The following is a 51,016-nucleotide window of genomic DNA, read 5'->3' on the forward strand; positions in this document are numbered from 1 at the left end:
GAGCCTTGGGTGATCGGCAGGATGGTGCCCGTGGCCGATGGCACGCCAGCCGCGGTCAACGGCAGGTTGCCCGCGCCGCTGCCCACGGTGACGCTGCCGCCGCGCACGACGAAGTTGTTCCACGTCGGCAGCTGTGCGAGCGCCGGTACGGCCACGCCCATGCAGGCCAGGGCCAGCGCAACGGGACGGAGGGGAAAGCGCGCGGACCTGGTGTTGGAGCAGTGGTTCATTGAATTCAAAAGCTCTTCTGGGCCTGCACGTAGAAACGCGGGTTGCGGCCGCCGCCATCGGTCAGCGCCGGCCGGGTGTTGTCGCGCCAAGCGAGCGTGGCGTTGATGGCGAAGCTGCCGGGCCGCGACCACGAGAGGCCCACGCCGTAGCCGCGCAGGCTGATGCGGTTCTCGCCGTCGAAGACGCTGGGCTCGTGCGAGAAGCGGCCGCGCGCCGCGTCGTAGAACACGAAGGGCGTGAACTCCTCGTCGAAGGACCAACGCCATTCCACGGTGCCGATCCAGCCGCGGTCGACCAGTGCCTCGCCCGAGGCATAGGCCCGCACCGCACGCGCGCCGCCGAGCGACAGCTTCTCGGAGGCGTCGAGGTTCTTGCTCGACCACTGGCCGCCCACCGACAGGAACAGCGAATGCCGCGGCATGATGGTCTGAAGCCGCGAGGCCAGGAAGGTGAGCTTGGTGAAGTTGCCATCGGTCTGGTGGCCGCCGATGCTCTGGTCGAAGGCGCGGGTGTCCGGATCGCGGATGTCGAGCTTGCCGCGGTACAGGGTGCCCGAACTGGCCCAGTAGCCGCCGCCCCACACCTCGTCGCGGCGCTCCCACGACCAGCCCAGGCCGAAGCCATGCACGCGCTTGTTCGAATCGAAGTCGACCGCGCGCATCTCGTCCTTGAGTTTCTTGACGTCGGCCGACAGGCGCAGAAACAGGTTCTGCTGGCGCTGGCGAATCACCGGGTAGCTCAGCGACACGTCGAACACGTCGGCGCGGCCGCTGGCGTCCAGGTCGGTGAACTGGCCGCCCAACTCGTAGCGCACACGCGCGAGGCCGATGCCGGCGCGCAGCCCGCTGGTGCCGATCGGCGCTTCGTAGGCAGCGCGGCCGAACCACAGGCCGTCGTCCGACACCATGGCGCGCAGGTCCATGTTGTCGCCGATGCCGAAAGGGCTGAGCCAGCGCGCGGTGCCGCCGATGCGGTAGCGGCCAGACTCCAGCGTGCCGTGGTTGTCGACCTCGCCGGTGAAGACCCAGCGCGGCCCGGCCGACACCTCGACCGTGAGATCGGTGGTGCCGGGCTGCGTGCCCTCCTGCAGGCCCGAAGCCACGCGCAGGCCGGGTTGGTCGGACAGCAGGAGCATCGAGCGCTCGTAGCGCGGGGCGCTGACCGCCTCGCCCAGTTGCAGCGGCGCGAGGAAGCCGCGCACGCGCGCCTCGCTGATCGGCGCATCGGGCGCGACCAGCACGTCGACCTTGCCGAGCCGGCCTTCGATGACGCTGATCTCGACCACGCCGCCCTGCACCGTCTGCACCGGCACCACGGCTTGGGCGAGGAAGTAGCCGCGCTCGCGGTACCTGGCGGTGATGGCCTGCGCGAGTCCTTCCAGGTCGGCGAGCGTGACGTCGCGGCCGATGTACGGTCGCGTGATGGCCTGCAGCTCGTCGCTGCTCAAGGTCTGCGCACCGGTGAGCCGCAGGTCGTTCAGCCTGAAGCTGGACTGCACCGCGGGGGCCGCAGGCAGGCCCTGCGGCGGTGCCGAAGCCTGGGCCACCTGGCGGTCGCAGGTGCCGCAGGGGTCTTTGGTGGGGGCGAGGGTCACGGCCGATTCGCCAGCGGCCCGGGCCTGCTGCGCTGCGAGGGCCAGGCCCACCATCACGAACGAAGCGCAGGCCCACGCGACGGAACGAAGCCGCGCGGGCTTCGGCACCCTGCACGTCCGCGTCATGCCGGGCTCCCCACCTTCAGGCGCCAGTTGCCGATCAGGTTGAACGGGGCCCAGAAGAAGGGGTGCGACATGCGGGGTTCTTTCAACACGGCGAGCTGCCCGGCCTGGACGGCCTGCTGGAGGTCACGGCCCTTCGCGAGTTCGGCATAGAGCGTGCCCATGAGGATGGCGGTGGCGTCGTCCGACACCGGCCACAGCGACGAGATCAGGCTGCCCGAGCCGGCCGACAGGAACGAGCGCGTGAAGCCCAGCACTTCGTCGCCTTGCGCGATGCGGCCCAGGCCCGATTCGCAGGCCGAGAGCGTGACCAGCGCCGAGCCCTGCATGGGCAGGTTGAGGATCTCGTGCGCCTCCAGGAAGCTCTGGCGACCGTCCTCGTTGGCCAGCAGGATGCGCGAATAGAGCGGATCGACCTGGTCGGCCTCGGCATGCGCGGCCACGTGCATCAGCGGCGAACGCGCAGCCACCTCGCGGAACTGCGTCTTGGTGGCCGCGGCGCCCATGTAGACGGTGTTGCGCGGGAAGAGTCGCGCGAGCTGCTTCACCTCGGATTCGGCGCCGGGCAGGTCGTACTTGTCCTCGATGCGCGGGTTGCCGAAGGCCGTGAGCGCGGCGTCGACGCGCGGCGAGCGCTGGGCCAGCTGCACCGCGATGCTCATCGAGGGCGACACGGACACCGGGTGCGTCTCGATCAGGTAGCGGCCGTCGACGCGCAGCGCCTGAAACGGCAGGTAATGCAGCGGGCCGTGCGGCACGATGACCAGCCGCTCGCCGGGCTTGAGCCCCAGCGGGCCGATCAACGCGGCGCCCAGTTTGTCGGCATTGGCGATGGCGGCGCGCCGCCCGCGCACCACCGAATTGCGGAAGGTCTCGACCAGCTCGGTCAGGTCGTCACGCTTGATCGGGATGCTCTTGGATTCGATGCCGGCCGGGCTCACCACCCAGGCCTGCAGGCGGTCGGGCAGCGCATGGAATTGCAGCACGCGCTCGTCGGGCGCCAGCGTGCGCTGCAGCGTGGCCAGGTCGACCGTGGCGGCCGCTTCGCTGCTGACGCGGGCCCGGCCGCGCACCGCATCGAGCAGGGCGCGCGAGCGGCTGCGTTCGCTGAGTTCGAAGGCGCGCTGCGCGTCGCCAACGTCGCTGTACAGGCCGACCCCACGCTCGAACACGTCCTGCAGGTCGGAGAACAAGCCCATCTTGAATTCTTCGCTGCGGAACTTGGCGCGTACCGCATCGACGCCGCCGAGCGCGCGGCCCACGGCATCGGCCGCGGCCTGCTTCTGGCCCAGCGCGATCTCGCTGCGCGCCACGCCGTCCCAGGCCCAGAGCTGGTAGTAGCCGCTGTCGGTGCCGACCGAACGCGTGGTCAGTTGCCGATAGAGGTCGCGTGCTTCGGCCGGCTTGTTCTCGGCCAGCAGCAGCCGCGCCCGCGTGCGGTCGAGCTGCGCGGCCAGCGGTGGCTCGCGCGGCGGCGGCAGCGTGCCCAGCAGTTCGCGGGCACGGGCCGTGTCGCCGGTTTCGATCAACGCGTTGACCAGCGAGGACTGCACCAGCGGCGCGTAGCGCGGCGAGCTGTTGGCCAGCGCGGTCTCGTAGCTCGCGACGGCGCCGGCATGGTCGCCGCGGCGCGTCTGCACGTCGCCGATCACCTTGTTGACCGGGCCGACCACCAGCTTGGGATCGCGCGTCTGCGACTCGTACTTGAGCGCCTCGCGTGCGAATTCCTGTGCCTTCTCGAGCTGTCCCGAATAGCTGTAGACGATCGCGAGGTCGCGGTTCGCCATGGCGAGCAGGTTGGGGTCTCGCGTGGTGTTGGCGAGGTGCAACGCTTTGCTGGCCGCGCGCACGCTCTGGCGGAACTCGCCCTTGTCGGCCAGCGCCACCGCCTGGCTGCAGTACTGGTAGCCGCTGAGTTTCTGGGTGTCCTGCCCGTACAGCACCGCCCCGTCGTTGGTCAACGCGAGCAGCGTGTCGGTGTCGGCCAGCCGCGCCTGCTCCTGGCGATTGGCGGCGGCCTCGGCATCGGGTGCCTGCGCCTGCGCACGCGCCCCGAGGCTGCCGACCAACGCCACGAGCCCAAGAGCGCCTGCGATCCATCTGCGCGCAGCATGCGCTCTTGCGAACCCCGAAAAAGCTTGCATTCAACCCCCGAGCGCGGCCTGCCGCAGCCCGCTTGCGCGCGCCGCCGACGCACGGAGTGCGCGTCTCTCAGTCCCCGTTGGTGGGCGAGTCTAGGAGGGGGGTCGGTCCACCGGCTATTCGCAATACGGTCTAGCGCAAAGGGCGTAGGCCGATCCGGGCGGCAGCCCTACAGGGCCCGTCGGGCAAGGCTGACGCGGTGGCGAACGCAAGCACCAAAGATCGAACCATCAGCCAACGAGCCCCGCATCGGGGCCAGCTTTTATCCAAGGAGTACTTTCATGGCAGTGACCACCACCGGCGTTCAAAACGCAGACGAAGTCGTCGACGTTCTCAACGACCTGATCGAAAACTCGCGCGACGGCGAGTACGGCTTCCGCACCTGTGCGGAGGAAGTCGAATCGCCCGAATTCAAGCGCCTCTTCAACGACCGCGCGGCCGGTTGTGCGCAGGCCGCGAGCGAGCTGAGCCAGCTCATCACCGCGTACGGCGGCAAGCCGGCCGAAGGTGGCACCGCGACCGGCGCGATGCATCGCGGCTGGGTGCACGTGAAGGGCATGGTCGGCGCCAACAGCGACTTGTCGATGCTCGAGGAATGCGAGCGCGGTGAAGACGCCGCGATCGCGCGTTATCGCAAGGCGCTGAAGCAGGAACTGCCTGCGGACGTGCGCAGCGTGGTCGAGCGCCAGGCGGAAGGCGCGCAGCGCAACCATGACCAGATCAGGGACCTGCGCAACCAGGCGCGCGAACGCAGCTGATTCGCTGCACTCATCGCTCGTCCCATGCGCGCGGCCTCCTCCATTGTGAGGAGGCCGCGTCGTTTTCAGGTCGAATTCGACCAATGGCCACTTTCACGCCACGTTCTCGCTCGCCAGAATTCGACCCATGAGTCCATGGGAGCACACGATGCAGGCAGCAGTCGAGATCACGCGGCGTGGCGACAGGCATTTCGATGCCTGCGTGGAAGGCAGCGACGGCACGCGCCGCCACGCGCGCGAAGGGCTGCCCTCGGTGGCCCGGTGCTTGCAGCACGCGGCAGCGGCCCTCGGCCGCGAATTCAGCTACGCCACCGTGAGCTTCGACAACGTGATGATCGGCAACTACCCGGTGGCGGTGATGGAGCACCGCGCGGTGGAGGTAGCCGACGAGTTGCTGATGAAGCTGTCGAATCGGGCTCCGCGCCGCATCGCTTGAACGCGTCAAGCGGACGCAAGCAGCCGGCCCGCCCTATCAACCCGTTCGGGCGCAATCCACGATCCTGAATTCGACTCGCCGGTCGAGCGCGTCGACCGCGTCGTCGGTGCCGCTGCCGATGATGTTCTCGCGGAAGCCCCGGCCGCTGACGCTGGTGCGTTCGCCGAGCGCCGTCGATTCGCCGAGCAGCCTTTGCCGGATGAAGCGCGCGCGCTGCATCGACAGCGTGTCGTTGTAGGCCGCCGAGCCGGTGCGGCTGGTGTGGCCGACGACTTCCATGCAGACACGGGCATCGGCGCTGGCCCTCGCGATCTCGCGCAGCCACATCGGGTACGGCCCGCTGACCTTGGCGTCGGACCAGAACGCCGTGCCGCCCGGATTGAACAGGAACTTCACGCCCAGCTGCTGGTTGGAGATGCCGTAGGCGACGATCTTGCCGAAGGCCTGCTCGGCATCGGCCGTGCGGCCGAGCTTGGCCGAACTCAGGTAGATGCCGTTGAGCACGCGCAACTGCGCATCGCCGCCCGCCGCGACGCCGGCGGCGCTGTATTGCGCCAGCGCATCCTGGTAGCGCTCGGCGTTGTAGTGCGCGGTGGCGTCCTTGATCACCGGCGCGGCCGCGATGCGCTCCAGGTAGTAGGGGTCGGCGCGCTGGCCCGCCGGGGTTGCAGTGGTGCGGATGTAGCTCTCGATGACCAGGTCCTTGGTGGGCACGGGCATGTCCTGGTAGTAGCGCAGCGGCGTGTGGTCCAGGCCTTCGTCGCGCGCCACCGCGGACGACTGGGCGACCACCATGCCGGTGGCCAGCTCGGTCAGCGCCAGGTCGATGCGCATCGGGCTGCGCGCCTCGGTCACCGTGAGCCGCGTCATGGTGCCGGTGAGCAGGTAGCGCGCGCGGGCCAGGTTGGCGCTTTCGAAGGGCAGCACCTCGATCGACTCGACCTTCGCGGCCATGCGCTGGCTGACGCGGTCCTGCAGCAGTTGCGTCGCCGCGGTCTGCTGTGCGCTGCCGGCGTCGATCATCGGATCGAGCACCACGCTGCGCTTCGCGCTCGTGCGGGCCAGCAGCGACGGCTTGGGCGCCGACTGCAGCACGAGGCTGTCGGTGGCCTGCGCGACGGCCTGCTCGAAAGGCAACTCTGCCTTCGACGAAGTCGGCGGCGCGACCGGCGTGGCGCAGCCGGCCAGCACGGCCAGCGCGGCACTGGCGGCCGCGGCGACCACCCGTGCGCCCATGGCGCGCAGCGGCCCGCCGTGCCGCATCGTGTTCGCGGTGTGGTTCATCGTCGCTCCCATCATTCGCACCCCTTTCGCAGCAGGGCCACCTCGCCCGGACCGAGCGTGCCGAGCGAGGCGCGTTGGAGAAGATCGCTGCAGCGGCCCGCGGGCGGGGCTGCTTCGGCATGTGCCAGGGCGGCTTGGCGCGGTTCCGCGCGCGGCGCAGCGGCTTCGGCGACCGGCGCGCGCGGTTCACGGCGGGCCAGGCGCACCGGCTCGGTCGGCGTGCGCGCGGCGGGCTTGGCCACTGGCGCGGCGGGTGCCGGAGGCGCGGGGCTCCACGAGGCATCGGGCCGTGCCATCGACTGAAGGGGCAACACCTCGTCCGCCGCCATCGGCGCCGGCGCGGGCGGCGCTGCGATCACGACCGAGGGCAAAACAGGTGCGAAGGCCGGCGACGACGCAGGCGGCGTCGTGGCAATCGGTGTCGGCTGGGCCCGGGCCTCGGCCCTGGCAACCGGCGTGGGCGTCGACGACGGCGACGACTTGGCGGCAGGCACGGGTTCTGCCGGCAGTGTCCGCGGGCTCGCCGGCACCGCCAGCGGGGCCACGGTCTGCACCGGGTCGCCGATGCGGTAGTAGCCGGCCACTGCGAGTCCGGCCAGCACCAACGCGCCGGACATCGCCCACCATCCCATGCGGCCGCGCTGCGACGGCTCTGGCGATGCCGAGGGCTCGGCGCGCAAGGCGGCCGCTGCGAAGACCTCGGCAGCGCGCGAGGACGCAGGCCTGGGCGTTGCGGAGGCTGCCGCACGTTGCGGGGCATGCAGCGCTCGCAGCATCTCCGCGGCCGAAGGCGGTGCGACGGTCTTGGCGTCGACGTCGGGCACCTTCCTGGAGGCAGGCGGCTCGGCAGGGTCGGCCTCGGCCTTGGCGTCGGACTTGGACTCTGACTGCGCATCGGGCTGCGCCACCACCCTGTCACGGCCCACCAGACCTTCCCAGAACGCGGCTGCGTTCTGAGGCCGGTCCTTCGGGTGCAGCGCCAAAGCGGCATCGATGGTCGCCAGGAAAGGTGCGCTGTAGCGTCCGCGCGCCAGCGTCGACAACGGCCGCAGCGGGTCGTCCGGCTCACGCTCCACCGACGACACGGGCGGCTGCCCTGCGATGGCCGTGTACACCACCGCGGCCAGCGCATAGAGATCGGTCCAGGGCCCCTGCCGCATGGTGGCCAGCTCGGCGTACTGCTCCAGCGGCGTGAAGCCGGGCTTGAACACCAGGGTCGGCGATTGCCCGGCGCCGTCGATCACGCGCCGCGCCGCGCCGAAATCGAGCAGCACAGGGCCCTCTTCGGTCAGCAGGATGTTGTCGGGCGCGATGTCGCGGTGCAGGCAGTGCACGTCGTGCAGCGTGGCCAGCGCGTCGAGCAGCGGCCTCAGCCAGCCGCGCAGCTCGTCCTCGCTGGGCGGGCGGCCCAGGTCGGCGAGCGCGCGCGCCAGGGTCGGGCCCTGGTAGTAAGGCATGGCCATGTAGGCGGTGCCGTTGCCCTCCCAGTAGTGCAGCACCCGCACCAGCGCACGGTGGTCGAAGCGCTGCAGGATGCGGGCCTCGTTGAGGAAGCTGCGCAGGCCGATGCGGAAGTTGTCGTCGTGCCGCGGCGAGCGGACGATCACCGCGGCCGACGCTTGGTCGCGCGCGGCCAGCACGGCCGGCATGTACTCCTTGATCGCGACGTGCTGTTCCTTGGCCGGATCCCACGCCAGGTAGACGATGCCGAAGCCGCCCTCGCCGATGGGGCCGGCGATTTCATAGTCCTGCAGCCGCGCGCCTTCGGGCAGCACCCGGGCCGACTCGCGCTCGAAATCGCTCCAGTCGTGGGGCGGCATCGCCCAGTCGCCGCACTGGGTCGGCGGCCCGGGCAGGGTCGGGAGGTCGTAAGCGGCGTGGGTGTCCATGGCTTTTCCCTGGCTGTGCCGGCCACTCTACTGCGCACCGTATACGAAAGCATTCACCGGAAGCACTAGCCTAAAGGTGGCGGACAGCAGGCGACGGCATGCCCGACGGTAGCGCTATCGTCTGTTTACAATCGCGGCCATGAGCGTCGAAGCCCCTCCCCCTCGCCGCAGCCGCCGCGGAAGCGGTGCGGTCACCCTCCACGACGTGGCCAAGCTGGCCGGGGTCGCCCCGATCACCGCTTCGCGGGCGCTCAACACCCCCAACCAGGTGTCGCCGGAGGTGCTCAGAAAGGTGACCGACGCGGTGGCCCGCACCGGCTACGTGCGCAACGTGCTGGCCGGCGGGCTGGCTTCCACGCGCAGCAGGCTGGTGGCGGCGGTGGTGCCCACCATCGCCGGCCCGGTGTTCCTGCAGACCGTGCAGTCGCTCAACGAGGCGCTGGCCGAGGCCGGCTACCAGCTCATGCTGGGCCAGACCGGCTACGCCGAGGCACGCGAAGACGCCCTGCTCGAAACCATCATCGGCCGCCGGCCCGACGGCATCGTGCTGACCGGCATCCTGCATTCGGCCGAAGGCCGGCGGCGCCTGCTGGCCGCCGGCATCCCGGTCGTCGAGACCTGGGACCTGACGCCTACGCCGCTGGACATGCTCGTGGGCTTCTCGCACACCGACGTGGGCCGGGCGGTGGCCGCCTTCCTGCAGGCCCGGGGCCGGCGCCGCCTGGCGGTGGTGGCCGGCGACGACGAACGTTCGAAGCGGCGCCACGACGCCTTCTGCACCGCCGCCCGCGCCGCGGGCCTGCCCGAGGTGCGCACGCTCTACGTGCCGGCGCCGACCACCATGCGCAGCGGCCGCCGTGCGCTGGGCGAGCTGCTGGCGGCCGACCCGGCGATCGACGCCGTGTTCTGCAGCTCCGACCTGCTGGCGCTCGGCGTCATGACCGAGGCGCAGGCGCGCGGGCTGACGGTGCCGGCGCAGCTCGCGGTGATGGGCTTCGGCGACCTCGAATTCGCCGCCGACCTGCAGCCGGCATTGAGCACGGTGCGCATCGACAGCTCGGCCATCGGCCGGCAAGCCGCGCGCTTCATCGTCGACCGGGCCGAAGGCCGGCCGGTCGCCGAGCGGGTGGTGGACATCGGCTTCTCGATCGTCGACCGCGCCAGTGCCTGATCCGTACAAACCCTAGGTCATGGCTGCTTGATTTCTGAATCGGTAGCGCTACCATCTAGCCCATCGACGGTAGCGCTACCGTTCGACCCCGTTCTACTCTCGATCAAGGAGACACCGCATGAAGAAGCTGCTCGGCGCACTGGCGATCGGCATCGCCGCCACCACCCTCGTCCACGCCCAGGATTGGCCGCAAAAGCCCGTGACCCTGGTCGTGCCCTTCCCGGCCGGCGGCTCGACGGACATGGTCGGCCGGGCCATCGGGCCCAAGCTCGCCGACAAGTTGCACCAGCCCTTCCTGGTCGACAACAAGGCCGGCGCGACCGGCACCATCGGCGCCACCTTCGTGAAGCGCGCGGCGCCCGACGGCACCACCTTCCTGGTCACCTCGCTCGGGCCGCTGGTGATCGCGCCGCACCTCATCAAGGGCATGCAGTACGACGCGCTCAAGGACTTCGACCTGATCACCGTGGCCGTGCAGGCGCCCAACGTGTTCGTGGTGCCGGCCAATTCGCCGCACAAGACGGTGGCCGACGTCATCGCCTACGAGAAGAAGAACCCCGGCAAGATGACCTTCGCTTCGTCGGGCAACGGCTCCAGCGACCACCTGACGGCCGAGCTGTTCTGGCAGCAGACCGGCACCACGGGCCTGCACGTGCCCTACAAAGGCGGCGCGCCGGCCATCACCGATCTGCTGGGTGGCCAGGTCGACGGCTCGTTCCAGAACGTCAACGCCGTGTTCCAGCACATCAAGGGCGGCAAGCTGAAGGCGCTGGCGGTCACCGGCGACAAGCGTTCGCCGGTGCTGCCCGACGTGCCCACCATGGCCGAGGCCGGCGTGAAGAACGTGGAGGTCTATTCGTGGCAGGCGATCGTCGCGCCGAAGGGCCTGCCGCCGGCGGTTCGCACGAAGGCCAACGAGTCGATGGTCGCGGCGCTCAACGACCCGGCCGTCAAGCAGCAGTTCACTGCGATCGGGCTCGAAGTGGTCGGCAACACGCCGGCCCAATTTGCAACCTTCCAGAAACAAGAGTTTGATCGCTGGAAGAAGGTCATCGACACAGGCAAGATCACCATCGATTGAGGCGCACCATGTCCAAGCACGACACCCCCGTCATCACCGAGCTGCGCGCGATTCCCGTCGCCGGCCGCGACAGCATGCTGCTCAACCTGAGCGGCGCCCATGGTCCCTTCTTCACGCGCAACCTGCTGCTGCTCACCGACAGCGCCGGGCGCACCGGCGTCGGCGAGGTGCCGGGCGGCGAGAAGATCCGCCAGACGCTTGAAGACGCCCGCGATCTGGTCGTGGGCCAGCCGATCGGCGCGCACCAGCGGGTGCTGGCCGAAGTGCAGAAGACCTTCGCCGACCGCGACAGCGGCGGCCGCGGCCTGCAGACCTTCGACCTGCGCACCACCATCCATGCGGTGACGGCCATCGAATCGGCGCTGCTCGACCTGCTGGGCCAGCATCTGGACGTGCCGGTCGCGGCCCTGCTCGGCGAGGGCCAGCAGCGCGAGGCGGTCGAGATGCTGGGCTACCTGTTCTACGTGGGCGACCGCGACAAGACCGACCTGCCCTACGCCCGCGAGGCCCATGCCGACAACGACTGGTCGCGCCTGCGCCACGAGAAGGCGATGACGCCCGAGGCCATCGTGCGCCTGGCCGAGGCCGCGCGCGAACGCTACGGCTTCAACGATTTCAAGCTCAAGGGCGGCGTGCTGCGTGGCGACGAGGAAGTCGACGCCGTCACGGCCATTCACGAGCGCTTTCCCGAGGCGCGCGTCACGCTCGACCCCAACGGCGGCTGGCTGCTGAAGGACGCGATCCGCCTCGGCCAGCGCATGCGCGGCGTGGTGGCCTATGCCGAAGACCCCTGCGGTGCCGAGGACGGCTTCTCCGGCCGCGAGGTGATGGCCGAGTTCCGCCGCGCCACCGGCCTGCCGACCGCCACCAACATGATCGCCACCGACTGGCGCCAGCTGACGCACGCGCTGTCGCTGCAGTCGGTCGACATCCCGCTGGCCGACCCGCATTTCTGGACCATGGCCGGCTCGGTGCGCGTGGCCCAGACCTGCCGCGACTGGGGCCTGACCTGGGGCTCGCATTCCAACAACCACTTCGACGTGTCGCTGGCCATGTTCACCCACGTGGGCGCCGCCGCGCCAGGCCGCGTGACCGCGATCGACACGCACTGGATCTGGCAGGACGGCCAGCGCCTGACCAAGGAGCCTTTCAAGATCGAAGGCGGCCTGGTGCAGGTGCCGAAGAAGCCGGGCCTGGGCGTCGAACTCGACATGGCCGAAGTCGACAAGGCGCACGAGTTGTACAAGCAGCATGGCCTGGGCTCGCGCGACGACGCGATCGCGATGCAGTACCTGGTGCCCGACTGGAAATTCGATCCGAAGCGCCCCGCTTTCGTCCGCTGAACATCCACCACGACAACCACGACCACCACCCAAAGGACCGCCCATGAGAGAGAACCGCCTGCGCACGCTGTGGAAATCCGGCGGCGCCGCCGTCAACGGCTGGCTCGCCGTGCCCAACAGCTTCTCGGCCGAGGTCATGGCCAACCAGGGGTGGGACTCGCTCACCATCGACCTGCAGCATGGCGTGGTCGACTACCAGGCGATGCTCGGCATGCTGCAGGCCATCTCGACCACGAACACGGTGCCCGTGGTGCGCGTGCCGTGGCTCGACCCGGCGCACCTGATGAAGGCGCTGGACGCGGGCGCCTACGGCGTGATCTGCCCGATGGTCAACACGCGCGAAGATGCGCAGCGCCTGGTCGCCTACACCCACTATGCGCCGCGCGGCACGCGCAGCTTCGGCCCGGTGCGCGCGCTCATCTACGGCGGTGCCGACTACCCGCAACAGGCCGACGACACCATCGTCACCTTCGCGATGATCGAGACCGCGCAAGCGTTGGACAACCTGGACGACATCCTCTCGGTCGAAGGCCTGGACGCCGTCTACATCGGCCCCTCGGACCTGTCGCTCGCGCTGGGCTGCCGGCCGGTGTTCGACGACGTCGACCCGCCGGTGGCGCAGGCCATCGACCACATCCTCGCGCGCGCCAAGGCGCACGGCCTGGTGGCCGGCATCCACAACGGCGACCCGAGGGGCGCGCTGGCGCGCGTGGCCAAGGGCTTCCAGTTCGTCACCGTGAGCTCGGATGCGCGCATCATGGCCGCCGGCTCGCAGCAGCTGCTGTCGGTCATGCGCTCGGCGCCCGCCGCGGCTCCTTCCTCCTCCACCTACTGAAAGGACAAGAACATGAAGATCGGATTCATCGGCCTGGGCATCATGGGCGCGCCGATGGCGCAGAATCTCATGGCCGCCGGCCACGAGATGATCGTGCGCACCCGCAGCAAGGTGCCCGACGCGCTCAAGGGCGCCACCGTGTGCAAGACCAACGCCGAGGTGGCCAAGGCCGCCGAGGTGGTGATCCTGATGCTGCCCGACACGCCCGACGTCGAGCAGGTGCTTTTCGGCGAGGACGGCGTGGCTTCGGGCCTGTCGAAGGGCAAGCTGGTCATCGACATGAGCTCGATCTCGCCCATCGACACCAAGCGCTTCGCCTCGAAGATCAACGAGCTGGGCTGCGACTACCTGGACGCGCCGGTCTCCGGTGGCGAGGTGGGTGCCAAGGCGGCCAGCCTCACCATCATGGTCGGCGGCCCCGACGCCGCTTTCGAGCGCGCGAAGCCGCTGTTCGAGAAGATGGGCAAGAACATCACGCTGGTCGGCGGCAACGGCGACGGCCAGACCACCAAGGTGGCCAACCAGATCATCGTGGCGCTCAACATCGCGGCGGTGGGCGAGGCGCTGGTGTTCGCGAGCAAGGCGGGTGCCGATCCGGCCAAGGTGCGCCAGGCGCTGATGGGCGGGTTCGCGGCGAGCCGCATCCTCGAAGTGCACGGCGAACGCATGATCAAGCGCACCTTCAATCCGGGCTTCCGCATCGCCCTGCATCAAAAGGACTTGAGCCTGGCCCTGGCGGGCGCGCGTTCGATGGGGGTGTCGTTGCCGCAGACGGCTTCTACGGCACAGCTGATGCAGTCGTGCTCGGCGCACGGCTGGGATCAGCTGGACCACTCCGCGCTGGTCAAGGCGCTGGAGCAGATGGCCGCGCACCCCGTCGCACCGGACGGCGAGTGAGCGGCGCGCGGCGTTCAGCCGCGCAGGTAAGAGACGGTCAGCAGGATCAGTGCGACGGCGATGCCGGCGCGGGACACGTACATCCCGAGCCGTGCGGCGACGGGATCCTGGGGCTGAGCGGTGATGCGCGGGGTTTTCATGAGGCTGCACTCCTCGACAAAGATGAATCCATGCTAGGCCTGCGCTACACGCTTGCCTATCCGCCGTTCGGCCCCATGCGCTTTCGGACTACGCGAAAACGTGCAATGCATCACCAATGGCCGCATCAAGTGTTGCGCGCAGGCTGCACGCGCTCCTGCGGCGTGACCGTCCGCGCGAGCAAGCGCCCCTCCCGCATCAGCGACAACTGAAGCGGCCGCCCGATGCGGCCTGCATCGAGCAGGCGCAGCAAGTCGTCGGCACCGCCCACCGCGATGCCGTCGAGCATCAGCAGCACGTCGCCGACCCGCAAGGCCTGCCTGCTCGGCCGCGCCGCCGGGCAGCACCTCTCCGACGCGCACGGCATTCGGCACGGCATTCGGTGCGGCGTGCACCGCCAGTGCCACGCGCCGCGACAGCGGCACCGTCTGCGCCGCGATGCCCAGGTGGGCGCGCCGCACGCGGCCGTGCGCGATGAACTCTCCGATCACGAATCGCGCCGTGTTGCTCGACACTGCGAAGGCCAGCCCCTGCGCGCCCGCGATCATGGCCGTGTTGATGCCCACGACCTGCCCCGAGGCCGCCACCAGCGCGCCGCCCGAGTTGCCGGGGTTGAGCGCGGCATCGGTCTGGATCACGTCGTCGATCAGGTGCCCGCTCTGCGAACGCAGCGAGCGCCCGAGCGCGGAGACGATGCCCGCCGTGATGGTCGACTCGAAGCCCAGCGGGTTGCCGATGCCCACCACCAGGTGGCCGCGCTTCAGCCGCTTCGAATCGCCGAGCACGGCGACGGTGGCGCCGCGCGGCAGCTCGGTGCGCAGCAGCGCGAGGTCGGTCGCCGGGTCGTCGCCCAGCACGTCGGCCTCGCGCTCGCTTCCGTCACCCAGGCCGATGCGCGCGCGGCGCGCGCCGGCCACCACGTGGCTGTTGGTCAACACGAGCCCGTCGCCCGCGATCACCACGCCGGAGCCGAAGCCGCCGCGCCGGCCGGCGGCTCCCGCCTGGACCTGAACCCGGACCACCGCAGGCCCGACGCGATCGGCCACGTCGGCGACGGCACGGGAGTAGGCGTCCATCAGCGCGTCGTCCGGCTCGGGGCCGGGCGGCTCCACAGGGTGGAGGTGATCGGGCGAATCGAGGGGATCGGGGTCGGCATCCAGCATCCGGCTCAGTTGGCGTCCGCGCCCACCGCGTGCAAGTGGCCGGGCACCTGCCCTGATGGGCAGGTTGCGGGCGGCGTGTGCGGCTTGTGCGCCCTGTGCAAAAAGAATCTTGATTCCGGATTCCGGACACGCTAAAGTGCGGCTCATCCCGCGACAAGCAGAATCCAGAGACATGGCCGACACCCCCAAGACCCCCAGCCCCGACGACAAGAACCGCATCCAGTCCTTCGGCAAGATGATGGACATCCTCGGCAGCTTCAGCACGGTGAACCGGGCGCTCAGCCTGGCGCAGGTGGCGCAGTCGGCTGGCCTGCCGCGCGCCACCGCCCACCGCATGCTGAGCGCGCTGCGCGAGATCGGCTTCATCCAGCAGGAAGCCCGCAGCGGCCTCTACGGCCTGGGCATCCGGCTGTTCGAGCTGGGCAACCTGGCGCTGACCAACATGGACCTCATGCGCGAGGCCAAGCCCTTCATGGACCGCCTCTCGCGCCTGGCCGGCGAGACGGTGCACCTGGGCGTGTTCGACGGCTACAACGTGATCGTGGTGGAGCGCGAGGAGCCGCAGGAACGCGCCCCGGCGCGCAACCTGAGCGGTACCGAATCCGCGCCCGCCTATTGCACCAGCGTGGGCAAGGCGGTGCTGGCCTTCCAGGGGCCGGAGGTCATCGACCGCATCGTGGCCGCGGGCATGCGGCCCTTCACCGCCAACACGCTGACCACTGCCGAGGCGCTCAACGCCGACCTCTCGGCCACGCGCGAACGCGGCTACGCCATCGACGATTCGGAACACCAGGTCTGGGTGCGCTGCGTCGCCGCACCCATTCGCAATGCGGGCGGCCAGGTGTTCGCGGCCGTCAGCATCACCGGGCCGGCCGACCGCATGACGCCGGAGCGCACGCACCAGTTGTCGGGGCTCGTGATGCAGACGGCCGACTCGGTGTCGCGCCACCTGGGCTACGTCGAAGCCGCCTGATCCGGGGCCCAGCCCTCCCTGCTTTTCTTCTTACGCCGGGTTTTCCCGGATAGGCCAGGCTTTTTCGAATCCGCACAATTACGGAACGTTGTACCGGATTCCGGAACGCTGAAAGTTCAACGTCGAAAGCCCCAGCGGCCCTGACCCGCCGCTGCCAATGCCTCCCGAGGGCCGGACCGTCCGGCCCCGTCCCTGCCACTCAAAGGATTTCTCGTGACCACATCCAGCCCCTCTTCCCTGCGCCAGAAGCTCACCGGCGTGCTGCCTCCCATCACCATGCCTTTCGACGCCAAGGGCGACCTGGTCAAGGGCGGGCTGAAGGAACAGATCGACTTCATCATCGGCGCGGGTGCCCGCGCGGTGGTGGCCGGCGGCAGCACCGGCGAAGGCCACACGCTGACCGACGCCGAATACGAGGCCGTGATGCGCGAGGCCTACGAAGCCACCAACGGCCGCGTGCCCTTCGTGGCCGGCCTGATCGTGCAGAGCACGCGCGACGCCATCGTGCGCACCAACCGCCTGAAGGGCCTGAACATCGAGGCACTGCAGGTCACGCCCGTGCACTACCTGTTCAAGCCCGATGCCGAAGCGACCATCGAGCACTTCCGCGCGATCCACGAAGCGACCAACATCCCGATCCTCATCTACAACGTGATCCCGTGGAACTACCTCAGCGTCGACCTGATGCTGCGGATCATGGAAGAAGTGCCGGGCGTGGTCGGCATGAAGCAGAGCGGCGGCGACCTCAAGTCGGTGTCCGACCTGCTGCTGCGCTGCAAGCCCGACAACCTGGTGCTCTCGGGCGTCGACGCGCTGCTCTATCCCGGCTTCTGCCTCGGCATGCACGGCGCCATCACCGCGCTGACCAGCGCCGTGCCGGGCGTCATCGTCAAGCTGCAGAAGGCCGTGGCCGCCAACGACCACGACACCGCGCGCGAAATCCACTTCAAGCTCAACGCGCTGTGGAACAGCCTCAACCACGACAACCTGCCGGCCTGCGTGAAGTACATCCAGCACCTGCAGGGCGTGTCGATGTTCGAGCCCCGCGCGCCCATGATGCGCGTGACCGAAGCGCAGAAGGACGCCATCAAGAAGACGCTGCAGCCCCTGCTGGGCTGACACGCCGCCCACGCGCCGGGGCCCGCGCCCCGGCCGCGAACGACATCAGGAGACACCCTGTGAAGAAGATCCTCAACCAGCCTTCGGCCTACGTCGACGAGATGCTCGAAGGCCTGTGCGCGGCGCATGCCGGCCACTTCGCGCTCACCGGCGACGACCGGCGCGTCGTGGTGCGCGCGGGCGGGCCGGTGGCCGGCAAGGTGGGCATCGTCACCGGCGGCGGCTCGGGCCATCTGCCGGTGTTCCTGGGCTACATCGGCAACGGCCTGCTCGACGGCTGCGCCGTCGGCAACGTGTTCGCCGGGCCCCGCGTGGCCGATTGCCAGCTCGCGCTCTCGCAGTGCGACAGCGGCGCCGGCGTGCTCGCGCTCTACGGCAACTACGGCGGCGACCGCATGAACTTCGACATGGCCCAGGAGTTCCTGGAGCTCGAAGGCAAGTCGGTCGCCTCGCTGCGCGTGGCCGACGACGTGGCCAGCGCGCCCGCGGACCAGCGCGAGAAGCGCCGCGGCGTGGCCGGCCTCGTCTTCGTCTACAAGATCGCCGGCGCGCGGGCCGCGGCCGGCGCCAGCCTGGCCGAAGTGCATGCCGCCGCCCAGAAGGCCGCCGACGCGGTGCGCTCCATCGGCGTCGCGCTCACGCCGTGCATCGTCCCGGAATCCGGCAAGGCCACTTTCGAGATCGCCGACGACGAGGTCGAGTTCGGCATGGGCATCCATGGCGAGCCCGGCATCTGGCGCGGCAATCTCAAGAGCGCCGACGCACTGGCCGACGAGATGCTCGACCGCCTGCTGCCCGAACTGGGCGCCACGCGCGGCGCGCGCATGGCCGTGCTGGTCAACAGCCTGGGCGCCACGCCGCACGAAGAGCTCTACATCCTCTACCGCCGCATCGCGAGCCGCCTGGCCGACCTGGGCGTGACACCGGTCATGCCGCTGGTGGGCCGCTATGCCACCTCGATGGAGATGGCCGGCGCTTCGCTGTCGCTGATGCCGCTGGACGCCGAACTCGAGGCGCTGCTCCAGGCGCCTGCCGATTGCCCCTTCTGGAAGGTCTGAGATGGACGCGACGATGCTCAAGTCCGCGCTCGGTCGCTGGTCGAAGGCCATGGCCGCCGCCGCGCCCGAGCTCAACGCGCTCGACGGGCGCCTGGGCGACGGCGACCTGGGCGCCACGCTCGAGAAGTGCGCGGCCAACATCGACGCCGCGCTGCCCGGCCTGCCCGAGCGGCTCGACGAGCTGTTCAAAGGCGCGGCCCAGGCCTGCGCCAAGGCCTCGGGCTCCAGCTTCGGCACGCTGCTGGCGGTGGCCTTCCTGGGCGCTGCCAAGTGGGTGCCGCCGCGCGACACGCTGAGCCGTGCAGACCTGGCGGCCCTGCTCACGCAGACCGTGCAGACCCTGTCGGCCCGCGGCGGTGCCGCGCTGGGCGACAAGACCATGCTCGACGCGCTCGACGCCATCGCGCGGGCCATCGCCGCTGCGAAGGACGGCGACGACCTGCGCGCCACTGCCCGCACCGCCGCCGCAGGAGCGCTCGACGCCTTCCGCGACAAACCCAACCGCATCGGTCGCGCGCGCATGTTCGCCGAGAAGTCGATGGGCATGGACGACCCGGGCATGGTCGCCGTGCTGCGCATGACCGAAGCCCTGTAGGCGCACATTCAAGAGACAAGCGACGCACCGCCGCCGCACCCCGATGAAAGGACCCCGACCATGACCGACACCACCACCCGCCCCTTCCTGGCCTCCGCCCGCCGCCGCGTACTGATGGCCGCGCTGCCGCTCGCCCTGTCGCTCGCGCTGCCGATGGCCGCGCAAGCCCAGTCCCGCGATCTCAAGGCCGGCACCAGCATGGCGCCCGACCACCCGGCCGCGCTGCTGCTCAACAAGTTCTCCGAGGTGCTGGCGCAGAAGAGCGGAGGCAAGCTCAAGATGACCGTGCACAACAGCGGCGTGCTCGGCGCCGACATGCAGCAGCAACAGCAGCTGCAGGCCGGCACGCAGGACGTGATGACCACCGGCACCGCCACCATGGCCGGCCAGATCAAGGAGATGGCGATCCTCGACTTCCCCTTCGTCTTCCAGTCCGGCGAGGAGTTCGACCGCACCATGGACGGCGCCATGGGCAAGCTGCTGGCCGACAAGGCCTACGAAAAAGGCTGGGTCGTGCTGGGCTACACGCACAACGGCTTCCGCAACACCACCAACAGCAAGCGCCCCATCACCAAGTGGGAAGACTTCGACGGCCTCAAGCTGCGCGTGATCCAGAACGCGATGTACATCGACATGTTCAAGCAGCTCGGCGCCAACCCGACGCCGATGCCCGTCACCGAGGTCTACACCGCGCTCGAGACCAAGGCGGTGGACGGCCAGGAGAACCCGCTCGCGCAGATCGTCACCATGCGCATGCAGGAAGTGCAGAAGTTCATGAGCCTCACGCAGCACTCGATCAATTCCGAGGGCCTGCTGATGAGCCGCAAGACCTGGGACAAGCTCTCGAAGGACGAGCAGGCCATGGTGATGGCCGCCGCCACCGAGGCCAAACAGTACAAGCGCCAGCAGCTCGCCCTGCTCGAGAAGCAATGGCTCGAAGCCAGCAAGAAGGCCGGCATGCAGGTCAACGAGGTGTCGCTGGCCGAGCGCGAGCGCATGGCCGTGCGCCTGAAGCCGGTGATCGACCGCCAGAACGAGCGCGTGGGCGAAGACTTCGCGCGCCAGTTCTACGCCGAAACGCAGAAGCAGCGCGTCGCCGCCAAGTGATCGCGGCGCGGCCCGTGCCGGAACGCGCAGGCCGCCCGCCCTCTTCGAGGACATCTCATGCAAACAAAGCCCGCTGACAACGCGCAGCGCGGTGCGCTCGACCGCATCGCCGATGCCTACTTCAAGCTGATCGAGCTGGTGCTCGTGCTCTGCCTCGGCGCCATGGTGATCATGGTGCTGGGCAACGTCATCCTGCGCTACGGCTTCAATTCCGGCATCACCGTGTCGGAGGAACTCTCGCGCTTCCTCTTCGTCTGGCTGGTGTTCCTCGGCGCCGTCACCGGCATGCGCGAGAACGCCCACCTGGGCGTCGACATGCTGGTGCGCAAGCTGCCGGTGCTGGGCCGCAAGATCTGCCTGGGCCTGAGCGAGAGCCTCATGCTGCTGTGCTGCGTGCTCTTCTTCTGGGGCACCTGGCAGCAGCACGACATCAACGTGGGCAACCTCGCGCCCGTGTCCGAACTGCCGCTGGAATGGGTGTTCGGCGTGGCCTACGTCAGTGCCGGCTCGATGGCGCTGCTCATCGTCGCCAAGCTGTGGCGGCTCCTCACCGGCCGCATCCGCGACGACGAGCTGATCCAGATCGCCGAATCGGAAGAGCAGGCCGTCATCGACGCCACCACCGCCGACGAAGCCAACCCGGCTCGCAGCACACCGGCGCAAGCCGCCGTCGCAGGAGGCCGGCCATGACCGTCGCCGTTTTCGCCGGCTCCCTCATCGGCGCCATGATGCTGGGCATGCCGATCGCGTTCGCGCTGATCGTCTGCGGCCTCGCGCTGATGGTCTTCATGGGCAATTTCGACGCCCAGATCGTCGCGCAGAACCTGGTCAGCGGCGCGGACAACTTCCCGCTGATGGCCGTGCCCTTCTTCCTGCTCGCGGGCGAGCTGATGAACCAGGGCGGCATGTCGAAGCGCATCGTCGACGCGGCGCTGGCCTGGGTCGGACACCTGCGCGGCGGCCTGGGCTACGTGGCCGTGGCGGCCTCGATCATGATGGCCTCGATCTCGGGCTCGGCCATTGCCGACACCGCCGCCATCGCCGCGCTGCTGATCCCGATGATGCGCAGCGCCGGCTACAACATCCCGCGCTCCACCGGGCTGATCGCGGCCGGCGGCATCATCGCGCCGGTGATCCCGCCTTCGGTCGGGCTGGTGCTGTTCGGCGTGGCCGGCGGCGTGTCGATCACCAAGCTCTTCATCGCCGGCATCGTGCCGGGCATCCTGCTGGGCCTGGCACTGGCCGTGACCTGGTTCATCGTCGCGCGTCGCGACAAGGTGGCCGTGACCACGTCGATGCCGATGGCCGAGCGCGTGCGGCTCACCGTGCGGGGCTTCTGGGCCTTCGTGCTGCCGATGATCATCGTCGGCGGCCTGAAGTTCGGCGTGTTCACGCCCACCGAGGCGGCCGTGGTCGCCGCCGCCTACGCCTTCATCGTCGGCAAGTTCATCTACCGCGAGCTGCAATGGAACATGCTCTACGGCGTGATGCTCTCGGCCGCCAAGACCACCGCGGTCGTGATGTTCATGGTGGCCGCGGCGCTGGTGTCGGCCTGGCTGATCGCCATGGCCAACATCCCCGCGCAGGTGACCGAGATGATGCGGCCCTTCCTGGGCAACCCGACGCTGCTGATGTTCGCGCTGATGGTGCTGGTGGTGATCGTGGGCACCGCGCTCGACTTCGCGCCCACCATCCTGATCCTCACGCCGGTGCTGATGCCGATGGTCAAGGAAGCCGGCATCGACCCGGTGTACTTCGGCGTGCTGTTCGTCATCAACAACGCGATCGGCCTCATCACCCCGCCGGTCGGCACGGTGCTCAACGTGGCGAGCGGCGTGGCCAAGGTGCCGATGGGCGACGTCATCAAGGGCGTGATGCCTTTCATGATCGCGCAGCTCATCGTGCTCTTCCTGCTGGTGCTGTTCCCGAGCATCGTGCTCGTGCCGCTCAAGTGGCTGCACTGAAGTCCGCATCGACCTTCACAACAAGGAGACTCTCATGACCACCCGTCCATCGCTCCGCCGCTGGCTCGCGGCCCTGCCCAGCGCCGCGCTCGCCCTGCTGGCTGCCGGCGCCCAGGCCGCCGACATCAACCAGCGCCAGATCAAGTTCGCCTTCGTCAACAACGCCGAGCATTCGCAGGGCATCGGCGCCAAGCGCTTCGCCGAGATCGTGGCGCAGAAGAGCGGCGGCAAGATCAACGTGCAGCTGTTCCCGGCCGGCGTGCTGGGCGGCGACCTGCAGGTCATCTCGTCGCTGCAGGGCGGCACGGTCGAGATGACGGCCATCAGCGCCGGCCTGCTGGTGGGCCGCGACAAGGCCTTCGGCATCTTCGACTTCCCCTTTCTGTTCGCCAACGCGAAAGAGGCCGACTCGGTGGTCGATGGCCCCTTCGGCAAGCGCATGAACGAGCGCACGCTGGCGCAGGGCCTGGTCAACCTGAGCTGGTGGGACATCGGCTTTCGCAGCGTCGCCAACACCAAGCGCCCGATCGTCAAGGCCGAGGACATCAAGGGCCTGAAGATCCGCGTGATCCAGTCGCCGATCTACGTCGACTTCTTCCGCACGCTCGGCGCGAACCCGGTGGCCATGCCTTTCTCGGAGCTCTACACCGCGATGGAGACGCGCACCGTCGACGCGCTGGAGAACCCGATCTCCAACGTGGAGGTGAACAAGTTCTACGAGGTGTCGAAGTACCTGTCGATCACCAACCATATGTACAACCCCATGATGATCATGTTCAGCAAGAAGATCTGGGACCAGTACACGCCCGACGAGCGCCAGCTGCTCACCGCCGCCGCCGAGGAAGCCAAGCTCTACCAGCGCAAGGTCTCGCGCGACCAGGACGCGCAGTCGCTCGCCACGGTCAAGAAGGCCGGCCTGCAGGTCAACGAAGTCGCGCCCGCCGAGCTGGCCAAGATGCGCCAGACCGCGCAGCCGGTGATCGACAAGTACCGCAAGGAAGTCGGCGAGGACATCGCCGACGCGATGGACAAGGCGGTGCAGGAAGCCCGCGCGGCGGCCAAGTGATGGCGCTGCGGCACATCGACGAACCCGCGCGCCGCACCCCGCTGGTCGACGACTACCAGGTGGTCGTGGCCGGCGGCGGCACGGCCGGCGTCATTGCCGCCATCGCAGCCGCGCGCAACGGCGCGCGCACGCTGCTGGTGGAACGCGGCGGCTTCCTGGGCGGGCACATCGCCTCGCAGCTGCTGGAGCACAGCGCCGGCTGGTTCGACGCACGCGGCACGCGCATCGTCGGCGGCCTGCCGCAGGAGCTGGTCGACCGGCTCGTGGCCGCGGGCGCCTCGCCGGGCCACGTGCGCGACGACACCGGCTACACGCTGTCGCGCGTGCCGGTGAACCACGAGCTTTTCAAGTCGGTGGTCACCGCCATGTGCCACGAGTCGGGCGTGGACCTGCTGATGTTCTCGCCGGTGGTTCAAGTGCTGCGCGACGGAGACCGGCTCACGGCCGTCATCGTCGAGAACAAGTCCGGCCGCACCGCCTACGCCGCCGGCGCGGTGGTCGATTGCACCGGCGACGCCGACGTGGCCGAGCGCGCAGGTTGCGCCTTCCTGTCCGAGCAAACTGGCGCAGGCGACACGCAACCCGTGAGCCTGCTCTTCAAGCTGGGCGGCATCGACCATGCGGCGCTGCTCGACCACGTCGACGCGCATCCCGAACAGTTCAAGCTGGGCGTCGCACCTGCTGCACTGCGCGGCGAGGCGCACGTCAACCTGTGGGGCTTCGGCCCGCAGCTGAAGCAGGCGCATGCCGATGGCGTGGTCTCGCTCGCGCGCAACGAACTGCACTACAGCGGTTGGGCGCTCACTGGCGAAGCGGTGATCAACGTGACGCGCTGCGCGGTCGACGCGACGCGCGCCGACGAGATGGGCCGTGCCGAGGTCGTTCTGCGCCGCCAGGTGCAGGAGTTCACCGAGTTTTTCCGGCGCTATATCCCGGGCGCGCAGAACTGCTTCCTCTCGGCCAGCGCCTCTTGCGTGGGCGTGCGAGAGAGCCGACGCATCCGCGGCCGCACGGTGCTGCGCGACGACGACGTGCGCCGCGGCGCGCGCTTCGCCGACGGCGTGCTGCGCGGCGGCTTCCCGATCGACAGCCACGATCCGAAAGGCGCGAGCCTTGACGCGGCCGAGCACGTGGCCGGCGGCTACGACATTCCGCTGGGCGCATTGCTGCCCGAGCGCATCGACGGCCTGCTGGTGGCCGGCCGCTGCATCTCGGCCGAGCGCCGGGCGCTGGCCAGCGCGCGCATCACCGGCACCTGTATGGCCATGGGCCAGGCCGCCGGCACCGCGGCCGCGCTGGCCGCGCACGACGGCCTGGCGCCCGGCGCCATCGACGTCACGCTGCTGCAGCGCACGCTGAAGGCGCAGGGCGCGATCCTCGGAGACGGCGCATGACGGGACAGATCGTCATCAGCGGCCTGGCCATGGGCGCCATCTACGCGCTGATCGCACTGGGCTACGCCTTCGTCTGGCGCACGATGGCGATCGTCAACTTCGCGGCCGGCGAGTTCGTCACCTTCTCGGCCTACATCTTCGTCGCCACCTTCGTCACCGCCCTGGGCTTTCCCTTCCTCGTCGCGGCGCTGTCGGCGGCGGTGGTGATGGCGCTGCTGGGCGCCGTGTTCTCGCGCGTGGTGTTCGCGCGGCTGCAGTCGCAGCGGCCGCTGGTATCGATCATCGCCACCGTCGGGCTGGGCATCTTCCTCAAGGAAATGGCGCACATCATCTACGGGCCCGAGCCGCTGCTGTACCCCAGCCCGCTGGGCCAGGGCGGCTTCCAGTTCCTGGGCATCACCGTGGCCTGGCAGCAGCTGCTGATCCTCGGCGTGGTGGTCGTGCTGACGCTGCTGCAGCAGCTCGTGCTGCGCCGGACCATGGTGGGCAAGATGATGCGCGCCGTCGCGCAAGACCGCGACACCGCGGCGCTGATGGGCATCCCGGTGCAGAAGGTGCTGGCCGGCACCTTCGCCTATTCGAGCGTGCTGGCCGCGCTGGCCGGCATCCTGCTCGCACCGCTCTTCTTCGTGACCACCGAGATGGGCGGCATGGTCGGCCTCAAGGGCTTCGTCGCGATGATCATCGGCGGCTTCGGCAGCATCCCGGGCGCAATCGTCGGCGGGCTGCTGCTGGGCGTGGGCGAGAACCTGGGCGCGTACTGGATCTCGTCGACCTACAAGGACGCCATCGCCTTCGTGCTGCTGCTGCTCTTCCTCGCAGCGCGCCCACAGGGCCTGCTGCCCGAGCGGCAAGCGGACAGAGCATGACGCAGGAAGCCACGATGACCACACGCAAGCTCCTGCTCGCCGCGATCCTCGCCGCCTTCGCCGTGCTGCCCTGGGCCGGCGGCATCAGCAGCTACTGGGTGCACATCCTCAACCTGACCTGGATCGCCGCCATCGCGGCGCTGGGCCTCAACATCGCCACCGGCATGACCGGCCAGATCGTGCTCGGCCAGGCCGCGCTGATGGGCGTGGGCGCCTACGCCACCGGCCTCGCGATGGTGCGCCTGGCCCTGCCGTGGTGGGTGGCGCTGCCGGGCGCGATGGTGATCGCGGCACTGGTCGGCGTGGCGCTGGGCCTGCTGTCGATGCGCATCAAGGGCCACTACCTCGCCATCGTCACGCTGGCGCTCAACGAGATCTTCCGCCAGGTGGTGCTCAACGAGGACAAGGTCACCGGCGGCCCGATGGGCCTGCGCGACGTGCCCGCGCCCTCGCTCTTCGCCGGGCTCGGCGCGGATGCCGACATGCAGCTCTACCTGCCGCTGCTGGCCGCGATGGTGGCGGTGTACGCGGTGGCGCTGCGCCTGTACGGCCACAAGCTGGGCCGCCAGATGCGCGCGGTGCGCGACGACGAGCTGGCGGCCGAATCGATGGGCGTGAACTCGCGCGCCACCAAGATCCGCGCCTTCGTGCTGTGCAGCGTGTTCGGTGCGCTGGCGGGCGGCCTCTACGTGCTGGTCAACGGCTTCTGCTCGCCCAACAACTTCCTGATTGCCGAGAGCATCAAGCTGCTCTTGATGACGGTGATCGGCGGCCTGGGCTCGATCGGCGGCACGGTGCTCGGCGCGGCGGTGGTCACCATCCTGCCCGAGGCACTGCGCGACCTGCAGCTCTACTACATGGCGGCCTTCGGGCTCGGCGTGGTGGTGGTGCTGCTCGTGGCGCCGCGCGGGCTGGGCATCGTCGGCGACTGGCTGCTCGCGCCCTGGCTGCCGCGCACCGCGCATGGTCGCCAGCCGGGCGGCATCCTGGGGCTGCCCGAGGCACCCGCCGACGCGCCGGAGCCCCCGCGGCCGATGCCACCGGGCGACGACGCTCCCGTGCTGATGCGCGTGCGCGGCGTGGCCAAGCACTTCGGCGGCGTCTACGCGCTGCAGAACGTGGGCCTCGACGTGCGCGAAGGCGAAATCCTCGGCGTGATCGGCCCCAACGGCTCGGGCAAGTCGACCTTCATCAATGCCTGCTCGGGCATCGTGCGAGCCGACGCCGGCACCATCGAACTCGGCGGCGAAGACATCACCCGGCTCGCGCCCTGGGACATCCATGCCCGCGGCGTGGCGCGCATCTTCCAGAACGTGCGGCTGTGGGACTCGATGACGGTGCTCGAGAACGTGATGCTGGCCTGGCGCGCCCCCGGCGGCGAAGCGGCCGCCTCGAACGAGGAAGCGGCACGCACCGCCGCCCGCGAGGCGCTCGACGCGATGGGCATCGGCTTCCTGGCCGAGCGCCGCGCGGGTGACCTGTCCTTCGGCCAGAGCCGGCTGGTGGAGCTGGCCCGCGCCACCGTCACGCGCCCACGCCTGCTGCTGCTCGACGAGCCCGCGGCCGGCCTGCGCGGCGGCCTGGTCATGGAGCTGGCCGGCATTCTGCAGCGGCTGCGCGCGCAGGGCACCACCGTGCTGGTGGTGGAGCACCGCATCAAGCTGGTGATGGCGATGTGCGACCGCGTGGTCGTGCTGAACCTCGGCGAAAAGATCGCCGAGGGCACGCCCGCGGCCATCCAGGCCGACCCGGCCGTGATCGAGGCCTACCTGGGCGAGCGCGCCGGCTACGACGCGGCGCACGCCCTTCCAAATCCGCAGGACGACGCGGCGCTGCCGGCGCTGCGGACGGCCTGACCCCCTCACTGCACCCGACCACCAACGACAACGGAGACACGACACATGGCATTCGCAACCCGCCCCCTCGCCGCGCTCGCCGCCGCACTGGCCTTCACCGGCGGCCTGGCAGCGACCGCGCCCGCCGCCGCGCAGGAGGGCGTCACCATCGGCGCCGCCGCACCGCTCACCGGGCCCCGCGCCAACCTCGGCCGCTACTTCAAGCAGGGCGTCGAGATGGCGGTGGAAGAAATCAACAAGAGCGGCGGCGTGCTCGGCAAGCCGATGAAGGTGGTGTTCGAGGACGACCAGGCCGACAACCCCAACGTGGCCATCAACGCCGTGAACAAGCTGGTGAAGATGCACAAGGTGCAGGCCTTCCTCGGCCCGCACTTCTCGGTGGCGCAGCTCGCCACCCAGAAGATCTACTGCGACAACGCGGTGTCGGTCACCGGCGCCAGCGGCGTGCCCGTCACCGCCAACAACTGCAAGACCGTGATCCGCAACCGCGCCAACGACAACCTGCAGGCCAAGGCGCTGGTGGAGTACGCGCGCAACACGCTGAAGATCGACAAGCTGGGCGTGCTGTCGATCAACGACGACTTCGGCAAGGCCGGCTCGGCGCGCGTGATCCAGCAGATCGAGGCCGCGGGCCTGAAGCCCGTGCGCGTGGAGTCGCACAACCCCGAAGACAAGGACTTCTCGGCCCAGCTAGGTCGCTTGCGCGATGCCGGCGTGGGCCTGGTGATCATGTGGACCCACGACAACGAGGCCGCGCTGATCGTGCGCCAGGCCAAGCAGCTGGGCTTGACCATGAAGTTCGCCGGCAGCACCTCGCTGAGCCAGCCGGTCTTCGTCAAGCTCGCGGCCGATGCCGGCGACGGCGCCTTGAGTTCCAGCGACTTCGTGCCCGGCAACCCCGACCCGGCCGTGCAGGAGTTCGTCAAGAAGTACGAGGCCCGCACCAAGACCGAAGCCGAGCTTTACGCCGCCACGTACTACGACGCGGCCTGGATGCTGTCGAAGGCCATCAACCAGGCCGGCTCCACCGAGCCCGCGAAGGTCCGCGAGGCCTTCAACAAGCTCCAGCACAAGGGCGTGCTGGCCGACTACCGCTGCGAGGCCAACGGCGACTGCAACCACCAGATCAACATCATCGAGATCCAGAAGGGCCAGCCGGCGGTCAAGACCACGGTGCGCTTCTGATGACGCAGGCCGTGCTCGACCTGGCCCGCCCGGTGGCTGCGCCCACCGGCGACGCGCCGATGGTGCTGGACATCCGCGCCGCCGATGCCTTCTACGGCAAGGCGCAGGTGCTGTTCGGCGTCAGCGTGTCGGTGCGGCGCGGCCAGGTGGTGTCGCTGATCGGCGCCAACGGCGCGGGCAAGTCCACCACGCTCAACCTCGTGATGGGGCGGCTGCGGCCGGCCACGGGCAGCGTCGAGCTCGATGGCCGCTCGATCGCGGGCCTCTCGACCGAATCCATCATCGCCGCCGGCGTAGCCTGCGTGCCGCAGCGTCGGCGCATCTTCTCCACCTTGACCGTGCTGGAGAACCTGGAGGTCGGCGCCTACGTGCGCCGCAAGGACCGCGCCGGCGTGGCGCGCACGCTCGAGGAGGTCTGCGCCCTCTTCCCCGTGCTCGCGAAGAAGGCGCACATGATGGGCGGCGTGCTGTCCGGCGGCGAGCAGCAGATGCTGGCCATCGGCCGCGGGCTCATGTCCAACCCGTCGCTGCTGTTGCTGGACGAGCCGTCGATGGGCATTTCGCCCAAGCTCACGACCGAGATGTTCGCCGACATCCGCCGCATCGCGGAGACCGGCCGCACGGTGCTCATCGTCGAACAGAACGCCTATGCGGCGCTCGGCATATCCGACCACGGCTACGTGCTGGAGAACGGCGCGGTGGCCCTCGAAGGGCCGGCCGCGCGCCTGATGCATGACGACTATGTCCGACAGACCTACCTCGGCGCCTGACCCCCACCGCGCCCGGACCGCGCAGCGCGTGCAGGCCCTGCTGCCGGCGCTGCGCGAGCGCTTCGGCGAGCGCGTCTCCATTGCCGGCGCGGTGCTCGACCACCATGCCGGGGGCGGCGAGGGCGTGCCCATCAGCAGCCGGCCCGACGCGGTGGTGTTCCCGCTGGACAACGACGAGGTGGCCTTCGTCGCGCGCTGCTGCAACGACGCAGGCATCCCCATCGTGCCCTACGGCACCGGCACGGGGCTCGAAGCGCACGTGGCCGCGGTGCATGGCGGCATCAGCCTCGACCTCTCGCGCATGGACCGCATCCTGACGGTGAGCGGCGATTCGCTGGACTGCCGCGTGCAGGCCGGCGTCACGCGCCTGCAGCTCAACGCCGCCGTGCGCGACCAGGGCCTGTTCTTCCCCATCGACCCGGGCGCGAACGCCAGCCTGGGCGGCATGGCGTCGACCCGCGCTTCCGGCACCGCCGCGGTGCGCTACGGCACCATGCGCGACGCGGTGCTTGGCCTCACGGTGGTCACGGCCGACGGCCGCATCGTGCGCACCGGCACGCGGGCGCGCAAGACCGCGGCCGGGCTGGACCTGACGCGGCTGTTCGTGGGCGGCGAGGGCGTGCTGGGCATCGTCACCGAAGTGCAGCTGCGGCTGTGGGGCCTGCCCGAGACGGTGCAGGCCGCGGTCTGCCAGTTCGCGAGCGTCGAGGCCGCCATGCAGGCCGTGATCGGCACGCTGCAGATGGGCATCCCGGTCGCGCGCATCGAGCTGCTCGACGCCGTGCAGATGGGCGCCTGCATCGCCTACTCGAAGCTCGAAGGCATGCAGCCGCAGCCCACTCTTTTCGTCGAGTTCCACGGCACGCCGGCCTCGGTACGCGAGCAGATCGAGATGGTCGAGCAGCTGGCCGGCGACGCCGGCGGCAGCGGCTTCGCCTGGGCCGAGCGGCCCGAGGACCGCAGCCGCCTGTGGAAGGCGCGCCACGACGTGACCTATGCCAACCTGGCCTTGCGCCCGGGCTGCCGGATGATCGGCACCGACGCCTGCGTGCCGATCGCCGAACTGGCCGAATGCATCGCGCAGACGCTCGACGACGTGGCACGCAGCGGCCTGGTCGCGCCGCTGGTGGGCCACGTGGGCGACGGCAACTTCCACCTCGGCATCCTGTTCGATCCGGCCAACGGCGAAGAGCGCGAACGTGCCGAAGCATTGGCCGAGCGCGTGTCGCTGCGCGCCATCGACTTCGGCGGCACCTGCACCGGCGAGCACGGCATCGGCCTGCACCGCCGGCACCAGCTCGTGGCCGAACACGGCGAGGGCGTGGAATTGATGCGCGCGATCAAGCAGGCGCTCGATCCCAAGGGCATCATGAACCCGGGCAAGATGTTCCTGCCCGTCGAATCGTCGAACCAGAAGGAAGCGGCACCATGAGTCAGGAATCCGTCGGCTGGGGCTTCGTCGGCGCCAGCACCATCGCACGCGAACACATGCTGGCCGCGGTGCGCGCGCAGCCCGGCCACGCCGTGGTGGCGGTCGCCAGCGGCGATGCCGCGCGCGCCGAGGCTTTCGCCAAGGAGCACGGCATCGCCCGCGGCTACGGCGGCATCGCCGCGCTGCTGGAAGACCCGGCCGTGCAAGCGGTCTACATCAGCAGCACCAACGAACAGCACTGCAGCCAGGCGCTCGCCGCGCTGGCCGCGGGCAAGCACGTGCTGTGCGAGAAGCCGCTGGCCACCACGCTCGAGGATGCGAAGCGAATGGTCGCCGCCGCGCGCGAAGCCGGCCTGGTCTTCGCCACCAACCACCACCTGCGCAACGCGGCGACGCATCGCAAGGTGCGCGCGCTGATCGACGGCGGTGCGATCGGCCGGCCGCTGTTCGCCCGCGTCTTCCACGCGATCTACCTGCGGCCGCAGGTTCAGGGTTGGCGGGTCGACAACCCGGCCGCCGGCGGCGGGGTGATCCTCGACATCGGCGTGCACGCGGTCGACACCCTGCGTTTCGCGTTGGCGGCCGAGCCTGTGGAAGCCATCGGCATGGCCCAGGCCGGCTTCCTCTCGAAGAACGGCGCCGAAGACGGCGTGATGGCGGTGCTGCGCATGGACAATGGCGTGCTCGCACAGATCCACGCCGCCTATACCGTACGGCACGCCGACACCGGCTTCGAGGTCCATGGCGAACAAGGCTCAATCGTCGCGCGCGACGTGATGACGGTCAGGGCGGCGGGCCAGGTGCTGCTGCGCGATGCCGAGGGCGAGCGTGCCGTGCCGGTCGAGCACGAGGGGCTGTACGTGGTGGGCGTACGTCGCTTCTGCGAGGCCATGGCTGGACGGGGCCGCCCCGCGGCGAGCGGCGAGGACGGCGTGCGCTCGCTCGAGGCCGCGCTGGCCATCGTCGAGGCCTGCAAGAGCGGCCGCAGCGTGCGCATCGCACCGCCCGACGCCGTCCGCTGAGCGCAGGTCGAAGCAGAACTTTTCCTCGGCATCCGCACGCTTGATGCGGTTGCGCAACGAAATCTTCTTGTCAGGCACGTAAAGTGCACCGTACATTGCGAAAAATTCGACGAGGACGGGAATGGACTCAGGCGACCGCGCCGGCGGCGAGGCCTTCGTGCATCGCACACGCGCAACGGCGGCGGCTTTCACGCGGCAACTCAAGCTCTATGCGACGGTCACGTCCGACGCGGACGACGCACGCATCGACCGGGCCGTGCGCGACGTGCTCAAGCTGGTGCGCGAGCACCTGCAGATGGACCTGGCTTTCGTCTCCAACGTGCGGGACGGCCGCCGCGCCTTTCGCAACATCGACCCGCCAGACGGCCGGCAGTTGATCGAGGAAGGCGCTTCCGACCCCGAAGAGGTCAGCTTCTGCCGCCAGGTCATCGACGGCCGGCTGCCCCAGCTGGTGACAGACGTGGAAAGCTACGCGGGCCGGGCCCAGCTTCCGCCCACGCCGTTCCGCATCGGCGCCCACATGAGCGTGCCCATCACGCTGGTGGACGGCACCGTCTACGGCACGCTGTGCTGCTTCAGCTTCGCGCCCAACCCGACCCTGGTCGATCGCGACCTCAAGCGCCTGCAGATGGCGGCGCAGATGGCGGCGCGGCTGGTCGACCAGGCGCGCCGCAACGGCAAGGACATCAGCCAGGCCGATTGATCCGGCCGCGCCGGCTAGAGCCATGCGGCGCGTGCGATCAACGCGCCGATCATGACGAACAGGAAGCAGCGCAGCAGCGCGCGAAAGCGCGCCTCGGAGAACCGGTTGGCCAGGCCGTTGCCGAGGTAGTAGGCGGCGCCGCTGGCCGCGGTGCCGAGCACCATGGCCATGCCGCCGACATGCGGAACGCTCGTCACCGAGATCAGCCCGACCTGGATGGCCTTCGCCAGCGCGAAGCAAAGGTTCAGCACGACAAGCTGCTCGATGCGGTTCAGCCGCGCGAACGCACCGTAGAGCAACGCGAAAGGCGCACCGACGTTCAACGCCGATTCAGTCATGCCGGCCAGCCCGCCGAACACGGCGCCGGCCTTCTCGCGCGATGCCGTTTCGGGCGGCTGCCAGCGCGCCAGGGCCCAGGTGGTCAGCACGCTGGTTGCCAGCAACGAGGCCAGCAGCAACAGCGAAACCCGCTCCGGCAGGCCCGCCTGCAGCGCCGCGCCGAGCGTTGCGCCGACGGCGATGGCCGGCAGCAGGCTCGACGGAATGCGGCACAGCCGCAGCTGCCGGCGGTGGACGGCCAGCCAGGACGAGGCCATCAGCAGCGAGGGCACGGCCACCATGAGCACCGCCACGCGGTAGTCGAGGAACAGCGCCAGCAGCGGCGTCGCGATCATCGCGAAGCCCAGGCCGAAGATGCCGTGCGCGAATCCCGCGGTCGCGAGGATCGCCACGCTGGCCCACAGCGGCCACTCGAAGACGAACATGCGGCACCGCGATCAGGTCACGATGTTCGAGCGCACGCGGCGGGCGGCCTCGTTCAGGCGCGCGACCGCCGCTGGCATGTCGACCGCCAGCACGCGGCCGTTCTCGACGATGGTCTTGCCGTCGACCATCACGCGGTCGACGTCGTCGCCCGTGGCCGAGAGCACGAGGAACATGAAGGGGTCGTAGGCCGGCGCGGCCTTGAAGGTGTCGGTGCGCACCATCACGATGTCGGCCTTGCAGCCCGCCGCCAGGCGGCCGAGGTCCGGCCGGCCCAGGGCATCTGCGCCACCGACGGTCGCCATGGCGAAGACGTCCGCCGACGTGGCGACGTCCACCGAATGCTCGACGATGCGGCACACGGTGGCCGCCATGCGCATGTCGTTGAACATGTCGAAGGGAAAGGTGTCGGTGCCCAGCGATTGCCGGATGCCGAGCTGCCGGTACTTGTGGATGGAGTTGATGACGCCGCCGCGCCGCGCCTTGACCCAGGGCAGGTGCACCACGGTGGTCTGTGAATCGCGCAGCGCCGCCACCTCCGACGGGTCGAGCGAGGCCATGTTGCCGTCGCGGGTCATGACCTGGCCATGGCCGATCAGGCAATCCGGGCCCAGCAGGCCGGTGTCCTGCATGTACTCGACCGTGCTCATGCCGTACTCGGACCGGATGCGTTCGTACTCGTTGGGCGACTGCCCGGCATGCACCTGGATGGGCAGCCGGTGCGCGCTCGCGACGCGCCGGGTCTCGCGCAGCAGTTCCGGGTCGCAGGTGTCGATCTGTCCCGGCGCCAGCATGGTGCGCAGGCGGCCGTCGTAGCGGCCGTCCCAGCCGGTGCAGAAGTCGACGCAGTCGCGAAAGCGCCTGCGCCCTTCGTCCGGGTACTTCTCGTACCAGACCTTGCCGCCCGGCGCATGCCCGTAGTGCATGGCCCGGAAGCGCGGGCCCGAATAGCAGCGCAGGCCGGTCGCCATGGCCACCTGCGCGACCTGCTCGGTCATCGCGATGGCGCCGTCGCCACCCACCTCGTAGTCGTAGCCGAGTTCCACCACCGTGGTCGACCCGGTGCGGGCCAGCTCGGCGAACGCGCATTCGGCGGCGATGACCTGCGCCTCGGGATCGACCGCGTGGCGCACGGCCGGCAGCGTGCGGTAGAGCGTGCCGTAGTTGGTTTCCTTGGCCTGCGCGCTGATGTTGGTGGATTCTTCGAGATAGCCTTTGGTGTAGAGGGTGTCGGTCACGTGCAGGTGCGTGTTCACGAAGCCGGGCATGACGATGCGGCCGCGCGCATCGATGCGTCTCGCGCTGCCGTCGGCAGGCACCGCGATGCCGGAGCCCACCTCGACGATCACATCGCCCTCGATGACGACGACGCCGCCCTCGATCACGCGGTGCGCGCCGTTCTGCCAGGCGATGACGGTGCCGTTCTCGATATAGGTTTTCATGGTCGTTCCGATCGTTCGATTCATTCCGGCTTGATGCCCGCGGCCTTGATGGCCTCGCCCCACTTGCGGTGCTCCGCCACCATGAAGCGGCCGAAGGCTTCGGGCGTGCCGGGGAAGGGCTCCAGGTAGTTGGCCTTGAGCTTCTCCACGATGTCGGGTGCGCGCAGCACCTTCACGAACTCGGCGTTGAGGCGCGCCACCACGGCGGGCGGCGTCTTCGCCGGCACCAGCAGGCCGGCCCAGCCGTAGCTCTCGATGCCGGCAATGCCGAAATCGGCCAGCGTGGGCACGTCGGGAATGGTCGAATCGCGCTGCGAGCCCAGCACGACCAGCGGCGTGACCTTGTGCTTGGCATCCCGCACGAAGGACATGAAATTGGCCGGGTTGGTCGCGGCGTACTGGATGCTGCCGCCGAGCAGGCTGTTCATCATCGGCGAGGTGCCGGTGTAGGTGACGTGCTGCATCGCCAGCCCGCTGCGGCCCTTCAGCATCTCGACGGCCAGGTTCGACAGCGAGCCCGGCCCCGGCGAACCGTAGTTGAGCGATGCCGTGTCCTTGGCGGCCAGCAGCTGCTTCAGGTCCCGGTGCGGCGCGCTCGGCCCGGCCACGATCACGTTCGACCAGCGCACCAGCGTGCCGACCGGCGCGAAGTCGTCGCGCTTCCAGCGGATGCTGCCGAAGACGAACTCGTTGGTGACGATGTTCGGCACCTGGATCAGCACCGTGTAGCCGTCCGGCGCGGCGCGCGCGACGTATTCGGTGCCGATGTTGGTCGAGGCGCCGCCCCGGTTCTCGACCACGACGGGCTGCCCGAAGGCGTCGGCCAGCCTGGGCTGGAACAGCCGCGCGACGAAGTCGGTGGCGCTGCCCGGCGGATAGGGCACGACCAGCGTGATGGGCCGGGAGGGGTAGTCCTGCGCCTGGGCCAGCGGCGACGCCAGCCAGACGAGCCCCGCGACGAGGGGTGCGACCCTTGCGAAGGTGGTGCGGAACCGGGTGAGGAACATCGAGATCTCCTGTGTCCTGTGATGACTAGCCGTGGCCGTCGCGGCCAGCGAGGAGGAGTGTGCGCAGGCCGACGCGTGCCCGCCAGCAACTAATTGCCGGCCCGGTGTCAGCGCACCGCGGCAAGCGCGGCCGGCTCCGGCACGAGGTAGGCGCCATCCGTGTGGCGCTCGATCAATCCCTCGTCCTGGAAGCGCGCGAGCGTGAGCGACACCCACTGGCGGGTGGAGCCGATCATGCTCGCGAGCTCGCCGTGGCTCAGCCCGCGCACCGCGCCGCTCTCGCGCGCCGCCAGCATGGCCAGCAGCCGCGCCAGCCGCACGCGCATCGAATGCGTCGCCAGCAGTTGCAGCAGCGCGCAGTAGCACTGCATCTTGTGCACCATGGCGTCGATGAGGGCGAGGGCCAGGTCGGGATGGCGCGTGGTGATGTCGCGCAGCTCGGGGCCGGGCAGTTCGAGGCACCGGGTCGGCGCCACGGCCACCGAGGTCCACGCATGCCGGCCGCCGCCGAAGACCTGCGGAGCCCCGACGTAGTGGCCGTGGGTCCAGAAGCCGAGCGTGAGCTCCCGGCCGTCTTCCGACACGTAGTAGGACTTCACCACGCCGGCCTCGATCAGGTGAATGCCCTCGTGCGCATCGCCCTGCCCGAACAGCAGCTCGCCGCTGCGGAAGTCGCGCCGCCGCCCGAGCGCCAGCACCGCATTCAACGTGGCCGGCTGCAGGCGTGCCAGCAGGTCGGGCGCCACGGCCGCCGCGTCGGGCACCGGGGACAGCAAGGTGGCCTGCCGCAGCGGATGCGCGGGACCGGAGGCGCGCTCACGGGCGGCGGCGGGAATCATGAGGAGGCGGTACGAAGGGCCATCACGCCGGGGAACTTACCACCATCGGACACCGCAATGCCTCGCGCTCGCGCTCGCGCTCGCGCTCGCGCTCGCGCCCGCGCTGTCCGACGCCGCCGCGGACCGGCGACTCACCGACTCACCACGGCAGCGTGAAGGTCTTGCAGTTCGTGAAGGACTTGATCGCTTCCTGCACGCCTTCCTTGTAGCCCAGCCCCGAATCCTTGATGCCACCGAAGGGCGTGAGCTCGATGCGGTAGCCCGGCACTTCCCACAGGTTGACGGTGCCCACTTTCAGCTCCTTGGCGAAGCGGGTGGCGTCATCGAGCCTGTCGGTGCAGATGCCCGACGAGAGACCGAAGGCGGTGCCGTTCGAGATGGCGATCGCTTCGTCGATGGAGCCGAAGGTGATGATCGGCGACACCGGGCCGAAGGTCTCTTCGCGCACCACCGTCATCTCGGGACGCACGCGGTCGAGCACGGTGGGCGAATACAGCGCGCCCTCGCGGCGGTTGCCGGCCAGCAGGCGCGCGCCCTGGGCCACGGCTTCGTTCACGAGCGATTCGAAGTGCCGGGCCGCCGCCTCGTCGATCACCGTGCCCATCTCGTTGCGCGTGTCCATCGGGTCGCCGTAGGTCCAGGCGCGCGTCTTCTCGACGACGAGCTCGGTGAAGGCCGATGCGATCTTCTGGTGCACCAGCATGCGCTTGACGGCGGTGCAGCGCTGGCCCGAATTCTTGTACGAGCCTTGCACGGCCAGGTCGCTGGCCCTGTCGAGGTCGGCGTCGTCCATCACGATCAGCGGGTCGTTGCCGCCCAGTTCGAGCACGATGCGCCGGTAGCCCGCCTTGGACGCGATGTACCTGCCGATCGGCACGCCGCCCGTGAAGGTGATCAGGTCCACGTGCCGATGGGTGAGCAGTTCGTCCGCGATCTCGCGCGGGTCGCCCGTCACCACCTGCAGCATCTCGGGCGGCAGACCCGCCTCGTAGAGCAGGTCCGCGAAGTAGTAGGCCGAGAGCGGCACCTTCTCGGACGGCTTGAGCACCATGCGGTTGTTCGTGGCCACGGCCGGCACGACCTTGTGCGCCACCTGGTTCATCGGGTGGTTGAAGGGCGTGATGGCGGTGATGACGCCCAGCAAGGGCTCGCGCATGGTGATCACCTTGCGCTGCTTGCCGTGGGGCGTCAGGTCGCAGGAGAAGACCTGCCCGTCGTCGCGCAGCGCTTCGGCAGCGCCGAAGTTCAGCACGTCGGCCACGCGGCCGATCTCGTACGCGCTGTCCTTCTTCGACAGGCCCGACTCGCTCGTGATCAGGTCGGACGCCGCGTCGATGCGTTCGCGCAGCAACGCTGCGGCACGGTTCAGGATGGCCGAGCGCTCGTAGCGCGAGAGCTTGGGAACGTAGGCCTGCGCGATGTCGAAGGCGCGGCGAACGTCTTCCACACTGGCCATCGGCGCGGTGCCGACGCGCTCGCCGGAATAGGGGTTGCACACGTCGATGCTGCGCGCGGTGCGCACCTCGGCGCCGCCGATGCGTAGCGCTTCCGCGCGGAATTCGATGCTCTGGGGGTGGGCGCTCATGCCGGATCCTTCATCACGATGGCGATGACATCGCTGCCCCCGAATGTGCCAGAGTCCCTCAGGCCAGCAGGCTCCGCGCGATGATGTTGCGCTGAATTTCCGACGAACCCTCGTAGATGCGCAGGATGCGCGCGTCGCGCACGTAGCGCTCCAGCGGCAGTTCGCGCGTGAAGCCGTAGCCGCCGTGGATCTGAAGGGCCGCATCGGCGACGAAGCCCGCCATCTCCGAGGCATGCAGCTTGGCCATGGCCGACTGCTGCGTGAAGGGCCGGCCGGCCTCGCGCAGTGCGAGCGCCTGCAACGTCAGGCCCCACGACGCTTCGAGGCGCAGCTTCATGTCGGCCAGCATCCACTGCAGGCCCTGCTTGTCGGCCAGGCGCTCGCCGCCGACTTGCCGCTCCTTCATCCAGCCGACGGCGGCATCGAGCGCGGCCTCGGCGATGCCCAGGGCCGTGGCGGCCACGTCGAGGCGGCTGTTGTCGAGCACCTTCATCGCGGTCCTGAAGCCCGTGCCTTCATCGCCCAGGCGATGGTCGGCCGGCACGCGCACGTCGTCGAAGGCGACTTCGAAGGCATGGCCGCCGCGGATGCCCATCAGCTTTTCGGGCGATGAGACACGCACGCCGGGCGAGCGCGTGGGCACGATGAAGGCGCTCACGCCACGCGCGCCGGCATCGGCATCGGTCTTCGCGAAGACGACCAGGAACGCGGCCTCGCCGGCGTTCGAGATGAACTGCTTGGCGCCATCGATGCGATAGCCGTCGCCGTCGCGCACGGCGCGGGTGCGCAGGTCGGCGGGGTGCGAGCCGCCGCGTGGCTCGGTGAGCGCGAGGCCGGCCAGCCATTCGCCGCGCGCGCACGGTGGCAGCCAGCGCGCGCGCTGCGCGTCGTCGCCGCCGATCAGCACGGCGTCGGTGCCCAGGTAGTGCGCACCGAGCAGCGACGAGGTGGCGGCGCAGGCGCGCGAGATCGCCACCAGCGACAGCAGCATGGCGGTGGGCGACACGCCCGGGCCGCCGAAGCGCTCGGGGATGTTCATCCCCATCACGCCCAGCGCGGCGAGGCCGGGCAGGTGGCAGGTGGCGGACAGCGCCTGCTCGTCGATCTCTTTGGCGCGTGGCGCCAGCGCCTCGGCGGCGTAGCGCGCCACGGCGTCTGCGAGGGTCTGGTCTTCGTCGGCGATGCCGAAGCGGGGGGTGGTCATGCGGTGGTCTCCTCTGGCGCGGCGGCGGGGTGTGCGGGTGTGCCGAACGCGCCGGCGGCGCGCAGCTCGGCCAGGCGGCCGGCGCCGTGGCCGAGCAAGGTCGCGAGCAGCTCGTCGGTGTGCTCGCCGAGCGCAGGCGCGCGCTCGGCGCGATTGGGCGCGGCGCCGTTGAAACGCACCGGTTGCGTGGGCAGCCGCAGGCCGGGCAGGCGTGCGTCTTCCACCGGCTGCAGCAGGCCGCGCGCGCATGCCTGGGGCGACTCGAGCGCCTGCGCGATGTTCCAGATCGGCGCGACCGGCACACCGGCGCTTTCGAGCAGGGCGATGACGGCGTCGACCGGCCGGTCCGCGGCCCAGGCCTCGATGGCCGCACGCAGCGCGGGCTCGTGGGCCGATCGCGACTCGTCGCCGGCGAAGCGCGGGTCGCGCAGCAAGGCAGGCTGCTCCATCGCACCCGCCAGCGCCTCGAACAGCTTTTCGTTGAGCACGGCCAGGGCGAAATGGCCGTCTTGCGCGCGGTACACGCCGAAGGGCGCCGACAGCGGGTGCCGGTTGCCGACGCGCCGTGCAGGCCGCCCGGTGAAGAGGTAGCGCGCCATCGAGGTGGCGAGGAAGGCCAGCGTCGTGTCGAACATCGCCACGTCCACGTGCTGGCCTTCGCCGGTGCGCCGCGTCTGCAGCAGCGCCGCCAGCGTGGCCCACGATGCGAAGAGCCCGGCCACCACGTCCGACACCGCCTCGCCGACCAGCGTGGGCGGGCCGTCGGGGTCGCCGGTGGCTTCCATGAGGCCGCTCATGGCCTGCACCACGATGTCGTAGGCGGGCCGATGCGCCAAGGGGCCGGTCTGGCCGAAGCCCGAGACGCTCACGTACACCAGCATCGGGTTGAGCCGCCGCAGCGCGTCGGGCCCGACGCCGAGCCGCTCGGCCACGCCGGGGCGGAAGTTCTCGACGACCACGTCGGCCTGCGCGGCCAGGCCATGCACGAGTTCGACGGCCTCCGGCGACTTGAGGTCGAGCACCAGGCTCTTCTTGTTGCGGTTCATCACCGTGAAGAGCGCGCTCTGCCCGCTCTGCATCGGGCCGATGGCGCGGTAGTCGTCGCCCTGCGGCGGTTCGATCTTGATCACCTCGGCGCCCAGGTCGGCCAGCAGCGCGGTGGCCATGGGGCCGGCCAGCACGCGGGTGAAATCGAGAATGCGCACGCCGTCGAGCGGGCGGGCAGCGGTGGTCATCGTCGGGCCTTTCGCGTGCAATGCAAGAGTGCAGGTGTCCGATGCTCCGCTCGTATTGGATCAAAGGAAAATATTCGTTTTGGATAGCCTGGATCAAGAAAGATGATTCACCTGAACCTGCGCCAGCTGGAGTACTTCGTCGCTGCCGCGCGCCATGGCGGTGCGGCACGCGCGGCCGAGTCGATGAACGTGTCGCAGCCCTCGATCTCGAAGGCGATCGCCGACCTCGAATCGCTGTGGGGCGAGCCGCTGTTCGTGCGCCTGCATGCGCGCGGGCTCGCGCTGACCGCGGCCGGCGCCGCGCGCCACCGCGAGGCGCATGCGCTGCTGACGCAGGCCCAGGCGCTGGAAAGCCCGCGCTCGCCCGAGCTCGCCGGCCTGCTGCGCGTGGGCTGCCTGAGCACGCTCGCGCCGCGCTGGCTGCCGAGCATCCTCGCGCAGCTGCGCGCGTCGCATCCGGCCGTCGAGGTGCAACTGCACGAGGGCGACACCGAGACGCTGACGCGCATGCTGGAACGCGGCGCGCTCGACGTGGCCCTGCTCTACGACCTGGGCCTGGCACGCCCCGGCGTGACGATCGAGCCGGTCGCCGGGCTCGTGCCCTACGCGTTGCTGCCCTGGGGCCACCGGCTGGCGGCGCACGGCAGCCTGGCCTTGGCCACGCTGGCGCGCGAGCCGCTGGTGCTGATCAACCTGCCGCACAGCCGCGAGTACTTTCTCTCGCTGTTCCGCCAGGCCGGCGTGGCGCCGGTCGTGGCCTACGAGACCACGTCGCTCGAGATGGTGCGTTCGCTGGTCGCCAACGGACTGGGCGTGTCGCTGCTGACCACGCGACCGGTGCACGACCGCAGCCAGGATGGCAAGCGCATCGCCTGCCGGCGCCTGCGCGGGCCGCTGGCGGCGCAGGCCGTGGCGCTGGCCTATCCGGCGGCGGAGAGCTTTCGCAGCGCGCTGGCGGCGCCGTTCGCCGCGGCGGTGCACCAGGGCTTCGCGGCGGCGCAGGGCTGAACGCTGTGGGCAGGACGCGGCGTCGGGCGCAAGGTCGGTCGCAAGTTCGCGCGCATCATCAGGCGCCGCGCCCGGCCAGCGACGCCGGCTGCACGCGATCGATCCACTCGGCGACCACGGCCGCCTCGGCCGGCGGCAGCAGGCCGCCGCGCAGGCGCTGCTGACGCGCGACTTCGCGAATGCGCCATTCGAGCTCTTCGACCAGGGTCACGGTCTCGGTGTAGACGCTGGGGTCGCGCAGCGCCGCCAGCTCGGCCAACAGTGGCGCGGGTGCCTGTGCGTCGAGCCCGGCGCTCGAGAACGACGCCTGGATGACCAGCATGCGCCGCAGGCCGATGTCGAGCACCCGGCGCAGCTCGCCGTCCGCCTGCGCGATGCGCGCATCGATCCAGCCGCGCGCCTGCCTGAATCGCTCCAGCACGCCGATCAGGTGCTCGATGCGCTGGGCCGCCTGCTCCAGCGGCGCCGCCGCCTCCAGGTCGACCGGGGCATCGGGCGCCGCGCGTGCACCGGCCGACACGGCGTGCAGCAACGTGGGGCTGAACTCGCCGGGCACGAGCCGCTCGGCCATGCGCGCGCGGGTCAGCGGCGATGCGCCCGATTCGATGATCGCCATGAGCCATTCGGCCACGGCGAGGATCTGCCCGTTGCGCGTGAACGCCTCGCCCGCGACGCCGCGCGGGTAGCCGAAGCCGTCCAGCCTTTCGTGGTGCAGCAGCACGGCATCGGCCACCGCGCTGCCCGCGCCCGCCATGTCGCGCAGCACCCGGTGCCCCACCAGCGGGTGCACGACGATGTGGCGCCATTGCTCGATCGTCAGCCGTGCGCCGCGGCGCAGGTACTCGGGATCGATGTAGAGCTCGCCCACGTCGTGCAACAGGCCTGCGGTGGCGAGTACGCGCCCCGTTTCGGCATTGCTCGCCTGCAGGCGCCGGCCCAGCGACACCGCGAGCATGGCGACGCCGACGGCGTGCTCCAGGCGGTCTTCGTGCAGCTGGGTATAGATGGCGAGCAGCGCCCTCGGCTGGGGCGCCAGCGTGACGGCCGCGATGGCCGCGGGCACGTCGCTGGCAGGGCCGTCGGCGCACAGCGCACGCAGCAGTGCGTGCTTGTCGAGGAGCGTCTGCACCGTGGGGGCGAGGCGCGCCGTGATCGCGTCGTCGTCCATGCCGACCGACTGCTCCAGCGGCCGGCGCAGCTTGTGCGCGAGCAGCCGCTCGCGCACGCCGGCGTCGATGCGCGCACCACGGGCGAGCAGCTTGACGCCGCTGGCGGAGACGACGTCTTCGCTGGTGCCGATCGCATGCGACTGCGACGCCTTCACGACATGGCCGAGGTAATGCGGGTTGACGTTGTCGGAGGCGTTGGCGTCGGCAATGGCGTCGGTGGTCATTGAATGGCGTTGAGCGGTGGTAACGATGCGGGGAGGGCCCGACCAGGCGCAAACGAATGTACACAAACTATCGGGCGCGGCGCGCCTTGTCCCTCCAGGCCCGTGCCTCGCAGCCGAAGGCCTTTCGGAACCAGCGCGAGAAGGCGCTGGCCTCCGAGTAGCCGAGCAGGCCCGCGATGGCGCCGATGCTCTTGTCCGAGCGCGCGAGATAGCTTCGGGCCAGCTCGCGTCGCGCCGCCTCCAGCTCGCCCGCGAAGCTCATGCCCGCCACCGCCAGGTGCCGGCGCAGCGTGCGCTCCTGCAGGCCGAGCCGCAACGCGACGTTGGCCATGGTGCAGCGGCCGCTCGGCAGCATGACGTGGATCAACTCGGCGACGCGGGCATCGACCGGCCGCGCCTGCAGCCCGGCCCATGCTTCCACCTGGCGCTCCGACTCGCTGCGAAAGATCGGATCGGCTTCGGACACCGGCTGGTCGAGGTCCGGCTGCGTCATGAAGAGCGCGTTGCCGTCGGCGTCGAAGGCGACCGGGCAGCCGAAGTAGTGCCGGTACGGCCGCGCATCCGCCGGCGACGGGCGCGCCAGGCACACGGCCTGCGGATGCCATTGCGACCCGCGCAGGTGGCGCACGATCTGCAAGGTGCCGCCAACCACGAGGTCGACGACCTGCGGCGACGTGGCCGCCATTGCCTCGCTGTGGTGGACGCACAGCGCGACACCATCGCCGCCTTCCTGCAGGTCGAGGATCACTTCGGAATGCAGATGCATCCAGGCGCTGATGGCCCGCAGCGCGTGGCGCAGGTCGGGCTCGTCGCGCGCCAGCTTGCCCACGGCGCCGAAGTGCGACAGGCGGCGCGACGCCGACAGCCGCAGCCCCAGGTCGGGGCAACCCACCGCCTGCGCCGCGTCTTCCAGCAGCCGCGCCACCGAGGCCACGGGCAGGCGCGCCTGTGGATCGCTCAGCGCCGACAGCGGCACGCGCGCGCGCCGCAGCAGCGCCGCCGGGTCGGCGCCGAGCGAACGCACCAGCGCTGCGAAGCCGGTCAGGACGTTAGCGCTGGCAGTGCGGGGGGTGTCGCGGGCCATGTCCGCGAATGTCAAGAAAATGTCCGCGATGGTCAAGCGCCCGACGTCGGGCCGGGCCTAGATTCGAGCCCAGCGGCAGCCCACGTGCCGCAGGAGACAACGATGACAACACGATGCATCCTCGTCCGCGCCGCGGCGGTGCTGGCGATGGCCTGTGCCGCGGCCGGCCTGCACGCGCAGACCGCACCCGGCGCGCAGGCGGCGTGGCCCGCACGCCCGGTGCGCGTGCTCGTGCCAGCGGGCGCCGGCTCGGGTCCCGACGCCCTGTGCCGCCAGGTCACCCAGCGCTTGGGCGACCAGCTCGGCCAGCCCTTCACGCCGGACAACCGCCCCGGCGCGAGCGGCCACGTCGGCGCCGAGATGGCGGCCAGGGCCGCGGCCGACGGGTACACGCTGGTGTGCGGCGCCTCCAGCACCTTCGTCACCACGCCGCACCTGATGACAAAGCTGGCCTACGACCCCAACAAGGACCTGGTGCCGGTGGCGATGCTGGCGCGCGCACACCTGCTGCTGATCGCCAGCCCCGGCGTGCCGGCCGACGACCTGCCATCGCTGATCGCCTGGATCAAGTCGAACCCCGGCAAGGTCTCGTATGCGTCGCCGGGCATCGGCTCGAACGCGCACCTGGCCATGGAAGTGTTCAAGGCCAAGGCAGGGCTGGACATGGTGCACGTGCCCTACAACACGCTGCCGGCGCTGACCGATCTTTCGAGCGGAGGCGTGCAGCTCATGATCGAGCCGAGCGCGAGCGCCATCCCCTTCATCCGCGACGGCCGGGTCAAGTTGATCGCGGTGGCCAGCCCGACGCCGCTGCCCGAGTTTCCCAAGGCGCGGCTCACCACCGACACGGTGCCCGGCTTCGAGGTGATCGGCTGGGGCGGCCTGTTCGCGCCGGCGGCCACGCCGCGGCCGAGGTCGACAAGGCGCTGCGGCAGCCCACGCTGCGCGATGCCTTCGCGCCGCTGGGCTTCGTGCCCTACGACATGGGCCCGGATGCATCGCGTCGCTTCATTCGGACCGAATACGAGCGCTGGGGCGAGGTGATCCGCGCCGCGCACATCCGCCTCGAGTAACCGCCGGAGCCAGACCGCATGATCGACAACCTCTTCGTCTTCGACAACGTCATCCACCTGTACGACCTGTCGGCCGGCAACGTGCGCACCGACCGCGCCGACGCGCTGCCCGCGCGCGACCGCATCCTCGACTACATCCGGGCGCAGGTTCGCGACCCGCGTGCCGCTCCGGGCGGGCAGCGCGATTTTCAGTGGGACACGCGCTGGAGCGTGGCGCAGATGCACGAGCTGGTGTTCGAGAACTCGATGACCGACATGGCGATGGCCCAGACCGTGCCCATGTTCGACTGGTTCAAGGACTGGTATTCGCCGGTACAGACCCAGCACGCCATGGCCGCCGCCTACCCCGATCGCGTGCTCTTCTGCGGTGGCGTGGACCCCGGCCACCGCGGCCTGGCCGACGCGCTGGAGCAGATCGACCACCAGTCGCAGGCCATGGGTGCGCGCTCCTTCAAGTTCTACAACGGGCACGCGAAGCTCAAGGACTGCTGGCGCTGCGACGACGAGAAGCTGGCCTACCCGATGTACGAACGCGCACTCGCCAACGGCGTGCGGGTGCTGCAGTTCCACAAGGGCAACCCCTACGGCCTGCAGAACATGGAATGGCTGAGCCCGGTCGACCTGCAGGCACCGGCGCGCGACTTTCCGCAGGCCGACTTCATCGTGCATCACCTGGCCCTGCCCTACTTCGAGGAAATGGTGTCGATCGCCACGCGCTTCCCGAACGTGTACCTGTCGCTGGCCGGCTTCATGGCCTTCCATCGCGTGGCACCGCGACGCGTGCAGGAGCACATCGGCCGGCTGCTGCAGACGGCCGGGCCCGACAAGATCCTCTGGGGCTCGGAAGCCGCGCTCGCGGGCAATCCGCAGCCCTACCTCGAAGCCTTCATGGCGCTGCAGATTCCCGACGACCTGCGCGCCGGCTACGGCTACCCGCAGATCACGCGGGACGACCGCCGCAAGATCCTCGGCGAGAACTTCGCCCGCATCATGGGCGTGGACCTCGACGCCGCGCGGCGCCGGCTGGGCCTGGTGGCGGAGGTGGCGTGATGGCGCCCGACGTCCAGGCACGGGTGCGCGCGCTCGACACGCTGCTGCGATCGCATGCCGGCGGGCTCGAACTGCAGTCCTTCGATGCACGCGGCGTGGCGCGCGTGCGCTTCACCGGCATGTGCGTCGGCTGCGAGCTGCGGCCCGTCACCGCGGCGAACGTGGTGGCGCCGGCGTTGCGCGAATTGCCCGGCGTGACGGCCGTGGAGATTGCCGGCGGCCGCGTGTCGGAGCAGGCGCAGGCCACGCTCGAAGCTTCGGCGGGCTGCGGCGAGCTGGCGGCGGTCCTGCAAGCCGTTCGCCGTTGCGAGCAAGAGCACGAACAAGCGCGAGACCCCGAGGAGGACGCATGAAGCTGGTCACCTACATCGAACCCGGCGATGCGGCGCATCGCCTCGGCAGCCTGCAAGGCGAGCGAGTCATCGACCTGCGCCGCGCGTATGCGGCTTCGCTCGCGGACGACCCCTTCGCGGCGGAGATCGCGGCCGTGCGCATCCCGGGCGACATGGTGCGCTTCCTGGAAGGCGGAACACCATCGATGCAGGCCGCGCGCGAAGCCTGTGCGCACGCGCAGCGCGGCGACGTGCAGCAGTCGCTCGCATGCCGCATCGTGCAGGCGGTGGACGCGGTGCGCCTGCTGGCGCCGGTGCCACGCCCGCGCAAGATCATCTCGGCCGGCGGCACCTATCGCTCGCACGTCGACGAGGTGCACGCGCAGAAGGTCAGGCTCGACGTGCCCGACTACCCGCTCGCCTTTCTGAAAATGCCATCAGCCGTGATCGGGCCGGACGCCGACATCGTGCGTTCGCGACTCACCAAAGAGCTGGATTACGAGATCGAGATCGGCCTGGTCATCGGCACGCGCTGCAAGGACGTGCCCGCGCACGACTGGCGCGCGGTGGTCGCCGGCCTCACCGTAACCAACGACGTGAGCATGCGCGACATCATCTTGGCCGAGCAGACGCACGGCATCCACTTCCAGGGCAAGAACCTCGACACCTGCTGCCCCATCGGCCCATGCATCGCGACGCTCGACGAGGTCGGCGACACGGGAGACTTGGTCATGGAGCTGCGCGTGAACGGCGAAGTGCGGCAGCGCGACACCACCCGCAACATGGTGCACGACTTCGGCGCCATCGTCGCCTACTGGTCGCGCGTGACACTGGAGCCCGGGGATGTGATCACCACCGGCACGACGGCCGGTGTGGCGGGTTTCAACCGGCAAAGGCCGGCGTGGCTGCTGAAGCCGGGCGATGTGGTGGAAGCCGAAGTGCAGAACGTGGGGGTGCTGCGAAACCGCGTGGTGGACGAAGTGCTTCGCGACGGCTGAGCGTCGCGACTCCTGACGCGCCCCATCTCCGCTCACGAGGCCAGAGGAACCGCAGGGCAGGCCGCCCTGCAGCGCCTTCAGCTCGTCGCGTTCTTCAGCGACTTCTTCGCCTTTTCCTTCGAGGCGTTCGAGCGGTTCTTGTGATAGCCCGACTTGACGTTGTTCACCGCCTTGCCGACGGGCCCGCTTTTCTTCGCATCGCTCTCGGCGCGCTTCTGATCGATCTTGTGCTCGGCGGCATCGGTCGCCTCGGAGGCGGCCTTGCCCACCTGGGCGGAAGCGGTGCCCATCAGGGCGAGTGCGGTGGCGCAGGCGAAGAGGAATTTTTTCATTGCATGGGTGGAGGTTGACATCGTGGCGACGATGGTCGCACCGGCCCCGCCCGCTGCCCTGTCGGCCGCCCGCCCGAAGCGACGTCGGCACGGCGCTTCGATCGCTTCGAGGCGGCGGTGCTGGCGCGACACTTGCGTCCCGACACCAACCTCCCTTTCGAAAGCTTCCGATGAGACTCCAGGCCACCTGCAAGATCACCGTGACCGCCAACAGCGACTGCCCGGTCGTCGCGATGCTGCGCCCACGCAGCGGCGAAGCGCAGTGGATGGTGAGCGAGCGCTACGAACTGCACCCGTGGGTGCCCACCACGGAATACGTCGACAACTACGGCAACCTGTGCCAGCGCCTGAAAATTCCCCAGGGCGACATGCAGGTCGAGGTCGACATCGTGATGGAAACCGAGGACGCGATCGCCGTCGAGCCGAGCGCCGCCGCCGTGCCGGTCGAGGCGATGCCCTTCGATGCGCTCCAGTACCTGCTGCAAAGCCGCTACTGCCCCTCCGACAAGATGGAAGACCAGGCGAAGAAGGTGGTGGGCGATGCGCTGCCCGGCTACGCCCAGGTCGAAGCCATCCGAAGCTGGATCTACGACACCCTGGAATACAAGTACGGCGTGAGCAATGGCACCACCGACGCGCTGGACACGCTGAACGACGGCGCCGGCGTCTGCCGCGACTTCTCGCACGTGGGCATCAGCCTGTGCCGGGCCCTGCGGATTCCGGCGCGGCTGGTGGTGGGCTACCTGTACCAGCTCGACCCGATGGACATGCACGCCTGGTTCGAGGCCTTCGTGGGTGGGCGCTGGTACACCTTCGACGCCACGCAGAAGAAGCCGCGGGGCGGCCGCATCGTCGTGGCCTACGGCCGCGACGCGGCCGACGTGGCGTTCATTTCCAACTACGGCCCGCTGGAGATGAAAGAGATGATCGTGACGGTGACGAAGGCACCCGTCACGAAAGCGCCCAAGGCGAAATAGGCGCCGCGGCTGCGCGCCTAGCTGCGGGCGCGCAGCCGCATCTTCAGCCCCACCGGCGACATCGTGAACGCCAGCCGCTCCTGCACCTCCATGCCGCCGGGGCCGGCCACGTCGACGATGTCGAAGTGGCGCAGCAGCATGGCGGCGACCATCTTGATTTCCGACAGCGCCAGGTAGCGGCCGGGGCAGGTGCGCGGCCCGGCGCCGAAGGGCATGGCGACGCGCTTGGCCGAGCCCGCGGCGCGGCCCGGGCCGTCGCCGGCCAGCCAGCGCTCGGGCCTGAAGGCCTGCGGGTCGGCGAAGTTCGCGGCGCTCACGGCACCGGGGCGCATCAGGCACATCACGGGTGTGCCGGCCGGCACCTCGACGCCGTCGACCACCGTGTCGCGCACGGCCTCTTGAATGAGCAGCGGCGCCACCGGCTTGAGGCGCATGGTTTCGTGCGCGCATGCTTCCACGAAGTCGAGCTGGGCCAGCTGCTCGTGGGTGGGATGGGCCTCGGCGCCCAGCACGCGGTGCACTTCTTCCGCCGCCCGCTGCGCCGCCTCGGGATGGCGGTGCAGCAGCCAGATCATCCAGGCCAGGGTGTTGGCCGTGGTGTCCTCGCCGGCCAGCAGCATGGTCAGCATGTTGCCGGACAGGTCTTCGTCGCTCAGGTCGGAGCCGGGCCGGTCGCGCTCGGCGACCATGGCCTCGATGAGGTTGCGGGGCTGCTCGCGCAGCCCGGGCTCGTCGGCCAGCCGCCGGCGGGCCGCGGCGATGAAGCCGGACACGGCCTCGTGCACGGCCGCCAGGCCCTCGGCGACGGCCGGGTCGCGCCGCGTCAGCCAGCGCGGCAGCGGCGACAGCACGCGCTTCGCCAGCGCGGGCAGCAGCTTGTCCAGGTGGGTCTGGATCACCTCTTCGTCCGACTCGATGGTGTTGATGTCGGTGCCGAAGGCCAGGCCGGCGGTCACGTCGACGGTGTAACGCATCAGGTCGGCCTGCAGGTCGATGGGCTGGGCCGCCTCCGCCGCCCGGCGCCACCGGTTCGCGAAGCGCTCGGTCACCCTGACCAGGGTGGGGTGGAAGGCCTTGATGTGGGTCGGATCGAGGCCGCGCAGCACCATGGGCCGGTGCCGGCGCCATTCGTCGCCGTTGACAGTGAAGAGGCCGTTGAAGCCCAGCGAACGGGCGGCCGCGTTGAGCTTGGCGCCGCGCTGGAAGCCATCGGGCCGGTCGCGCAGCACGCCCGCCACCGTCGCCGGGTTGGAGATGACGACGAACTCGCGCGAGGCGATGCGAAAGCGGTACATCTCGCCGTACTCGTGCGCCCACTGCTCCACCTGCCGGTGCAGGCGTTCGCGCTCGATCTGCAGCGCGTTGCCCAGCAGCGGCAGGCCGCGCGGGCCGGGCAGTTCGCTGATTCGCCGCGCGGGCTTGTCCGCGCGCGGTTCATCGGAGGTGATCGCCATCTCGGCCCTTTCGTAGCAGCGTTCCAGGACGCTCTGCAGGGCGCCCACGAAGCGCGGAATCTTAGCTGGCGACTCGGGAATGACCGGCTCCGAAGTGGAAGAACTGGTTGTGCAGCCAGCGGCGCAGCAGGTCCATGGGCCCGGGCTCGGGCGCCAGCGGCGGCCGCGGCGTCACGCCGCGCTCCATGCGCAGCGCCGGCCGGCCGGGCTCCGGCGCGCAGGCGACGAAGCCCATGCGCTGCATGAAGCGGATCATCCGGCGGTTGGTGGCCGGCACCTCGGCGAACAGGCGGCGCAGGCCGGCGTCGCGCGCGGCTTCGACCAACTGCTCGAGCAGTTGGACGGCCAGGCCCTGGCCTTGCCAGATGTCGGCCACGGCGACGGTCAGGGCGGCGGCTGCGTCGGCGCCTTCGCCGCTGAGGGTGTAGCGTGCCTCGCCGATCAGCTCTTCGTATTGGTCACGCCGCACGGTGGCCACGTACGCGACCTGACGGACGCCGTCGGCGTTGACCAGGTCCACCAGCATGGCCGGCGAGCAGGCGCCGAAGCCGGGGCCGAAGCGCTCGCCGCGCGAGGCCGGCGACAGCCGGGCGACGAAGCCCGCGAAGCGCACCGTGTCCTCGGGGCGCACGACGCGGATCAGCGCCGGCGCACCGTTGCGCAGCCGCACTTGGCGGGGCACGCCCACGGCGCGCCGGGTCGCGGCGATGGCTGCAGCCGGTGTGGTGTTGAACGGTGGCATGGGGGGCTCCAACGTCTGCTGAGGGACCGCAAGCTTCGCGCGCGCCGCCCTCGCGGTCCTTAAGCCCGCCTGAAGCGTGCTGAAGCGCGACATCCGCCACCGATTTCAGAACGTTTAAGCCGCCGCTCGATGACGCCGCGCCGGGCTTCGGCGACAGTCCCGACACGGCCCGCCCGGGCCCGCGCGACATCCTTCGAACCATGGCCCTCACCGCACCCCGCTACGTCTGCCTGTCCGACCTCCACCTCGGCGCGGCCTACAGCACACTCACCTACGCCGACGCGGCGGGGCGGCCCGACCC

The 51,016-nt window shown here is 70.0% G+C and carries 48 protein-coding genes and 1 pseudogene; 29 read left to right on the forward strand and 20 right to left on the reverse strand.

Annotated features, from left to right (window positions below; translation table 11 throughout):
* The 3 genes from B0W80_RS21565 to B0W80_RS21575 all read right to left on the reverse strand — a co-directional run.
* A partial coding sequence (locus B0W80_RS21565; RefSeq protein ID WP_143684725.1) for a hypothetical protein occupies window positions 1-230 on the reverse strand: 230 nt, incomplete at its 3' end.
* 5 nt (window positions 231-235) lie between these two features.
* Window positions 236-1,951: a ShlB/FhaC/HecB family hemolysin secretion/activation protein gene (locus tag B0W80_RS21570; RefSeq protein WP_077001214.1), complete on the reverse strand. Its 1,716-nt coding sequence runs from the start codon at window positions 1,949-1,951 to the stop codon at window positions 236-238.
* Window positions 1,948-4,023, reverse strand: coding sequence for a CHAT domain-containing protein (locus B0W80_RS21575; protein ID WP_256856642.1), 2,076 nt, complete (start codon window positions 4,021-4,023; stop codon window positions 1,948-1,950). The genes B0W80_RS21570 and B0W80_RS21575 overlap by 4 nt, the downstream gene beginning before the upstream one ends.
* A gap of 348 nt (window positions 4,024-4,371) precedes the next feature.
* On the opposite strand from B0W80_RS21575, the gene B0W80_RS21580 reads away from it, so the two are divergent.
* Together B0W80_RS21580 and B0W80_RS21585 are read left to right on the forward strand one after the other, a co-directional pair.
* Entirely contained in the window at window positions 4,372-4,848 is a 477-nt protein-coding gene (locus tag B0W80_RS21580) for a PA2169 family four-helix-bundle protein (protein ID WP_077001216.1), read from the forward strand.
* Between the two features lie 148 nt (window positions 4,849-4,996).
* Window positions 4,997-5,284, forward strand: coding sequence for a hypothetical protein (locus B0W80_RS21585; RefSeq protein WP_077001217.1), 288 nt, complete (start codon window positions 4,997-4,999; stop codon window positions 5,282-5,284).
* 36 nt (window positions 5,285-5,320) lie between these two features.
* On the opposite strand, the gene B0W80_RS21590 is transcribed toward B0W80_RS21585, so the two are convergent.
* A complete protein-coding gene (locus B0W80_RS21590; protein ID WP_179106992.1) occupies window positions 5,321-6,568 on the reverse strand; it encodes an OmpA family protein in 1,248 nt (415 codons plus the stop codon).
* Window positions 6,569-6,579: 11 nt separating this feature from the next.
* On the reverse strand, window positions 6,580-8,457 hold the full coding sequence (locus tag B0W80_RS35090; protein ID WP_077001218.1) for a serine/threonine-protein kinase: 1,878 nt from the start codon (window positions 8,455-8,457) through the stop codon (window positions 6,580-6,582).
* Window positions 8,458-8,596: 139 nt separating this feature from the next.
* Here B0W80_RS35090 and B0W80_RS21600 point away from each other — a divergent pair, with 139 nt between their 5' ends.
* The 5 genes from B0W80_RS21600 (at window position 8,597) to B0W80_RS21620 (ending at window position 13,784) form a co-directional block, all read left to right on the forward strand.
* On the forward strand, window positions 8,597-9,628 hold the full coding sequence (locus B0W80_RS21600) for a LacI family DNA-binding transcriptional regulator (RefSeq protein WP_077001219.1): 1,032 nt from the start codon (window positions 8,597-8,599) through the stop codon (window positions 9,626-9,628).
* A gap of 118 nt (window positions 9,629-9,746) precedes the next feature.
* On the forward strand, window positions 9,747-10,709 hold the full coding sequence (locus B0W80_RS21605) for a tripartite tricarboxylate transporter substrate binding protein (protein WP_077001220.1): 963 nt from the start codon (window positions 9,747-9,749) through the stop codon (window positions 10,707-10,709).
* Between the two features lie 8 nt (window positions 10,710-10,717).
* Window positions 10,718-12,052, forward strand: a complete 1,335-nt coding sequence (gudD, locus tag B0W80_RS21610) for a glucarate dehydratase (protein ID WP_077001221.1) — start codon at window positions 10,718-10,720, stop codon at window positions 12,050-12,052.
* A 43-nt stretch (window positions 12,053-12,095) separates the two neighbouring features.
* Window positions 12,096-12,887 carry an HpcH/HpaI aldolase/citrate lyase family protein gene (locus B0W80_RS21615; protein WP_077001222.1) on the forward strand — a complete coding sequence of 264 codons (792 nt, stop codon included), beginning with the start codon at window positions 12,096-12,098 and terminating at the stop codon, window positions 12,885-12,887.
* Window positions 12,888-12,899: 12 nt separating this feature from the next.
* The gene (locus B0W80_RS21620; protein ID WP_077001223.1) at window positions 12,900-13,784 is read left to right on the forward strand and encodes a 2-hydroxy-3-oxopropionate reductase; all 885 of its coding nucleotides are present in this window, start codon (window positions 12,900-12,902) and stop codon (window positions 13,782-13,784) included.
* Window positions 13,785-13,798: 14 nt separating this feature from the next.
* Here B0W80_RS21620 and B0W80_RS36240 read toward each other — a convergent pair whose 3' ends face one another.
* The 3 genes and pseudogenes from B0W80_RS36240 to B0W80_RS36505 form a co-directional block, all read right to left on the reverse strand.
* Complete coding sequence (locus tag B0W80_RS36240; protein WP_256856643.1) at window positions 13,799-13,924, reverse strand: hypothetical protein; 126 nt, start codon at window positions 13,922-13,924, stop codon at window positions 13,799-13,801.
* Between the two features lie 125 nt (window positions 13,925-14,049).
* Window positions 14,050-14,301, reverse strand: coding sequence for a PDZ domain-containing protein (locus tag B0W80_RS36500; RefSeq protein ID WP_373038912.1), 252 nt, complete (start codon window positions 14,299-14,301; stop codon window positions 14,050-14,052).
* Window positions 14,302-14,497: 196 nt separating this feature from the next.
* Window positions 14,498-15,331: pseudogene (locus B0W80_RS36505) on the reverse strand (S1C family serine protease); the annotation flags it as partial.
* Between B0W80_RS36505 and B0W80_RS21630 the strand changes: the two are divergent.
* From B0W80_RS21630 to B0W80_RS21705, 16 genes are all read left to right on the forward strand, one after another.
* Window positions 15,258-16,058, forward strand: coding sequence for an IclR family transcriptional regulator (locus B0W80_RS21630; protein ID WP_077001224.1), 801 nt, complete (start codon window positions 15,258-15,260; stop codon window positions 16,056-16,058). The pseudogene B0W80_RS36505 and the gene B0W80_RS21630 sit on opposite strands and share 74 nt — an antisense overlap.
* Window positions 16,059-16,271: 213 nt before the next feature.
* Window positions 16,272-17,177 (forward strand): dihydrodipicolinate synthase family protein, encoded by a 906-nt coding sequence (locus tag B0W80_RS21635; RefSeq protein ID WP_218668931.1) that lies wholly within the window; start codon window positions 16,272-16,274, stop codon window positions 17,175-17,177.
* A 59-nt stretch (window positions 17,178-17,236) separates the two neighbouring features.
* A complete protein-coding gene (locus B0W80_RS21640; protein ID WP_077001225.1) occupies window positions 17,237-18,235 on the forward strand; it encodes a dihydroxyacetone kinase subunit DhaK in 999 nt (332 codons plus the stop codon).
* A 1-nt stretch (window position 18,236) separates the two neighbouring features.
* Window positions 18,237-18,830, forward strand: a complete 594-nt coding sequence (locus B0W80_RS21645) for a DAK2 domain-containing protein (protein ID WP_077001226.1) — start codon at window positions 18,237-18,239, stop codon at window positions 18,828-18,830.
* Between the two features lie 60 nt (window positions 18,831-18,890).
* Complete coding sequence (locus B0W80_RS21650; RefSeq protein WP_077001227.1) at window positions 18,891-19,937, forward strand: DctP family TRAP transporter solute-binding subunit; 1,047 nt, start codon at window positions 18,891-18,893, stop codon at window positions 19,935-19,937.
* A gap of 57 nt (window positions 19,938-19,994) precedes the next feature.
* Window positions 19,995-20,627: a TRAP transporter small permease gene (locus B0W80_RS21655; RefSeq protein WP_077001228.1), complete on the forward strand. Its 633-nt coding sequence runs from the start codon at window positions 19,995-19,997 to the stop codon at window positions 20,625-20,627.
* Complete coding sequence (locus B0W80_RS21660) at window positions 20,624-21,901, forward strand: TRAP transporter large permease (RefSeq protein WP_077001229.1); 1,278 nt, start codon at window positions 20,624-20,626, stop codon at window positions 21,899-21,901. Before B0W80_RS21655 ends, B0W80_RS21660 begins: the two co-directional genes overlap by 4 nt.
* Before the next feature lie 34 nt (window positions 21,902-21,935).
* On the forward strand, window positions 21,936-22,967 hold the full coding sequence (locus B0W80_RS21665; protein WP_077001230.1) for a TRAP transporter substrate-binding protein: 1,032 nt from the start codon (window positions 21,936-21,938) through the stop codon (window positions 22,965-22,967).
* A complete protein-coding gene (locus B0W80_RS21670) occupies window positions 22,967-24,361 on the forward strand; it encodes an FAD-dependent oxidoreductase (protein WP_077001231.1) in 1,395 nt (464 codons plus the stop codon). Before B0W80_RS21665 ends, B0W80_RS21670 begins: the two co-directional genes overlap by 1 nt.
* On the forward strand, window positions 24,358-25,230 hold the full coding sequence (locus B0W80_RS21675) for a branched-chain amino acid ABC transporter permease (protein WP_077001232.1): 873 nt from the start codon (window positions 24,358-24,360) through the stop codon (window positions 25,228-25,230). Before B0W80_RS21670 ends, B0W80_RS21675 begins: the two co-directional genes overlap by 4 nt.
* Before the next feature lie 14 nt (window positions 25,231-25,244).
* A complete protein-coding gene (locus B0W80_RS21680; protein WP_179106993.1) occupies window positions 25,245-27,086 on the forward strand; it encodes an ATP-binding cassette domain-containing protein in 1,842 nt (613 codons plus the stop codon).
* 45 nt (window positions 27,087-27,131) lie between these two features.
* Window positions 27,132-28,271: an ABC transporter substrate-binding protein gene (locus B0W80_RS21685; protein ID WP_077001234.1), complete on the forward strand. Its 1,140-nt coding sequence runs from the start codon at window positions 27,132-27,134 to the stop codon at window positions 28,269-28,271.
* A complete protein-coding gene (locus tag B0W80_RS21690; RefSeq protein ID WP_256856644.1) occupies window positions 28,271-29,041 on the forward strand; it encodes an ABC transporter ATP-binding protein in 771 nt (256 codons plus the stop codon). Before B0W80_RS21685 ends, B0W80_RS21690 begins: the two co-directional genes overlap by 1 nt.
* Complete coding sequence (locus B0W80_RS21695) at window positions 29,013-30,473, forward strand: FAD-binding oxidoreductase (protein ID WP_218668932.1); 1,461 nt, start codon at window positions 29,013-29,015, stop codon at window positions 30,471-30,473. Before B0W80_RS21690 ends, B0W80_RS21695 begins: the two co-directional genes overlap by 29 nt.
* Complete coding sequence (locus B0W80_RS21700) at window positions 30,470-31,495, forward strand: Gfo/Idh/MocA family protein (RefSeq protein ID WP_077001235.1); 1,026 nt, start codon at window positions 30,470-30,472, stop codon at window positions 31,493-31,495. Before B0W80_RS21695 ends, B0W80_RS21700 begins: the two co-directional genes overlap by 4 nt.
* A gap of 121 nt (window positions 31,496-31,616) precedes the next feature.
* The gene (locus B0W80_RS21705) at window positions 31,617-32,198 is read left to right on the forward strand and encodes a GAF domain-containing protein (protein ID WP_083745542.1); all 582 of its coding nucleotides are present in this window, start codon (window positions 31,617-31,619) and stop codon (window positions 32,196-32,198) included.
* Window positions 32,199-32,212: 14 nt separating this feature from the next.
* On the opposite strand, the gene B0W80_RS21710 is transcribed toward B0W80_RS21705, so the two are convergent.
* The 7 genes from B0W80_RS21710 to B0W80_RS21740 form a co-directional block, all read right to left on the reverse strand.
* Window positions 32,213-32,962, reverse strand: coding sequence for a sulfite exporter TauE/SafE family protein (locus B0W80_RS21710; protein ID WP_077001236.1), 750 nt, complete (start codon window positions 32,960-32,962; stop codon window positions 32,213-32,215).
* Window positions 32,963-32,974: 12 nt separating this feature from the next.
* Complete coding sequence (locus B0W80_RS21715; RefSeq protein ID WP_077001237.1) at window positions 32,975-34,402, reverse strand: amidohydrolase family protein; 1,428 nt, start codon at window positions 34,400-34,402, stop codon at window positions 32,975-32,977.
* A 20-nt stretch (window positions 34,403-34,422) separates the two neighbouring features.
* The gene (locus tag B0W80_RS21720; RefSeq protein WP_083745544.1) at window positions 34,423-35,409 is read right to left on the reverse strand and encodes a tripartite tricarboxylate transporter substrate binding protein; all 987 of its coding nucleotides are present in this window, start codon (window positions 35,407-35,409) and stop codon (window positions 34,423-34,425) included.
* 107 nt (window positions 35,410-35,516) lie between these two features.
* The gene (locus B0W80_RS21725; protein WP_083745545.1) at window positions 35,517-36,248 is read right to left on the reverse strand and encodes a Crp/Fnr family transcriptional regulator; all 732 of its coding nucleotides are present in this window, start codon (window positions 36,246-36,248) and stop codon (window positions 35,517-35,519) included.
* 139 nt (window positions 36,249-36,387) lie between these two features.
* Entirely contained in the window at window positions 36,388-37,833 is a 1,446-nt protein-coding gene (gene phnY, locus B0W80_RS21730; protein WP_077001238.1) for a phosphonoacetaldehyde dehydrogenase, read from the reverse strand.
* Between the two features lie 58 nt (window positions 37,834-37,891).
* Window positions 37,892-39,037 (reverse strand): acyl-CoA dehydrogenase family protein, encoded by a 1,146-nt coding sequence (locus tag B0W80_RS21735; RefSeq protein ID WP_077001239.1) that lies wholly within the window; start codon window positions 39,035-39,037, stop codon window positions 37,892-37,894.
* Complete coding sequence (locus tag B0W80_RS21740) at window positions 39,034-40,272, reverse strand: CaiB/BaiF CoA-transferase family protein (protein ID WP_077001240.1); 1,239 nt, start codon at window positions 40,270-40,272, stop codon at window positions 39,034-39,036. The genes B0W80_RS21735 and B0W80_RS21740 overlap by 4 nt, the downstream gene beginning before the upstream one ends.
* A 102-nt stretch (window positions 40,273-40,374) precedes the next feature.
* On the opposite strand from B0W80_RS21740, the gene B0W80_RS21745 reads away from it, so the two are divergent.
* A complete protein-coding gene (locus tag B0W80_RS21745) occupies window positions 40,375-41,280 on the forward strand; it encodes a LysR substrate-binding domain-containing protein (protein ID WP_077001241.1) in 906 nt (301 codons plus the stop codon).
* 58 nt (window positions 41,281-41,338) lie between these two features.
* Here B0W80_RS21745 and B0W80_RS21750 read toward each other — a convergent pair whose 3' ends face one another.
* A complete protein-coding gene (locus tag B0W80_RS21750) occupies window positions 41,339-42,673 on the reverse strand; it encodes an HD-GYP domain-containing protein (protein WP_077001242.1) in 1,335 nt (444 codons plus the stop codon).
* A gap of 67 nt (window positions 42,674-42,740) precedes the next feature.
* Complete coding sequence (locus tag B0W80_RS21755; protein WP_143684727.1) at window positions 42,741-43,772, reverse strand: AraC family transcriptional regulator; 1,032 nt, start codon at window positions 43,770-43,772, stop codon at window positions 42,741-42,743.
* A gap of 87 nt (window positions 43,773-43,859) precedes the next feature.
* Between B0W80_RS21755 and B0W80_RS21760 the strand changes: the two genes are divergently transcribed.
* The 4 genes from B0W80_RS21760 to B0W80_RS21775 are packed head-to-tail and all read left to right on the forward strand — an operon-like array spanning window position 43,860 to window position 47,210.
* The gene (locus B0W80_RS21760) at window positions 43,860-44,801 is read left to right on the forward strand and encodes a tripartite tricarboxylate transporter substrate binding protein (protein ID WP_077001243.1); all 942 of its coding nucleotides are present in this window, start codon (window positions 43,860-43,862) and stop codon (window positions 44,799-44,801) included.
* Between the two features lie 47 nt (window positions 44,802-44,848).
* Window positions 44,849-45,880, forward strand: a complete 1,032-nt coding sequence (locus B0W80_RS21765) for an amidohydrolase family protein (protein ID WP_077001244.1) — start codon at window positions 44,849-44,851, stop codon at window positions 45,878-45,880.
* Window positions 45,880-46,233 (forward strand): NifU family protein, encoded by a 354-nt coding sequence (locus B0W80_RS21770; RefSeq protein WP_077001245.1) that lies wholly within the window; start codon window positions 45,880-45,882, stop codon window positions 46,231-46,233. Before B0W80_RS21765 ends, B0W80_RS21770 begins: the two co-directional genes overlap by 1 nt.
* On the forward strand, window positions 46,230-47,210 hold the full coding sequence (locus tag B0W80_RS21775) for a fumarylacetoacetate hydrolase family protein (RefSeq protein ID WP_077001246.1): 981 nt from the start codon (window positions 46,230-46,232) through the stop codon (window positions 47,208-47,210). The genes B0W80_RS21770 and B0W80_RS21775 overlap by 4 nt, the downstream gene beginning before the upstream one ends.
* A gap of 77 nt (window positions 47,211-47,287) precedes the next feature.
* Here B0W80_RS21775 and B0W80_RS21780 read toward each other — a convergent pair whose 3' ends face one another.
* A complete protein-coding gene (locus B0W80_RS21780) occupies window positions 47,288-47,674 on the reverse strand; it encodes a hypothetical protein (RefSeq protein WP_256856645.1) in 387 nt (128 codons plus the stop codon).
* 38 nt (window positions 47,675-47,712) lie between these two features.
* Here B0W80_RS21780 and B0W80_RS21785 point away from each other — a divergent pair, with 38 nt between their 5' ends.
* Window positions 47,713-48,519 (forward strand): transglutaminase family protein, encoded by an 807-nt coding sequence (locus tag B0W80_RS21785; RefSeq protein WP_077001247.1) that lies wholly within the window; start codon window positions 47,713-47,715, stop codon window positions 48,517-48,519.
* A gap of 17 nt (window positions 48,520-48,536) precedes the next feature.
* Here the strand turns inward: B0W80_RS21785 and B0W80_RS21790 are convergent, their stop codons facing one another.
* Entirely contained in the window at window positions 48,537-49,973 is a 1,437-nt protein-coding gene (locus tag B0W80_RS21790) for a cytochrome P450 (protein WP_077001248.1), read from the reverse strand.
* Between the two features lie 61 nt (window positions 49,974-50,034).
* Complete coding sequence (locus B0W80_RS21795) at window positions 50,035-50,715, reverse strand: GNAT family N-acetyltransferase (protein ID WP_077001249.1); 681 nt, start codon at window positions 50,713-50,715, stop codon at window positions 50,035-50,037.
* Between the last annotated feature and the right edge of the window lie 301 nt (window positions 50,716-51,016).

The organism is Variovorax sp. KK3, assembly GCF_001984055.1.
Taxonomy (GTDB): Bacteria; Pseudomonadota; Gammaproteobacteria; order Burkholderiales; family Burkholderiaceae_C; genus Variovorax.

Coding starts and splice junctions, on each gene's coding strand:
- B0W80_RS21660 (WP_077001229.1), top strand. CDS start 20,624: ATGACCGTCGCCGTTTTCGCCGGCTCCCTCATCGGCGCCATGATGCTG.
- B0W80_RS21775 (WP_077001246.1), top strand. CDS start 46,230: ATGAAGCTGGTCACCTACATCGAACCCGGCGATGCGGCGCATCGCCTC.
- B0W80_RS21740 (WP_077001240.1), bottom strand. CDS start 40,272: ATGACCACCGCTGCCCGCCCGCTCGACGGCGTGCGCATTCTCGATTTC.
- B0W80_RS21680 (WP_179106993.1), top strand. CDS start 25,245: ATGACCACACGCAAGCTCCTGCTCGCCGCGATCCTCGCCGCCTTCGCC.
- B0W80_RS21590 (WP_179106992.1), bottom strand. CDS start 6,568: ATGAACCACACCGCGAACACGATGCGGCACGGCGGGCCGCTGCGCGCC.
- B0W80_RS35090 (WP_077001218.1), bottom strand. CDS start 8,457: ATGGACACCCACGCCGCTTACGACCTCCCGACCCTGCCCGGGCCGCCG.
- B0W80_RS21705 (WP_083745542.1), top strand. CDS start 31,617: ATGGACTCAGGCGACCGCGCCGGCGGCGAGGCCTTCGTGCATCGCACA.
- B0W80_RS21675 (WP_077001232.1), top strand. CDS start 24,358: ATGACGGGACAGATCGTCATCAGCGGCCTGGCCATGGGCGCCATCTAC.
- B0W80_RS21690 (WP_256856644.1), top strand. CDS start 28,271: ATGACGCAGGCCGTGCTCGACCTGGCCCGCCCGGTGGCTGCGCCCACC.
- B0W80_RS36500 (WP_373038912.1), bottom strand. CDS start 14,301: ATGCCGTGCCGAATGCCGTGCGCGTCGGAGAGGTGCTGCCCGGCGGCG.
- B0W80_RS21760 (WP_077001243.1), top strand. CDS start 43,860: ATGACAACACGATGCATCCTCGTCCGCGCCGCGGCGGTGCTGGCGATG.
- B0W80_RS21605 (WP_077001220.1), top strand. CDS start 9,747: ATGAAGAAGCTGCTCGGCGCACTGGCGATCGGCATCGCCGCCACCACC.
- B0W80_RS21770 (WP_077001245.1), top strand. CDS start 45,880: ATGGCGCCCGACGTCCAGGCACGGGTGCGCGCGCTCGACACGCTGCTG.
- B0W80_RS21665 (WP_077001230.1), top strand. CDS start 21,936: ATGACCACCCGTCCATCGCTCCGCCGCTGGCTCGCGGCCCTGCCCAGC.
- B0W80_RS21795 (WP_077001249.1), bottom strand. CDS start 50,715: ATGCCACCGTTCAACACCACACCGGCTGCAGCCATCGCCGCGACCCGG.
- B0W80_RS21710 (WP_077001236.1), bottom strand. CDS start 32,962: ATGTTCGTCTTCGAGTGGCCGCTGTGGGCCAGCGTGGCGATCCTCGCG.
- B0W80_RS21695 (WP_218668932.1), top strand. CDS start 29,013: ATGTCCGACAGACCTACCTCGGCGCCTGACCCCCACCGCGCCCGGACC.
- B0W80_RS21785 (WP_077001247.1), top strand. CDS start 47,713: ATGAGACTCCAGGCCACCTGCAAGATCACCGTGACCGCCAACAGCGAC.
- B0W80_RS21655 (WP_077001228.1), top strand. CDS start 19,995: ATGCAAACAAAGCCCGCTGACAACGCGCAGCGCGGTGCGCTCGACCGC.
- B0W80_RS21750 (WP_077001242.1), bottom strand. CDS start 42,673: ATGACCACCGACGCCATTGCCGACGCCAACGCCTCCGACAACGTCAAC.
- B0W80_RS21735 (WP_077001239.1), bottom strand. CDS start 39,037: ATGACCACCCCCCGCTTCGGCATCGCCGACGAAGACCAGACCCTCGCA.
- B0W80_RS21570 (WP_077001214.1), bottom strand. CDS start 1,951: ATGACGCGGACGTGCAGGGTGCCGAAGCCCGCGCGGCTTCGTTCCGTC.
- B0W80_RS21720 (WP_083745544.1), bottom strand. CDS start 35,409: ATGTTCCTCACCCGGTTCCGCACCACCTTCGCAAGGGTCGCACCCCTC.
- B0W80_RS21765 (WP_077001244.1), top strand. CDS start 44,849: ATGATCGACAACCTCTTCGTCTTCGACAACGTCATCCACCTGTACGAC.
- B0W80_RS21630 (WP_077001224.1), top strand. CDS start 15,258: ATGGCCGACACCCCCAAGACCCCCAGCCCCGACGACAAGAACCGCATC.
- B0W80_RS21600 (WP_077001219.1), top strand. CDS start 8,597: ATGAGCGTCGAAGCCCCTCCCCCTCGCCGCAGCCGCCGCGGAAGCGGT.
- B0W80_RS21650 (WP_077001227.1), top strand. CDS start 18,891: ATGACCGACACCACCACCCGCCCCTTCCTGGCCTCCGCCCGCCGCCGC.
- B0W80_RS21745 (WP_077001241.1), top strand. CDS start 40,375: ATGATTCACCTGAACCTGCGCCAGCTGGAGTACTTCGTCGCTGCCGCG.
- phnY (WP_077001238.1), bottom strand. CDS start 37,833: ATGAGCGCCCACCCCCAGAGCATCGAATTCCGCGCGGAAGCGCTACGC.
- gudD (WP_077001221.1), top strand. CDS start 10,718: ATGTCCAAGCACGACACCCCCGTCATCACCGAGCTGCGCGCGATTCCC.
- B0W80_RS21645 (WP_077001226.1), top strand. CDS start 18,237: ATGGACGCGACGATGCTCAAGTCCGCGCTCGGTCGCTGGTCGAAGGCC.
- B0W80_RS21685 (WP_077001234.1), top strand. CDS start 27,132: ATGGCATTCGCAACCCGCCCCCTCGCCGCGCTCGCCGCCGCACTGGCC.
- B0W80_RS21790 (WP_077001248.1), bottom strand. CDS start 49,973: ATGGCGATCACCTCCGATGAACCGCGCGCGGACAAGCCCGCGCGGCGA.
- B0W80_RS36240 (WP_256856643.1), bottom strand. CDS start 13,924: ATGAAAACCCCGCGCATCACCGCTCAGCCCCAGGATCCCGTCGCCGCA.
- B0W80_RS21580 (WP_077001216.1), top strand. CDS start 4,372: ATGGCAGTGACCACCACCGGCGTTCAAAACGCAGACGAAGTCGTCGAC.
- B0W80_RS21620 (WP_077001223.1), top strand. CDS start 12,900: ATGAAGATCGGATTCATCGGCCTGGGCATCATGGGCGCGCCGATGGCG.
- B0W80_RS21715 (WP_077001237.1), bottom strand. CDS start 34,402: ATGAAAACCTATATCGAGAACGGCACCGTCATCGCCTGGCAGAACGGC.
- B0W80_RS21700 (WP_077001235.1), top strand. CDS start 30,470: ATGAGTCAGGAATCCGTCGGCTGGGGCTTCGTCGGCGCCAGCACCATC.
- B0W80_RS21670 (WP_077001231.1), top strand. CDS start 22,967: ATGGCGCTGCGGCACATCGACGAACCCGCGCGCCGCACCCCGCTGGTC.
- B0W80_RS21615 (WP_077001222.1), top strand. CDS start 12,096: ATGAGAGAGAACCGCCTGCGCACGCTGTGGAAATCCGGCGGCGCCGCC.
- B0W80_RS21585 (WP_077001217.1), top strand. CDS start 4,997: ATGCAGGCAGCAGTCGAGATCACGCGGCGTGGCGACAGGCATTTCGAT.
- B0W80_RS21725 (WP_083745545.1), bottom strand. CDS start 36,248: ATGATTCCCGCCGCCGCCCGTGAGCGCGCCTCCGGTCCCGCGCATCCG.